Origin of the sequence: Tritonibacter multivorans, from assembly GCF_001458415.1 — a bacterium.
Classification (GTDB): Bacteria; Pseudomonadota; Alphaproteobacteria; order Rhodobacterales; family Rhodobacteraceae; genus Epibacterium; species Epibacterium multivorans.
Genome location: NZ_CYSD01000042.1, coordinates 165,019 through 219,333 on the forward strand (window position 1 = coordinate 165,019; position 54,315 = coordinate 219,333).

General features: G+C 60.6%; 58 protein-coding genes (1 of these 58 only partly in view). 24 read left to right on the forward strand and 34 right to left on the reverse strand.

The features are described 5' to 3' along the window. Window positions 1–96: 96 nt before the first annotated feature. The 5 genes from TRM7557_RS16545 (at window position 97) to TRM7557_RS16565 (ending at window position 5,227) form a co-directional block, all read left to right on the forward strand. The gene (locus tag TRM7557_RS16545; RefSeq protein WP_058291329.1) at window positions 97–501 is read left to right on the forward strand and encodes a cytidine deaminase; all 405 of its coding nucleotides are present in this window, start codon (window positions 97–99) and stop codon (window positions 499–501) included. 5 nt (window positions 502–506) lie between these two features. Further along, a complete protein-coding gene (locus tag TRM7557_RS16550; RefSeq protein ID WP_058291330.1) occupies window positions 507–1,814 on the forward strand; it encodes a thymidine phosphorylase in 1,308 nt (435 codons plus the stop codon). Then, complete coding sequence (locus TRM7557_RS16555; RefSeq protein ID WP_058291331.1) at window positions 1,811–3,022, forward strand: phosphopentomutase; 1,212 nt, start codon at window positions 1,811–1,813, stop codon at window positions 3,020–3,022. The genes TRM7557_RS16550 and TRM7557_RS16555 overlap by 4 nt, the downstream gene beginning before the upstream one ends. Before the next feature lie 73 nt (window positions 3,023–3,095). Then, window positions 3,096–3,728 carry a uracil phosphoribosyltransferase gene (gene upp, locus TRM7557_RS16560; RefSeq protein WP_058291332.1) on the forward strand — a complete coding sequence of 211 codons (633 nt, stop codon included), beginning with the start codon at window positions 3,096–3,098 and terminating at the stop codon, window positions 3,726–3,728. Window positions 3,729–3,985: 257 nt separating this feature from the next. Then, entirely contained in the window at window positions 3,986–5,227 is a 1,242-nt protein-coding gene (locus tag TRM7557_RS16565; protein WP_058291333.1) for an SPOR domain-containing protein, read from the forward strand. 106 nt (window positions 5,228–5,333) lie between these two features. Here the strand turns inward: TRM7557_RS16565 and TRM7557_RS16570 are convergent, their stop codons facing one another. Next, complete coding sequence (locus tag TRM7557_RS16570) at window positions 5,334–6,350, reverse strand: hypothetical protein (RefSeq protein WP_058291334.1); 1,017 nt, start codon at window positions 6,348–6,350, stop codon at window positions 5,334–5,336. 117 nt (window positions 6,351–6,467) lie between these two features. Here TRM7557_RS16570 and TRM7557_RS16575 point away from each other — a divergent pair, with 117 nt between their 5' ends. Both TRM7557_RS16575 and TRM7557_RS16580 read left to right on the forward strand, forming a co-directional pair. After that, the gene (locus TRM7557_RS16575) at window positions 6,468–7,133 is read left to right on the forward strand and encodes a sulfotransferase family 2 domain-containing protein (protein WP_058291335.1); all 666 of its coding nucleotides are present in this window, start codon (window positions 6,468–6,470) and stop codon (window positions 7,131–7,133) included. 110 nt (window positions 7,134–7,243) lie between these two features. Beyond that, entirely contained in the window at window positions 7,244–7,924 is a 681-nt protein-coding gene (locus TRM7557_RS16580; protein WP_058291336.1) for a Hint domain-containing protein, read from the forward strand. Between the two features lie 161 nt (window positions 7,925–8,085). On the opposite strand, the gene TRM7557_RS20110 is transcribed toward TRM7557_RS16580, so the two are convergent. Next, complete coding sequence (locus TRM7557_RS20110; RefSeq protein ID WP_165592476.1) at window positions 8,086–8,226, reverse strand: hypothetical protein; 141 nt, start codon at window positions 8,224–8,226, stop codon at window positions 8,086–8,088. Window positions 8,227–8,369: 143 nt separating this feature from the next. Here TRM7557_RS20110 and TRM7557_RS20115 point away from each other — a divergent pair, with 143 nt between their 5' ends. After that, on the forward strand, window positions 8,370–8,516 hold the full coding sequence (locus TRM7557_RS20115) for a hypothetical protein (RefSeq protein ID WP_165592477.1): 147 nt from the start codon (window positions 8,370–8,372) through the stop codon (window positions 8,514–8,516). A 62-nt stretch (window positions 8,517–8,578) separates the two neighbouring features. Here the strand turns inward: TRM7557_RS20115 and TRM7557_RS16585 are convergent, their stop codons facing one another. The 8 genes from TRM7557_RS16585 to TRM7557_RS20120 all read right to left on the reverse strand — a co-directional run bounded on the left by TRM7557_RS16585 (window position 8,579) and on the right by TRM7557_RS20120 (window position 16,362). Further along, the gene (locus TRM7557_RS16585; RefSeq protein WP_058291337.1) at window positions 8,579–10,780 is read right to left on the reverse strand and encodes a 3-hydroxyacyl-CoA dehydrogenase NAD-binding domain-containing protein; all 2,202 of its coding nucleotides are present in this window, start codon (window positions 10,778–10,780) and stop codon (window positions 8,579–8,581) included. Between the two features lie 24 nt (window positions 10,781–10,804). After that, window positions 10,805–12,016: an acetyl-CoA C-acetyltransferase gene (locus tag TRM7557_RS16590; protein ID WP_058291338.1), complete on the reverse strand. Its 1,212-nt coding sequence runs from the start codon at window positions 12,014–12,016 to the stop codon at window positions 10,805–10,807. Window positions 12,017–12,026: 10 nt separating this feature from the next. Next, window positions 12,027–12,659, reverse strand: a complete 633-nt coding sequence (locus tag TRM7557_RS16595; protein WP_058291339.1) for a glutathione S-transferase family protein — start codon at window positions 12,657–12,659, stop codon at window positions 12,027–12,029. Between the two features lie 310 nt (window positions 12,660–12,969). Next, a complete protein-coding gene (locus TRM7557_RS16600; RefSeq protein ID WP_058291340.1) occupies window positions 12,970–13,182 on the reverse strand; it encodes a hypothetical protein in 213 nt (70 codons plus the stop codon). Between the two features lie 72 nt (window positions 13,183–13,254). Then, entirely contained in the window at window positions 13,255–15,036 is a 1,782-nt protein-coding gene (locus tag TRM7557_RS16605; protein WP_058291341.1) for an acyl-CoA dehydrogenase C-terminal domain-containing protein, read from the reverse strand. Between the two features lie 90 nt (window positions 15,037–15,126). Then, window positions 15,127–15,525, reverse strand: a complete 399-nt coding sequence (locus TRM7557_RS16610; RefSeq protein ID WP_058291621.1) for a MerR family transcriptional regulator — start codon at window positions 15,523–15,525, stop codon at window positions 15,127–15,129. 301 nt (window positions 15,526–15,826) lie between these two features. Beyond that, the gene (locus tag TRM7557_RS16615) at window positions 15,827–16,198 is read right to left on the reverse strand and encodes a MerR family transcriptional regulator (protein ID WP_058291342.1); all 372 of its coding nucleotides are present in this window, start codon (window positions 16,196–16,198) and stop codon (window positions 15,827–15,829) included. Between the two features lie 23 nt (window positions 16,199–16,221). Then, a complete protein-coding gene (locus TRM7557_RS20120) occupies window positions 16,222–16,362 on the reverse strand; it encodes a hypothetical protein (protein WP_165592478.1) in 141 nt (46 codons plus the stop codon). A gap of 90 nt (window positions 16,363–16,452) precedes the next feature. Here TRM7557_RS20120 and TRM7557_RS16620 point away from each other — a divergent pair, with 90 nt between their 5' ends. The 3 genes from TRM7557_RS16620 to TRM7557_RS16630 are packed head-to-tail and all read left to right on the forward strand — an operon-like array spanning window position 16,453 to window position 18,769. Next, window positions 16,453–16,893, forward strand: a complete 441-nt coding sequence (locus TRM7557_RS16620) for a PaaI family thioesterase (protein ID WP_058291343.1) — start codon at window positions 16,453–16,455, stop codon at window positions 16,891–16,893. After that, on the forward strand, window positions 16,890–17,405 hold the full coding sequence (locus TRM7557_RS16625) for a PaaI family thioesterase (RefSeq protein WP_058291344.1): 516 nt from the start codon (window positions 16,890–16,892) through the stop codon (window positions 17,403–17,405). The genes TRM7557_RS16620 and TRM7557_RS16625 overlap by 4 nt, the downstream gene beginning before the upstream one ends. A 23-nt stretch (window positions 17,406–17,428) precedes the next feature. Next, window positions 17,429–18,769, forward strand: a complete 1,341-nt coding sequence (locus TRM7557_RS16630; RefSeq protein WP_058291345.1) for an MATE family efflux transporter — start codon at window positions 17,429–17,431, stop codon at window positions 18,767–18,769. A gap of 142 nt (window positions 18,770–18,911) precedes the next feature. Here the strand turns inward: TRM7557_RS16630 and arsC are convergent, their stop codons facing one another. From arsC to TRM7557_RS16645, 3 genes are read right to left on the reverse strand one after another with little or no spacing between them, the layout of a single operon-like run. Further along, window positions 18,912–19,256, reverse strand: coding sequence for an arsenate reductase (glutaredoxin) (gene arsC, locus TRM7557_RS16635; protein ID WP_058291346.1), 345 nt, complete (start codon window positions 19,254–19,256; stop codon window positions 18,912–18,914). Further along, window positions 19,253–20,311, reverse strand: a complete 1,059-nt coding sequence (locus TRM7557_RS16640) for a quinone-dependent dihydroorotate dehydrogenase (protein WP_058291622.1) — start codon at window positions 20,309–20,311, stop codon at window positions 19,253–19,255. Before TRM7557_RS16640 ends, arsC begins: the two co-directional genes overlap by 4 nt. Window positions 20,312–20,334: 23 nt before the next feature. Beyond that, entirely contained in the window at window positions 20,335–20,673 is a 339-nt protein-coding gene (locus TRM7557_RS16645; protein WP_058291347.1) for a DUF952 domain-containing protein, read from the reverse strand. Between the two features lie 162 nt (window positions 20,674–20,835). On the opposite strand from TRM7557_RS16645, the gene TRM7557_RS16650 reads away from it, so the two are divergent. Then, the gene (locus TRM7557_RS16650) at window positions 20,836–22,416 is read left to right on the forward strand and encodes a bifunctional metallophosphatase/5'-nucleotidase (RefSeq protein WP_058291348.1); all 1,581 of its coding nucleotides are present in this window, start codon (window positions 20,836–20,838) and stop codon (window positions 22,414–22,416) included. 95 nt (window positions 22,417–22,511) lie between these two features. Beyond that, window positions 22,512–22,814, forward strand: a complete 303-nt coding sequence (locus TRM7557_RS16655) for a DnaJ family domain-containing protein (RefSeq protein ID WP_058291349.1) — start codon at window positions 22,512–22,514, stop codon at window positions 22,812–22,814. Here TRM7557_RS16655 and TRM7557_RS16660 read toward each other — a convergent pair. Further along, window positions 22,811–23,356, reverse strand: a complete 546-nt coding sequence (locus TRM7557_RS16660; protein ID WP_058291623.1) for a flavodoxin family protein — start codon at window positions 23,354–23,356, stop codon at window positions 22,811–22,813. The genes TRM7557_RS16655 and TRM7557_RS16660 overlap by 4 nt on opposite strands. A 58-nt stretch (window positions 23,357–23,414) precedes the next feature. Here TRM7557_RS16660 and TRM7557_RS16665 point away from each other — a divergent pair, with 58 nt between their 5' ends. Next, window positions 23,415–24,113, forward strand: coding sequence for an SOS response-associated peptidase (locus tag TRM7557_RS16665; RefSeq protein ID WP_058291350.1), 699 nt, complete (start codon window positions 23,415–23,417; stop codon window positions 24,111–24,113). Between the two features lie 17 nt (window positions 24,114–24,130). Here the strand turns inward: TRM7557_RS16665 and TRM7557_RS16670 are convergent, their stop codons facing one another. Further along, window positions 24,131–24,643: a MarR family winged helix-turn-helix transcriptional regulator gene (locus TRM7557_RS16670; RefSeq protein ID WP_235811503.1), complete on the reverse strand. Its 513-nt coding sequence runs from the start codon at window positions 24,641–24,643 to the stop codon at window positions 24,131–24,133. A 199-nt stretch (window positions 24,644–24,842) separates the two neighbouring features. Between TRM7557_RS16670 and mnmH the strand changes: the two genes are divergently transcribed. After that, window positions 24,843–25,904 (forward strand): tRNA 2-selenouridine(34) synthase MnmH, encoded by a 1,062-nt coding sequence (gene mnmH / locus TRM7557_RS16675; RefSeq protein ID WP_058291351.1) that lies wholly within the window; start codon window positions 24,843–24,845, stop codon window positions 25,902–25,904. Here mnmH and selD read toward each other — a convergent pair. Genes selD through TRM7557_RS16710 form a run of 7 tightly spaced genes read right to left on the reverse strand, consistent with a single transcriptional unit; the run spans window position 25,891 to window position 34,069 of the window. Further along, complete coding sequence (selD, locus tag TRM7557_RS16680; protein WP_058291352.1) at window positions 25,891–28,050, reverse strand: selenide, water dikinase SelD; 2,160 nt, start codon at window positions 28,048–28,050, stop codon at window positions 25,891–25,893. The two genes, mnmH and selD, sit on opposite strands and share 14 nt — an antisense overlap. Window positions 28,051–28,069: 19 nt before the next feature. Continuing rightward, complete coding sequence (locus TRM7557_RS16685) at window positions 28,070–28,456, reverse strand: Na+/H+ antiporter subunit G (protein WP_058291353.1); 387 nt, start codon at window positions 28,454–28,456, stop codon at window positions 28,070–28,072. 10 nt (window positions 28,457–28,466) lie between these two features. Beyond that, window positions 28,467–28,736 carry a K+/H+ antiporter subunit F gene (locus TRM7557_RS16690; RefSeq protein ID WP_058291354.1) on the reverse strand — a complete coding sequence of 90 codons (270 nt, stop codon included), beginning with the start codon at window positions 28,734–28,736 and terminating at the stop codon, window positions 28,467–28,469. Then, window positions 28,733–29,230: a Na+/H+ antiporter subunit E gene (locus TRM7557_RS16695; RefSeq protein ID WP_058291355.1), complete on the reverse strand. Its 498-nt coding sequence runs from the start codon at window positions 29,228–29,230 to the stop codon at window positions 28,733–28,735. The genes TRM7557_RS16690 and TRM7557_RS16695 overlap by 4 nt, the downstream gene beginning before the upstream one ends. Beyond that, window positions 29,230–30,861: a monovalent cation/H+ antiporter subunit D gene (locus tag TRM7557_RS16700; protein WP_082626641.1), complete on the reverse strand. Its 1,632-nt coding sequence runs from the start codon at window positions 30,859–30,861 to the stop codon at window positions 29,230–29,232. The genes TRM7557_RS16695 and TRM7557_RS16700 overlap by 1 nt, the downstream gene beginning before the upstream one ends. Then, complete coding sequence (locus tag TRM7557_RS16705) at window positions 30,858–31,208, reverse strand: Na+/H+ antiporter subunit C (protein ID WP_058291356.1); 351 nt, start codon at window positions 31,206–31,208, stop codon at window positions 30,858–30,860. The genes TRM7557_RS16700 and TRM7557_RS16705 overlap by 4 nt, the downstream gene beginning before the upstream one ends. A 2-nt stretch (window positions 31,209–31,210) precedes the next feature. Then, on the reverse strand, window positions 31,211–34,069 hold the full coding sequence (locus TRM7557_RS16710; protein ID WP_058291357.1) for a monovalent cation/H+ antiporter subunit A: 2,859 nt from the start codon (window positions 34,067–34,069) through the stop codon (window positions 31,211–31,213). A 323-nt stretch (window positions 34,070–34,392) separates the two neighbouring features. Between TRM7557_RS16710 and TRM7557_RS16715 the strand changes: the two genes are divergently transcribed. Together TRM7557_RS16715 and TRM7557_RS16720 are read left to right on the forward strand one after the other, a co-directional pair. After that, a complete protein-coding gene (locus TRM7557_RS16715; RefSeq protein WP_058291358.1) occupies window positions 34,393–34,866 on the forward strand; it encodes a rhodanese-like domain-containing protein in 474 nt (157 codons plus the stop codon). A gap of 4 nt (window positions 34,867–34,870) precedes the next feature. After that, window positions 34,871–35,710 (forward strand): CE1 family esterase, encoded by an 840-nt coding sequence (locus TRM7557_RS16720; protein WP_058291359.1) that lies wholly within the window; start codon window positions 34,871–34,873, stop codon window positions 35,708–35,710. Between the two features lie 3 nt (window positions 35,711–35,713). On the opposite strand, the gene mdoH is transcribed toward TRM7557_RS16720, so the two are convergent. The 7 genes from mdoH to TRM7557_RS16755 all read right to left on the reverse strand — a co-directional run bounded on the left by mdoH (window position 35,714) and on the right by TRM7557_RS16755 (window position 45,978). Continuing rightward, entirely contained in the window at window positions 35,714–37,588 is a 1,875-nt protein-coding gene (gene mdoH / locus TRM7557_RS16725) for a glucans biosynthesis glucosyltransferase MdoH (protein WP_058291360.1), read from the reverse strand. Further along, complete coding sequence (locus TRM7557_RS16730; protein WP_058291361.1) at window positions 37,588–39,099, reverse strand: OpgD/OpgG family glucan biosynthesis protein; 1,512 nt, start codon at window positions 39,097–39,099, stop codon at window positions 37,588–37,590. The genes mdoH and TRM7557_RS16730 overlap by 1 nt, the downstream gene beginning before the upstream one ends. Next, window positions 39,096–40,361, reverse strand: coding sequence for an OpgC family protein (locus TRM7557_RS16735; RefSeq protein WP_058291362.1), 1,266 nt, complete (start codon window positions 40,359–40,361; stop codon window positions 39,096–39,098). The genes TRM7557_RS16730 and TRM7557_RS16735 overlap by 4 nt, the downstream gene beginning before the upstream one ends. 16 nt (window positions 40,362–40,377) lie before the next feature. After that, window positions 40,378–41,742, reverse strand: coding sequence for a tetratricopeptide repeat protein (locus TRM7557_RS16740; RefSeq protein WP_058291625.1), 1,365 nt, complete (start codon window positions 41,740–41,742; stop codon window positions 40,378–40,380). Between the two features lie 256 nt (window positions 41,743–41,998). After that, the gene (locus TRM7557_RS16745; RefSeq protein WP_058291363.1) at window positions 41,999–43,216 is read right to left on the reverse strand and encodes a CaiB/BaiF CoA transferase family protein; all 1,218 of its coding nucleotides are present in this window, start codon (window positions 43,214–43,216) and stop codon (window positions 41,999–42,001) included. Then, the gene (locus TRM7557_RS16750; RefSeq protein WP_058291364.1) at window positions 43,203–44,831 is read right to left on the reverse strand and encodes a thiamine pyrophosphate-binding protein; all 1,629 of its coding nucleotides are present in this window, start codon (window positions 44,829–44,831) and stop codon (window positions 43,203–43,205) included. Before TRM7557_RS16750 ends, TRM7557_RS16745 begins: the two co-directional genes overlap by 14 nt. 139 nt (window positions 44,832–44,970) lie before the next feature. Next, entirely contained in the window at window positions 44,971–45,978 is a 1,008-nt protein-coding gene (locus TRM7557_RS16755; protein WP_058291365.1) for a GlxA family transcriptional regulator, read from the reverse strand. Window positions 45,979–46,459: 481 nt separating this feature from the next. Between TRM7557_RS16755 and TRM7557_RS16760 the strand changes: the two genes are divergently transcribed. The 4 genes from TRM7557_RS16760 (at window position 46,460) to TRM7557_RS16775 (ending at window position 49,458) form a co-directional block, all read left to right on the forward strand. Beyond that, window positions 46,460–47,092: an ATP-dependent Clp protease proteolytic subunit gene (locus TRM7557_RS16760; protein WP_058291366.1), complete on the forward strand. Its 633-nt coding sequence runs from the start codon at window positions 46,460–46,462 to the stop codon at window positions 47,090–47,092. Window positions 47,093–47,239: 147 nt separating this feature from the next. After that, a complete protein-coding gene (gene clpX, locus TRM7557_RS16765) occupies window positions 47,240–48,511 on the forward strand; it encodes an ATP-dependent Clp protease ATP-binding subunit ClpX (protein ID WP_058291367.1) in 1,272 nt (423 codons plus the stop codon). 36 nt (window positions 48,512–48,547) lie between these two features. Continuing rightward, window positions 48,548–49,066 carry a hypothetical protein gene (locus TRM7557_RS16770; protein ID WP_074941813.1) on the forward strand — a complete coding sequence of 173 codons (519 nt, stop codon included), beginning with the start codon at window positions 48,548–48,550 and terminating at the stop codon, window positions 49,064–49,066. Window positions 49,067–49,092: 26 nt separating this feature from the next. Continuing rightward, on the forward strand, window positions 49,093–49,458 hold the full coding sequence (locus TRM7557_RS16775) for a RidA family protein (RefSeq protein ID WP_058291369.1): 366 nt from the start codon (window positions 49,093–49,095) through the stop codon (window positions 49,456–49,458). Window positions 49,459–49,518: 60 nt separating this feature from the next. Here TRM7557_RS16775 and TRM7557_RS16780 read toward each other — a convergent pair whose 3' ends face one another. Next, window positions 49,519–49,803: a hypothetical protein gene (locus TRM7557_RS16780; protein WP_058291370.1), complete on the reverse strand. Its 285-nt coding sequence runs from the start codon at window positions 49,801–49,803 to the stop codon at window positions 49,519–49,521. 193 nt (window positions 49,804–49,996) lie between these two features. Here TRM7557_RS16780 and TRM7557_RS16785 point away from each other — a divergent pair, with 193 nt between their 5' ends. The 3 genes from TRM7557_RS16785 (at window position 49,997) to TRM7557_RS16795 (ending at window position 51,393) form a co-directional block, all read left to right on the forward strand. Further along, window positions 49,997–50,383 carry an NADH:ubiquinone oxidoreductase subunit NDUFA12 gene (locus TRM7557_RS16785; RefSeq protein ID WP_058291371.1) on the forward strand — a complete coding sequence of 129 codons (387 nt, stop codon included), beginning with the start codon at window positions 49,997–49,999 and terminating at the stop codon, window positions 50,381–50,383. Window positions 50,384–50,464: 81 nt separating this feature from the next. After that, entirely contained in the window at window positions 50,465–50,911 is a 447-nt protein-coding gene (mlaD, locus tag TRM7557_RS16790) for an outer membrane lipid asymmetry maintenance protein MlaD (RefSeq protein WP_058291626.1), read from the forward strand. A gap of 2 nt (window positions 50,912–50,913) precedes the next feature. After that, window positions 50,914–51,393, forward strand: coding sequence for a DUF2155 domain-containing protein (locus tag TRM7557_RS16795; protein ID WP_328586554.1), 480 nt, complete (start codon window positions 50,914–50,916; stop codon window positions 51,391–51,393). Here TRM7557_RS16795 and aat read toward each other — a convergent pair. The 4 genes from aat to TRM7557_RS16815 form a co-directional block, all read right to left on the reverse strand. After that, entirely contained in the window at window positions 51,357–51,989 is a 633-nt protein-coding gene (gene aat / locus TRM7557_RS16800) for a leucyl/phenylalanyl-tRNA--protein transferase (protein ID WP_058291372.1), read from the reverse strand. The genes TRM7557_RS16795 and aat overlap by 37 nt on opposite strands. Before the next feature lie 81 nt (window positions 51,990–52,070). After that, window positions 52,071–53,420, reverse strand: coding sequence for an acetyl-CoA carboxylase biotin carboxylase subunit (gene accC, locus TRM7557_RS16805; protein ID WP_058291373.1), 1,350 nt, complete (start codon window positions 53,418–53,420; stop codon window positions 52,071–52,073). 14 nt (window positions 53,421–53,434) lie between these two features. Beyond that, the gene (gene accB / locus TRM7557_RS16810; RefSeq protein WP_058291374.1) at window positions 53,435–53,935 is read right to left on the reverse strand and encodes an acetyl-CoA carboxylase biotin carboxyl carrier protein; all 501 of its coding nucleotides are present in this window, start codon (window positions 53,933–53,935) and stop codon (window positions 53,435–53,437) included. A gap of 189 nt (window positions 53,936–54,124) precedes the next feature. Continuing rightward, window positions 54,125–54,315, reverse strand: partial view of a PAS and helix-turn-helix domain-containing protein gene (locus tag TRM7557_RS16815; protein WP_058291628.1) — the 3' portion only. It continues 346 nt past the right edge of the window; only the last 191 of its 537 coding nucleotides appear in the window; its start codon lies beyond the right edge, outside the window; it ends in the stop codon at window positions 54,125–54,127.

Sequence of the window (54,315 nt, forward strand, 5' to 3'; positions counted from 1 at the left end):
ACCGGGGGCTTGCATGCGCGCTGGCCTTCCGGCAAATGACTTTACCAAATGGTCAAAAAGTGCCCTGCGCACCCATCTGAACTCGGAGCTGTATAAATGTCTCTTGGCAAATCCCTGCGTGAAGCTGCGGCCGCGGTGCGTGAAAACGCCCATGCGCCATATTCCAATTTCAAAGTCGGCGCCGCGATCCGGTCCGCCTCTGGCAAGGTTTACATCGGCTGTAATGTCGAAAACGTCGCCTATCCCGAAGGCACCTGCGCCGAAGCGGGCGCAATTGCAGCGATGGTTGCAGCAGGTGAAACCGAACTGGTCGAAGCCTATGTCATCGCCGACTGCCCAAGCCCGATCCCGCCCTGTGGTGGCTGCCGCCAAAAGCTGAAAGAGTTCGGCAAAGGCGATGTCAAAGTGACGCTGGCCACCACCGAAGGGACTGAAATGGAGACCACAGTAGGCGACCTTCTGCCCGGCGCCTTTGATGCAGGTCACATGGAGCGGAGCTAATCCAGATGGACGCACGCAGCATTATCGCCCAGGTCCGGCAAGGCGAAACGCCAACGGAGGCTGAAATCACTTGGTTTGCCGAGGGCCTCGCCAATGGGGACGTGACAGATGCGCAGGCTGGCGCTTTTGCCATGGCCATCTGGCAGCGCGGCATGTCGGTGGACGCCCGCCGCGCGCTGACGGCGGCAATGCGCGACAGTGGTGATGTGCTGACATGGGATCTGCCGGGGCCGGTGGTGGACAAACATTCGACCGGTGGAGTGGGGGACTGTGTTTCCCTCCTCTTGGCGCCGGCCTTGGCGGTCTGCGGGGCCTATGTGCCGATGATCTCGGGTCGGGGTCTGGGGCACACCGGCGGCACGCTCGATAAGCTCGAGGCTATTCCCGGTGTCAACACGCAGGTGTCCGAGGATGACCTGCGCCGGATTGTGGCCGAGGTCGGCTGCGCCATTGTCGGCGCGACCGGGGCAATCGCACCGGCGGACAAACGTCTTTATGCGGTGCGCGATGTGACGGCGACGGTGGACAGTGTGGATTTGATCACCGCCTCCATCCTGTCGAAAAAGCTGGCGGCCAGCCCCGAAGCGCTGATCCTGGACATTAAGATCGGCTCTGGCGCCTTTATGAAGACGCCGGAAGAGGCGCGCGAACTGGCGACCTCTTTGGTGGAGACGGCCAATGCGGCCGGGTGTGCCACCCTTGGCATGATCACCGATATGAACCAGCCTTTGGTGCCCGCCCTGGGCAATGCGCTGGAGGTCGCCGAGGTCATGCGCGCCCTGTCGGGGGAACGCCGTGGCCGGATCCTTGAGATTACTGAGGCGCTGGGGGGCGTGCTGCTGGCGCAGGTGGGTTTGGCTTCTGACGCAGACGACGGGGCGGCCAAGATCAAGGCAGCCTTGCGGGATGGCCGGGCAAAGACTTGTTTTGCCAAGATGATTGCGGCCCTTGGGGGCCCGACGGATTTTGAGGACAACTGGCTGGCGCATCTGGCGGTTGCACCGGACGTTGTGGAGGTCCGGGCCGAGGCAGACGGCTATGTCACTGCAATGGACGGCGAGGCGCTGGGTCATCTGGTTGTCCGTCTTGGCGGCGGACGTCTGACCGAAAGTGACGAGATTGACCCCGCCGTGGGCATTTCCGATCTGTTGCCGCTTGGCGCGGTTGTGGGGGCGGGCGATGTGATCGCCCGCGTGCATGGCGCCCGCGCGGATGTGGTGGCTGTGGAAGCAGAGCGCTTGCGGGCGGCGGTGACTGTATCGCCTGAGGTGCCCGTGGTTCCAGCGCTTTTGGTGGAAAGGCTTGGCGCATGACGCGTGCGTTTCTTGTGGTGATGGATTCCGTTGGCATTGGCGGTGCGCCGGATGCGTCGGCATTCTTCAATAAGGATCTGCCGGATCTGGGCGCCAATACGGTGGCACATATTGCGCAGGCCTGTGCCGAGGGGCGGGCAGAAGAGGGCCGTTCTGGTCCCTTGCGCCTGCCGAATTTGGATGCGCTGGGGCTGGGTGCTGCGGCGCGGCTGGCTTCTGGGCAGCCAGTTCCGGGGTTGACCCGTCCGCCATCCGGGCTTTGGGGCTGCGCGGCAGAGGTCAGTGCGGGCAAAGACACGCCTTCGGGCCATTGGGAGCTTGCCGGGCTGCCGGTGCCCTGGGATTGGTGCTTCTTTCCCGAAGAGGGACCCGCCTTTGACGCCGATCTGGTGGCCCATGTATGTGCGGCTGCGGGCACGGCGGCGATCCTGGGCAATTGCCATGCCTCTGGCACGGCGATCATTGCGGAACACGGGGCCGCGCATATGCAAAGCGGCCTGCCGATTTGTTATACGTCCGCAGACAGCGTGTTTCAGATTGCGGCCCACGAAGAGAGCTTTGGCCTCGACCGGCTTTTGAAACTCTGTGAAGACGTGGCCCCCTATCTGCACGATATGAAAGTTGGTCGGGTGATTGCGCGTCCCTTTGTTGGCACCGCCGAGGAGGGGTTCACGCGCACCACCAATCGCCGCGATTATGCGATCAAACCTCCTGCGCCGATCCTGACGGATTGGGTGCAGGCCGCCGGCGGTAAGGTCCATGCGATTGGCAAAATCGGTGACATCTTCACCATGCAAGGCATTGATACCCTGAAAAAAGGGTCCGATGCCGAGTTGATGAAACATCTGTCCGACGCCATTGACACCGCAGAGGACGGCAGTCTGACTTTTGCCAATTTTGTCGAGTTTGACAGCCTTTATGGCCACCGCCGCGATATCTCGGGTTATGCCCGTGCGCTGGAGTGGTTTGATGCAGAGATTGGCAAAATCCTACCTCGTCTGCGCACAGGCGATGTGATGGTGCTGACTGCGGATCATGGCAATGACCCCAGCTGGCCGGGCACCGATCACACCCGCGAACAGGTGCCGGTTCTGGTGGCAGGTGCGGGGCAGGGGGCAATTGGGGCGCGGGCCTTTGTGGATGTGGCAGCCAGCCTGGCGGCCCATTTGGGGGCTGACGCTCAAGGGCCGGGCCAGAGCTTTTTGTGAGCAGGGAAAAACCCGCTTGCCTGTACGGGCAAGCGGCGCGTAATAGGGAGAAAATCCCATTTAGGAGCTGCACATGTCCGAGCATCTGACCGTCGTCGACCACCCGCTGGTCCAGCACAAGCTGACCATCATGCGGCAGACCGAGACCTCCACTGCGGAATTCCGTCAGCTTCTGCGCGAACTGACCCAGCTTCTGGCCTATGAGGTCACCCGTGAGCTGCCGCTGACCACCACCACCATTGAAACCCCGATGGAGAGCATGGAAGCCCCCATCCTAGATGGTAAGAAATTGGCGCTGGTATCGATCCTGCGGGCAGGCAATGGCATGTTGGACGGTGTTCTGGAGCTGGTGCCGTCTGCGCGTGTGGGCTTTGTGGGTCTGTACCGCGATGAGGAAACGCTGGAGCCGGTGCAGTATTACTTCAAGGTGCCCAAGCAGATCTCTGACCGCATGGTGATCGCGGTGGACCCCATGCTGGCAACCGGCAATTCATCGGTGGCGGCGATTGACCTGCTGAAAGAAGCAGGCGCGACGGATATTCGGTTCCTGTGTCTGCTGGCGTCGCCCGAGGGCGTGGCGCGTATGAAAGAAGCGCATCCGGATGTGCCGATCATCACGGCGTCGCTGGACCGCGAGCTGAACGAGAAGGGCTATATTCTGCCGGGTCTTGGGGACGCGGGCGACCGGATGTTCGGCACCAAGTAATCCTGTCTTTGCCGTTGCGCCCCGGTCTGGCTTGGATCGTGGGCGCAGCGGCGCTTTGCACAGCGTCAAATGTGCGTTTTTCAGGCGACGGTTCCCCGGTATTTCGCCTTATTTTTGCCAGCATTTTCTTTACTCGCTCTCCCAACTCGGGCATCCTTGCGCCATATTTAGCGGGGCAGAGCATGAAAATAACTAGAATTGCGGCACTATCCGTTATCTTGGCGTCTACGGCCTTGTCACCCCTTTTTGCGCAGGGTTTGCGCACCAAAGGGGCTCCGGCTGAATTTCCGCCGGCGTCTTATGCGGGCAAGCAATATGTGGACAGCCGAGGCTGCGTCTATATTCGGGCAGGTCTGGATGGCAATGTGACCTGGGTGCCGCGCGTGGACCGGTCTCGCAAACATATCTGTGGCCAGCAGCCAAGCCGTGTGCAGGGGGCCACCACCAAGGTGCAGCCACGGGCTGTTCAACCGGTAGAGTTGATCACCGTAGAGCCGACCGACCTGCCGCCGGTATCCCCCACCGCAAAGCCAAAGGCGGCTGCATCCGCCACCGCTGTGCCTGCTGCCAAGCCAGCTGTGCGTCCCAATCCGTTGACAACGACAGCGCGCAAGGCGAAGCCCGCGACGACACCTGTGGCGAAACCCGCCATGAAACCCGTGGTTCGCAAGGCCGCCCCAGTTGCAAAGAAGCCATCGGTTGCGCCGGTGACCGCAACACCGCCCGCTGGTCAGAAAAGCTGCCCGGGGGCATCGGCCTTGAGCCAGCGCTATATCAATCAGGGCAGCGGCGTGCGCTGTGGCCCGCAGGACGCCGATCCTTTGTCCGCATTGCCACAGGGCAATGGTCTGCGCGTCTATCCGGCGCATGTGTATCAGGAACGTCTGGCCTCGCGCGGCATTGAGGTGCCCAAAGGGTATCGTCCGGTGTGGCAGGATGGTCGGATGAACCCGCTGCGCGCGCAAAGCACGCTGAAGGTTGCCACACCAAAAGCCGTCACCGATGTGCCCGCGGGCTATGCGCTGATGGACCGCAACGACGACCGTCTGAACCTGCATCGCGGCCCGCGCAGCGCCGAAGGGGACGCGCAGATGGCGCAGTTCTGGACCAATCATCGCGGCATGCTGGTGCCGGTTGCGCAACCGCTGGACCGCCCGGTCTATTCCGCCAAGGCGTTGCGGCAGCAGGGTCAATATGCAGCCGCTGGGACGGTGTCGCGCCGTGCGACCAATACCTCTGGTGGCTTTGAGGAACAAACAGCCGCCCAGCCCGCCGTGCCGCGCTATGTGCGCGCACAAGGCTTTAAAACCCGAAGTGACGCGGTTGCTGCCGCCAAAGCACTGCGGGCTGCCACCGGTCTGCCTGTCCGCCTCGGCACATCGCAGGCAGGGGGCGGCAGGCCGCATGTGGTTCTGGCCGGGCCATTCACCGACCGGGCAGAGGCGGCTTTGACCCTGGTGCGCAACTCTGGCCATTCAGGTGCGCGGCTCAGCAAGTAACCGCCGCGTCTGCGCGTTTGACGGAAAATGAAAAAAAAGGGGCCTAGGGTCCCTTTTTTGCTGGTCTCTCTTGGTATTCGGCGGCGGCGCAGACGCGCCCCCGTGATCAGTCGCAGATGTTTTGCAGCTGCACCCAATCGCGGTCGCTCATGATGCCACGGGTAGGTTGACCGGGCACACCCATCGGGTCGGCTTCGATCAGGCCAAGGGTGGTTTCGCCGGTCACATCCTGCGCGTAGGCATAGGGGGTCGAGGGCACGCTTGCATCTTTGAAGGCCGCCAAAAGCACCTCGTCGGGCAGGCGCGGGCGCTCTGTAGCAAGGCTGTGTTCGACAAAGCGATCCAGCACCTCGCGGCTGAGGTCACCGGTGGTAAGAAGTCGGAAGCTGGCTCTTAGCCCGCCAATTTCCAGAATGCCTGCAAGCGGATCTTCTGCCCTTGCGCGGGCCCGTTCGACAACAAGGGCACCGGCGGCCACTGCGGGGTCTTCGTGGTCTTCGACGAGGCTGCGGTTCAGCAGGACAATGCCGCCGGGCAGGGCGAGGCTTTCGGTGACCCCGTCGCGCAGGATCACCACGCGTTCGACCCCGGTACGGGCGGCCAGCGCACGCAGAATGGGGGCGGTCTCTGGGCTGGTGCAGGCCCGTCCAGCGACGCGCTCAACCCGGCCCAGCAAGCGCTGACCAATGGATTGGCGCTGCACCTCTGGCACCACAGAGAGGGTTTGCTGATACATGGCACTGGGCAGGCCAAAGACCAAAAGCGCCACAGTCGCGGCAAGCACAGAGAGACCGCCCAGCATGCGCAGACGTCCGGGGTGCGGGCGCGCCTTTTCAATGGCGGTCTGCAGCTTATCGATCGCCTCCAGCATCATGGCTTCGTCTTCGCTCAGCTCCAGCGTTTCGCCGGCGTCACCATCGGGGTGGAACACCGCCGGATACTGGCCCGGATTGGCGCGGATCACCGCGACAATAGACCAATGGGCCAGAGGCTGATCCTTGAGATCGGAAATGGTCAGCGTGGCATCGCCCAGCGACACGATCACATCGCGTCGCTGTTCGCCTGTCCCCGCCCGCCAGAGGCCTGCGGCCTCAAGCCGTTGAAATTCCCGCAAAGCTGTCATTCGGCCTGTCTGCTCTTTGCTTAGTTGTATGACCAAAGGTCTATCACGACAGGGCAGGGGGCGGCAAATGGCTTTGCACCTCTTGCCTTTGTTTGATGCGCGCGACAGGGTGACGCCATGATCCTGTCCCGTGGCCGTTCCTATGTCTTTATCCATATTCCCAAAACCGGGGGGACGGCGCTGGCGCTGGCGCTGGAGGCCCGCGCCATGGCCGACGATGAAATGCTGGGCGACACGCCCAAGGCGCTGAAACGTCGGCGGCGGTTACAAGGGGCGGATGCCCGGGGGCGGTTGTGGAAACATTCGACGCTTGCGGATATTGAAGGCCTTGCCACCTGCGAAGAGCTGCGGGGCCTGTTTGCCTTTACCTTGGTGCGCAATCCCTACGACCGGGTGGTGAGCTACTATCACTGGCTGCGCACGCAGCGCTTTGATCACCCGGCTGTGCCTCTGGCGCAGACCCTGTCCTTTGAGGCTTTCGTCTGTCATCCACAGGTTGCGGCGAGCCTAAAGGCGAACCCCTATACATCTTATATGCGCCAGTCGGACGGTCAGGAGCATTGCAACCTCTATATTCGGCTGGAAACCTTTGCTGAGGACGCGCAGCCGCTGTTCGATCACTTGGGATTCTCGTTTGAATTGCCACTTGTGAACGAGTCGCCGCGTCAAAGGGATTGGAGAAAATACTATACAGAACAGGCGTTTGAGGCAGTGTCTCGGGCTTGTTCTGACGATATTGGCCAATTTGAATACTCTTTTAACGAATTCCCACTATCCCTTTGAGAGTGCCGCGCTCCCTAAGCGCACGCGCAATGCCTGACGTGGTTTGTTAAAACTTTAATCACGGGACAGGCCGACACAGAAGCTGTCCTAGGGTTGAAAGGAACGTAGACATGTTTGATTGGTTCGAAAAGAAATCTGCCTCTCCGATCGCAGAAGGGTTCACCACCCGCCATGACATGGTTGCAACCGGTCACCCCGGTTTTATCGCAGGTACAATGGTCGCCACCGCGCAAGGGTGGCGCGCGGCTGAGGATCTTCAGCCCGGTGACATGGTTCTGACCTTTGACCACGGCATGCGTCCGGTACAGGCGGTGCGTCGCGAAACCAAATACCTCGATGATCGCTGCGAAAACGCCAATATGTCGGCCGTTTACATCCCCCGCGATGCGCTTGGCAATCGCAGCCCCCTGTGGCTGCGGGCAGATCAGGGTGTCCTGATCGAACACGATCTTCTGGAAGATGCGCTTGGCGATCCCTTTGCGGTGGTTCCGGCGTGCGCGCTGGAAGGCTACCACGGTATTTCCCGCGCCCCGATGCAGGTCACCATGGATCTGGTCACGCTGTCCTTTGATGAGGACGAAGTTGTCTATATCGAAGCTGGTCTTCTGGCCTTCTGCCCGGCGCAGATGGATGCGGTGCAGCTGGCGGCAACGGACGGCAATATCTACACCGTTCTGGGCACCACGCAGGCCCGCGAACTGGTGATTGACATGATTACCGAAGAAAGCTTCTGGACACCTGCCGAAACCGGCACCGGTGGCCATGGCGCCCCGCAATACGCCTACGCATAACGTATTCCCTCCACAAAAGACCCGCCCTCCACCACTCACCGAAATCCCAGGCGGGGTTGTCTACACAGATCTCTCAGAAGTGTGGGCAACACGAAAGGCCCGGTCCCCGACCACCCCCGCGCCAGAAGGCTGCGGGGGCTTTCATTTGTGCAGGCCGTGTTTCAGCCCTCGCTTGGCACAATATCAAGCACAAAGAAATGCGCCGACCCGTCCTCGTTTTCGTTCCAGTGCCCAACGTCATGGCTTTCAATGACTGCCGGTCCCGGTGCGGCGGAATCCGCCTTTCCATCGCGAATGTCCATCGCCCCGTCGCCTCCTACGCTGATATCTCTGCAAGGCTGAGATCTGCGCGCCCAGCTCAAGTGAGGCGCGGCCAAAGACTTCGCCCCTTTTGTGATCGGTTGGGCATTTTGAAACCGCAATACAAAATCTTGCGCCATCTGACGTGGCGTCAGGGCGCACGGTGGTCGTGGTGGTCGAAGTTTTGCGGGTCACAGGGGCCCATATGACCGTTCATGCGTCGGTGATGCGGCGGGTCGATGACAGCCTGTTTGCCTCGCATTGCGCAGCGGAAATTTCCTTGATGCCGTGAAAAATAAATAAAAAGGGCAGCCACAGGGGCTGCCCTTTCTGATTTCAAAGAAGCTTGGCGTCTTAGGCCGCGTCTTCCTCTGCCGGGGCAAAGCGGCCATAGAAGGTCTGGCCTTTTTCGGCCATCTCGCGCAGCAGCGGCGGGCAGGCAAAACGCTCGCCATACTGTTCGGTCAGCTGGTCGCAACGCTCGGCCGCATAAGGCGTGCCAATGATATCCAGCCAGGACAGCGGGCCGCCGGACCAAGGTGCAAAGCCCCAGGCCAGGATCGCGCCAACGTCGCCTTCGCGAATGTCCATCAGAACGTTTTCTTCAAGCGCACGCACGGCTTCGAGAACCTGTGCGAACATCAGACGTTCCTGCACCTCGATGATGTCGGGCTGTTCAGCCGCCACCGGGTATTTGTCGGCAAGGCCCTTCCAGTACTCCACGCGCTTGCCCTTGGCGTCATAGTCGAAGAAGCCTTTGGCGGCTTTGCGACCCAGACGACCTTCGGCTTCCATCCAGAAGATCAGATCATCCGCCGGGCTTTCCGGGTAGGCGTCGCCCATGGCTTCTTTGGTGGCACGGGCAATCTTCGCGCCGAGATCAATAGAGGTCTCGTCGGTCAGTTGCACGGGACCCACCGGGAAGCCCAGCTGACGCGCGGCATTGTCGATCAGAACCGGGGACACGCCCTCGGTGATCATGCGCACGCCTTCGTTGACATAGGGCAGGATGCAGCGGTTGCAATAGAAGAAGCGCGCGTCGTTGACAACGATCGGGGTCTTCTTGATCTGGCGGACGTAATCCAGCGCCTTGGCGGTGGCACGGTCGCCGGTTTCAGCACCTTTGATGATCTCCACCAGCAGCATCTTCTCAACGGGGGAGAAGAAGTGGATGCCGATGAACTGCTCGGGACGCACAGAGGCTTTGGCCAGCTCGGTGATCGGCAGGGTCGAGGTGTTGGAAGCAAAGATGCAGTCTTCGCCCACGATTGCCTCGACCTTCTTGGTCATCTCGGCTTTGACGCCCATGTCTTCAAACACGGCCTCAATGATCAGATCGGCCCCTTTCAGCGCCTCCAGATCGGTGGTTGCGGTGATCTGGGACAGCACGGTGGTTTTCTTGTCCTCGGTCACCTTGCCGCGTTTCATACCCTTGTCGAGGTAAGCTTCGGTATAGGCTTTGCCTTTGTCCGCTGCCGCCTGATCGCGGTCGATCAGCACGACCTCAATACCAGCCATCGCGGATACCAGCGCGATACCCGCACCCATCATGCCCGCGCCAAGAACGCCGACTTTCTTGACGGATTGGTCCTCGATGCCTTTGGGACGTACCGCGCCTTTTTCCAGCGCCTGTTTGTTGAGGAACAGGGAGCGGATCATCGCAGAGGACGACGGGTTCATCAGAACGTGAGTGAACCAGCGCGCTTCGATCTTCAGGGCGTTGTCAAAGTCAACCAGTGCACCCTCATAGATCGCCGACAGCAGCGCCTTCGGCGCCGGGTAGGCGTTCTGGGTCTGGCCTGCAACCATGGCGGAGGCACCGACAAAGTTCATGAAGCCAGCGGGGTGATAGGGCGCACCACCGGGGAACTTAAACCCTTTGGCGTCCCAAGGCTTGACGATGTCGGCGTTGCTTGCGTTCAGGACCCACTCTTTGGCTGCCGCAAGCGGGTCATCGGCAATGGCGTCAACCATCTGCGCGGACTTCGCTTTTTTCGGGTCCATCATCTTGCCTTCCAGCAGGACAGGCGCCGCTGCAACCGCACCCACCATGCGGGAATAACGCATGGTGCCGCCGCCGCCCGGGAAGATGCCCAGCAGGATTTCCGGCAGGCCGATTTTGGCTTTGGGGTTGGAGGTCATCACCCGGTGGTGACAGGCCAGCGCGATCTCGGTGCCGATGCCGGCACAGGTGCCGTTGATCGCGCAGGCCACAGGCTTGCCGCCTTTGTTGGTCTTGGCTTCCATGCCCGCACGTTCCAGCTTCCGCAGGATCCGGTGGCCGTTCATGGTGAAGTCAAACAGACCCTGCGCCGGGTTGTCGCCGGACTCGTCGCGGATGGTGGCCAGAACATTCAGGTCCATGCCGCCAGCAAAGTCTTTCTTGCCCGAGGTGATGACGATGCCTTTGACGGCGTCATCCGCCAGCGCGGTGTCCACATATTCCTCGACCAGCGCGAAAGCTTCGCGCGTGAGGACGTTCATGGATTTGCCTTCGGCGTCCCAGGTGATGACGGCCACGCCATCGGCGTCTACTGCATATTTGAAATCGGTCATATCTTATTCTCCCGTCCTTATCGCTCAGACGCGCTCGATGATGGTTGCGGCACCCATGCCAGCGGCAACACACAGGGTTGCGAGGCCGACTTCTTTGTCCTGACGCTCCAGCTCGTCGAGCAGGGTGCCAATGATCATGGCGCCAGTTGCGCCCAGCGGGTGACCCATGGCGATCGCGCCGCCGTTGACGTTAACCTTGGCATCGTCGACTTCGAACGCCTGCAGGAAGCGCAGAACAACGGCTGCGAAGGCCTCGTTCACCTCGAACAGGTCGATGTCATTGATGGACATGCCGCTGTCGCGCAGGATCTTCTCGGTCACGGGCACGGGGCCTGTGAGGTTGATGGTCGGCTCAGAGCCGATTTTCGCGGTGGAGCGAATGCGCGCGCGCGGGGTTAGCCCGTGCTTTTCACCGTATTCTTTAGAGCCGATCAGCAGCGCGGTGGCGCCGTCCACAATCCCGGAAGAGTTACCAGCGTGGTGCACGTGGGTGATCTTTTCCAGATGCGGGTATTTCAGCATCGCAACCTTGTCGAAGCCGGGCATCTGTTCGCCCATCATCGCGAAGGAGGCATTGAGCTTGCCCAGATCTTCGGCGGAGGTGCCGGGGCGCATGTATTCGTCGTGGTCCAGAATGGTCAGACCGTTGATGTCTTTGACCGGCACGATGGATTTGGCGAAACGCTTGTCTTCCCATGCAGCCGCGGCGCGGGCTTGGGATTGGGCTGCGAAGGCGTCACAGTCGTCGCGAGAGAAGCCATACTCAGTCGCGATCAGGTCGGCGGACACGCCCTGGGGCATGAAGCCGGTGCCCATGGCCAGACGCGGGTCCACGGCCATTGCCGCCCCGTCAGAACCCATGGCAACGCGGGACATCATCTCACAGCCACCGGCGATGTAAGCTTCGCCTGCGCCTGCTTTCACTTGGTTGGCCACCAGGTTCACCGCTTCCATGCCGGAGGCACAGAACCGGTTGATCGCCAGACCGGGCACGCTGTCGTCAAAGTCGGACAGCAGGACAGAGGCACGCGCCAGGCAGCCACCGTTTTCCATCACCTGGGTTACGTTGCCCCAGATCACATCTTCGATGCCAGAGGTGCCAAGGTTGTTGCGATCCTTGATGGCGTTCAGGATTTGTGCGGAAAGGGCGACAGAGGTCACCTCGTGCAGGCTGCCGTCCTTGCGGCCTTTGCCGCGCGGGGTACGCACAGCGTCATAGATATAAGCTTCGGTCATATTGTTCTCCTCAAGCTCGATCCGACGGATTGCCGGGCATCAGGTCATAGGGGTGTTTCCAGCCGGGCGTTGCGCTGATGCGGCTCAGCCAGGCGTCGATGTTGGGGTAGTCACTGCGGTCGAACCCAAAGGGTTCGGGATAAAAGAGGTAGCTGCAGCAGGACAGATCGGCGTTGGTCAACCCGTCGCCGACAATCCAGTCGCGCCCCTCAAGATGCGTGTTCAACGTGGTGAACGCGGCCCGGAGGCGTCCCTGCATAAAGGTGATCACCTCGGCCGGACGTTTGTTTTCAGGCAGAAAGTTCATCAGGAAGCGGGTCATGCCAACCTGGCTGGACATTTTGTGGTTGTCCCACAGCACCCAGCGCAGCACCTCGTATTTCTGGGTCTCGCGGCCGCCGAACTTGCCGGTTTTATCGGTGATATATTGCTGGATAACACCGGATTGCGACAGGGTCAGGTCCCCGTCGGTCAGCACCGGCGCCTCGGCCATTACATTGATGTCACGGAAGGCTTCAGTTCGATTTGCGCCATTGAAGAAATCCACAAACACGGGCTCCCAATCGAGGCCCGACAGCTCAAGCGCCAGCGCGGCCTTATAGGCATTTCCGCTTTCGCCAAAACAATGCAGTTTGATGGTCATACCGTACCTCCGTTGGCAAAGGGCACACCGGGGGTTTCACACCCCCGGACCCCCGTGGGATATTTTTGAAAAGATGAAAGGGCTTCAGCCTTCCTTAACCAAGATGGCGACATCATGGCATTGCGGAACAGGCTGGGAAGCCGATGGCCGCAAAAGGTGAAAGCGCGTCTCTTCATTAGGCGAAGGCCCGGGAAGGGGCGCGCGGCCCCTGTTTCATCTTTTACTAAATATCCCCGCCGGAGGCTCCCCAAAGGGGCAGCAGACGATGTCGTGTGGTGTTGCATGAACGCGCTCCTCCCTTGGGTCATCCTCAACGTTTGCGGTCTTCCAGCTCGGCGTTGAACAGCCGCAGCCGGTGGGGGAGGTTTTCACTGTCGGTGACACTGTCGAAATTTTCGAACAGGAACGACAGGGCCTCTCCCTCGTCCAGACCTGCCTCTTGGGCGAAACGTTTCAGCCGTCGATAGCCGTCTTCGGTCATAGCAACCGGGAAACGGCGGGTCAGTTTGAAACGTTTGGGCATTTTGAAATCCTTTTGGTCAAAGCGCCCGGTCGGACTGGGCGCGCCCCGAAAGGCACGCCCGGTTTTGGGGGATCAGAACTGTTCCGCGTCCAGAGCCATCACCGTGTCAGCGCCGGTCTCAATCCGGGCCAGGTGCAGTTTGGTGGAGCAGAGCTGACGCGCCATGTAGTAGCGACCGGTTGCAATCTTCGTGGTGTAGAAGTCTGCGTCCGTGGTGCCCGCGTCAAGGGCCGCCTGTGCCGATTTCGCCATCATCGCCCACATCAGGCCAAGGCAGACGTGACCAAACATGTGCATGAAGTCATTGGAGCCCGCCAGCGCGTGGTTGGGGTTCTTCATGCCGTTTTGCATGAAGAACATGCCCGCCGCCTGCAGATCCTTGGAGGCGGATTTCAGCGGATCGATAAAGTCCTTGGCGTAGTCTTCGGAAATATCTGCGTTTTCTTTGCAGAAGTTTTTCACCAGCTCAAAGAACGCCATGACGTGCTTGCCACCGTCCTGCGCCAGCTTACGACCCACGAGGTCCAGCGCCTGAACGCCGTTGGCCCCTTCATAGATCATCGCAATACGGGCATCGCGGGTGTACTGGGACATGCCCCATTCTTCGATGTAGCCGTGCCCGCCATAGACCTGCTGTGCCTGCACAGTCATGTCGTAACCTTTGTCCGTCAGGAAGCCCTTCAGAACCGGCGTCAGCAAGGAGATCAGACCATCGGCGTCTTTGTCTTCCGAACGGTGCGCCTTGTCGATCATGGTCGCGCCCCACAGGACGAACGCGCGCGCGCCTTCTGCAAAGGACTTCTGATCCATCAGGTTGCGACGGATATCGGGGTGCACGATCAGCGGATCGGCCGGGCCTTCGGGGTTCTTGACGCCGGTGACGTCACGGCCCTGCAGGCGGTCTTTGGCATAGATCAGCGCATTCTGGTAGGCGGCTTCGGCCTGGGCCAGACCCTGCATCGCAACACCCAGACGGGCTTCGTTCATCATGGTGAACATGGCACGCATGCCTTTGTTCAGGTCACCCAGCAGGTAGCCGGTCGCCTCGTCATAGTTCATCACACAGGTGGAGTTGCCGTGGATGCCCATTTTCTCTTCGATGTTGCCAACGGTTGCACCGTTGCGTGCACCGAGGGAGCCATCTTCGTTCACGAGGAACTTGGGCACGATGAACAGAGACACGCCCTTGATGCCTTCGGGGCCGCCGGGGACCTTGGCCAGCACCAGGTGAATGATGTTCTCCGCCATGTCGTGTTCGCCGGAGGAGATAAAGATCTTCTGGCCGGAGATTTTGTAGGAGCCGTCTTCCTGCAGTTCCGCCTTGGTGCGCATCAGGCCCAGATCGGTGCCGCAGTGCGGCTCGGTCAGGTTCATGGTGCCGGTCCATTCGCAGGAGACCATATTCGGCAGGTAAGTGGCTTTCTGCGCGTCGGTGCCGTGGGCGAGGATCGCAGAGGCCGCACCGTGGGTCAGGCCCTGATACATCGTGAAGGCCTGGTTCGCGGCAGAGAAATATTCGCCAACGGCTGTGCCGATGACATAGGGCATGTTCTGGCCGCCGAATTCTTCGGGCATGTCCAGTCCGGTCCAGCCGCCTTCTTTCATCTGTTCAAAGGCTTCTTTGAAGCCTGTGGGGGTGTAGACCACGCCATTTTCCAGACGGCAGCCTTCCTTGTCGCCCACAACGTTCAGCGGGTGAAGAACGTTGTCCGCCACTTTGCCTGCTTCTGTCAGCACGGCACCTGTGAAGTCGCGCTCCAGTTCGTCGAAACCGGGGATACCGGACTCTTGGATGTTCAGCACGTCATGCAGGACGAATTGCGTGTCCTTGGTGGGGGAAGTGAAGCTCGGCATGGCGGTCCTCTTGGATTTGGCGGTCTGCTTTTAATCGGGCAGAGCCCTGTTGGATCTGGTCTGCGGGCGGGTGGCCCGACAGCGGTGCTCTTATTCGGCGGCCTTTGACGTCTGCATGGAGGTGATCATCTGTTCGACCCAACCAAGCTGGTCATTCAGGTCGTTGATGGCTTCGTCCAATTCGGCGCGCTGGCGCTCCATATCGGCCAGACGTTCTTTGGCGATCTCGTGGGTGCGGGTCAGCTGTGTCAGCTGCTGGTCGCCCATGTGATAGAGATCGAGAAGCTGGCGGATTTCCTCCAGGCTGAACCCAAAGCGCTTGCCGCGCAGGATCAGTTTCAGCCGGGCGGCGTCGCGTTTGGTGAACAGGCGTTTCTGACCCTCGCGGATCGGGAACAGCAGTTCTTTGGCCTCATAGAAACGCAGCGTGCGCGGAGTTACGTCGAACTCATCACACATTTCGCGGATGGTTTTGGTCTCTTCGGTCATGTCATTCATACTGTGCATCACGTTAGGTTAACTCTCGCTACAGTTCTGCGCTGCGTCGGGTTCATTTACAACATGAACTTGACGTTGACGTAACTTGTACGCTGCGTCACATCCAGCCCTGACGTAGGGGTCCGTATTTGTGACGCCACGTCGGGGCCGAAGAACGGTCTTTTTGTATCGGCGCCAGCGGGCGCGGCGGACGGGTGTCGGTCCGAGATAGGCGGACCCGCCGCATCACAAATAACAAATCCCCGCCGAGATCAGCGGGGATTGAATGCAGTATAAAATGTGAGAAGCGGCGTTAGCCGAGCTCTTTCAAGGTCTCGCTGCGCAGGGCGGTCAATTCGTCCATGGCCTCGTTGATCTGCTGGCGCTGACTTTCGAGTTCCTTCATCTGGCGGTCGGCCATGGCGACAAAGGCGCGCATCTGGGCTTCATTGCCTTCATGTTCGTAGATCAGCAGCCACTGGCGGATCTCTTCCAGTTGGAAGCCAAACTTACGGCCGCGCAGGATCAGCTTCATCCGGGCAACCTCGCGAGGACCGTAGAACCGGGACCGGCCCTGGCGCTCGGGGTGCAAGAGCTCAATATACTCGTAATAGCGCAGCGTTCTTGGGGTCACCTCGAACTCGGCACACATTTCCTTGAAGGACAGTTTGTTTTCTTCGGACATCCGCTTCCTCCTTGGGGGGCACGTTACGCATAAAGGGCCAGTGGCTGCAACCGTGACGTCGCCGGATATCTGGCTTCGTGCCGCGGCGTCGGATAGAGGTCTTGCGCTTGCGGCAGGCGCGCTTGATACTGCAGGCCAAAGGCCGCATCTGTGACCGCGATCACATTGGGAAGACTGAATTTCTGTAAATTTGGCCCCGCAAAGGAACAAACCGGCTCATGACAGCCGTGCGGCATAGGCAGGAGGGACCACCCATGAGCGACAAATCCAAAATAGCGCGCCAGTTCATAGAGGCGATCCCACATGCGCAAAGCCTTGGCATGACGCTGGTTGAAATCGGCGACGGGCGTGCGGTCATGGCGATGCCTTATGATGAAAAACTGGTGGGTGACCCCGAGACCGGGGTGATCCATGGGGGGGCAGTGTCGGCGCTGATGGACACCTGCTGTGGCGCCGCAGTGATGAGCCACCCGCGCCAATCCAAGGGCACCGCCACGATTGATCTGCGCATTGACTATATGCGCAGCGCCACGCCGGGGCAGGCGATCACCGCAACCGCGACCTGCTATCATGTGACCCGCTCGGTCGCCTTTGTGCGCGCCGAAGCGGTGGATGAGGACACATCTTTGCCGGTGGCCACCGCCACAGGGGCTTTTACCTTTGATACCACCAAGACCCCGGAGGACAGCCAATGACCCGCCCGCAACCTGAACCAATGCAGGCCGTCAAACAGCGCCGGGATGCGGCGCTAAAGGCGCTGGTGGATACGGTGCCCTATGCACGTTTTTTGGGGATCAGTTTTGAACGACGCGGGGACGAGCTGTCTTCGACGTTGCATTATCAGGACAGCAATATTGGCAACCCGCTGATCCCGGCGCTGCACGGGGGCGCGACAGCGGCGTTCCTTGAGGTGACCGCGCAGATCACGCTCAATTGGTTCCATCTGTGGCCGCAGTTCGAAAGCGGTGCATTGGATGTGGAGGCCATGGTCGCAGGCGAGATGCCGCGTCAGCCAAAGACGATCGATTTTACCGTCGACTACCTGCGTTCAGGCCTGCCGCGCGATGCCTATGCGCGGGCGACCGTGAACCGGTCTGGGCGGCGCTATGCCTCGGTTCATGTGGCGGCGTGGCAGGATCACAAAGACAAGCTGTTTGCCCAGGCTACGGGGCATTTCCTGATGCCCCAACCCAGAACTCCCGATTGAGGGCCAGATTAAGGAAACGCCAGATGACTGCGCCAGCTCACCAAGCCAGCCCTGATGTCCTTGGCTCTATCACCCCTGCGCGGGTGATGAAGATTGCCCTGCCGATTGTGCTGTCCAATGCAACGGTGCCCCTTTTGGGGATCGTGGATACGGCTGTGGTGGGGCAACTCGGGGCGGCGGCGCCTTTGGGCGCTGTGGCGGTGGGGGCGATTATTCTGTCTTCGCTCTATTGGATGTTCGGCTTTCTGCGCATGGGCACGGTTGGTCTTGCCAGTCAGGCACGCGGGCAGGGGGACCGGGCTGAAGTTGCGGCCCTGTTGACGCGTGTGGTGCTGATCGGCGCAAGTGCCGGGCTGGTCATGGTGGTTCTTCAAGTGCCACTGATCGCGGCTGCGCTGTGGCTGGCAGCGCCCTCGTCCGAGGTTGCCGCGCTGGCACAGGACTATCTGGCGATCCGCATCTGGTCGGCCCCTGCGATGATTGCCATTTATGGGCTGTCGGGCTGGTTGATCGCGCAGGAGCGCAGTCAGGCCTTTATGGCGGTGCAGATCTGGATGAATGGGCTCAATATGGTGCTGGACATCTGGTTTGTGCTGGGGCTTGGCTGGGGGGTGTCGGGCGTGGCCTTTGCCACCTTCCTGGCTGAATGGTCCGGGCTGGCGCTGGGGCTTTGGTTTTGCCGCGCGGGGTTTCGCGGCCCCGCCTGGCGCAACTGGGCGCAGGTTCTGAAAGCCGAGCGTCTGTGGCACATGGCTTCTGTGAACGGGGATATTCTGATCCGTTCGCTGCTGCTGCAGGCGATGTTCACCTCTTTCACCTTTATTGGCGCGCGGCAGGGCGATCTGGCGCTGGCGGCCAATCAGGTGCTGATGCAGATGCTGTTGCTGACGGCCTATGGCATGGATGGGTTTGCCTTTGCCGCGGAAACGCTGGTGGGGCAGGCCTTGGGGGCAAAAAGACGCGCGGCTTTGCGGCGGGCAGCGCTGGTCACCAGCATTGGCGGCGCTGGTGTGGCATGTGTGATGGCTTTGGCGTTTTTGCTGTTTGGTGGCGGGATGATCGACATGATGAGCACGGCTGCGGATGTGCGCGACACGGCGCGGGTCTATCTGCCTTATGTGGTGGCTGCACCGCTGATGGGCTGCGCGGCCTGGATGCTGGATGGGATCTTTATTGGTGCCACAGCGTCACGGGACATGCGCAATATGATGGCGGTGAGTGCGGTGGTCTATGTGCTGTCGCTTGGGCTGCTGTTGCCCGTCTTTGGCAATCACGGGCTGTGGCTGGCGCTGCTGATTTCCTTTGTCGCGCGCGGCGTGACATTGGGGCTGCGCTATCCCGCGCTGGAAGCGCGGGCGGCTTGAGGGCTTGCGCCTCGCTTTGCGAGACGCCGGGAGCCGCTGCGCTTCGCGCATCGGCTGGAGGGTTTGCGCTGCCCTTCGCGCATCGCCGGGGGCAGGCCGCGCCTTCGGCGCGGCCTGCCAAACAGCTTTGACAATTGGTGTCTTACTCAAGAACCGCGCCGAGGGCTTCGGTCGGGCGGCCAATGGCGGCTTTGTCGCCTGAGATCGCAATTGGGCGTTCGATCAGGGCCGGGTTTGCGGCCATTGCGTCTAGAAGTTGATCTTCTGACATGTCGGCGGAAAGCCCCAGCTCTTTGAACAGCTTGTCTTTGGCGCGCATCATCTGGACTGCGGAGACGCCAAGTTTGGCCAGAACCGCTGCAAGTTCCTCACGAGAGGGCGCATCCTCAAGGTATCGCCGTTCGGTGAGTGTCACGCCACGGTCTTCAAAAAACGCCAGCCCTGCGCGGGATTTGGAGCAGCGGGGATTGTGCCAATAGGTGATCATGTCCAGTCCTTCCGGCGTGTGCCGACAGCCTCGCTCACGTTTTCAAAGCCATCGTTTTTCAGCAATGTGTCCAGCCCGCGCGCGATGTCACCTGCGAGCGACAGCCCGCCGTAAACCAGCGCGGTGTAGAACTGCACCGCCGAGGCCCCGGCGCAGATCTTGGCATAGGCCTGTTCGGCCGTGGAAATGCCGCCTACGCCGATAAGGGGCACCTGTCCTTCCAGCCGCTTGGACAGTTGGGCCAGAATGCGGGTGGATTTTTCAAACAGCGGCGCGCCAGACAGGCCGCCAGCCTCGCCTTTGTGCGCGCTTGCCAGGCCGGCACGGTCGAGCGTTGTGTTGGTGGCGATCACCGCGTCAATGCCGCTTTCCACGGCGACCTCGGCCACATCTGCAAGACCAGCTTCGTCCAGATCGGGAGCGATCTTTAGGAAGATCGGCACGCGTTTGTTCAGACCATTTCGGGTCTCGACCACGCCGGCCAGCAGCGCCGACAGCGCCGCCTTTCCCTGCAGGTCGCGCAGTTTTTCGGTGTTGGGCGAGGACACGTTGACGGTGGCAAAATCCAGATGCGCGCCGCAGTGTTCCAGCACGCGGGCAAAATCCTGGGCACGGTCTTGGCTGTCTTTGTTGGCACCAAGGTTCAGGCCAATCACGGCGTCGCGGGGGCGGTCCGCAAGACGGGCGCCAATCGCTTCCATACCTTCATTGTTGAAGCCAAAGCGGTTGATCGCGGCGCGGTCCTCGGTCAGGCGAAACAGGCGCGGTTTTGGATTGCCGGGCTGCGGACGCGGCGTGGCGGCGCCGACCTCAATAAAGCCAAAGCCCGCCTGCGAGAGCGGCTTGAGTGCTTCGGCGTTCTTGTCAAACCCTGCGGCCAGACCCACCGGGTTCGGCAGATCAATACCCGCAATCTGCGTGCGCAGCCGTGCCGAGGTCACAGGACCGGGGCAGGGGGTGAGACCGGCCCGCAGCGCTTTGATCGAGAGCCCATGGGCAACCTCGGGATCAAAACGGTGAAGGGTGGCGAGGGCGAGTTTCTCGGTCAGGTTCATCATCGTTTGATCCCTAAATCTCGTCAGGCCATATCGGCCGGGAATTGGTGCTGGCCGTTGACCAGTGGCAGCGGCGCAACCCAGAGCACCTCGTCCCGCGTCATCGCCCGGTACAGATGCGGGAACTCTGCGCCGCCACGGGACACTTCCCACTTTAGCGCGTCACCCATGGCGTCCGCCTCAAAGGCCAAGAGCCACAGCCCTTCGGCACCGGCGAAATGTTTCGCGGCGGTTTCAGCAGCTTGGGTTGCGGTAGAAAAATGAATGAAGCCGTCCGACAGGTCGATCGGAGCGCCCAGCGTTTCGCCTTTGGCGTCGAAATCGCGCCATTCGGGGTCACGGAAAATCTTGTAGATCAGCATGGGCTTTCTCATGCCGCGCGTTCGATGCATTATCAAGCATCAAATGCGCTTAAAGTGACGTTGAGACATATGGCTGTTACGCAAATCGTCTTTGACTGCACGCGAGAAGCTCATAAGAATGGCGCGAATAATCAATCAAAAAAACATGGTGAGGATTTAATCATGATGACACGTTTCCTGAGTTCGGTTGCAGCTCTGGGTCTGACCGCAGGGTTTGCGGCGGCCGATTACAAGCTGACCATTCTGCACACCAACGACATCCACAGCCGGATCGAGTCGATCAACAAATACGATTCCACCTGTAACGCCGAGAGCGAAGCCGAAGGCAAATGCTTTGGCGGTGTGGCGCGTATCAAATCCGCAGTGGACGCCAAGCGCGCGGAACTGGCTGGCCAGAACGTTTTGGTTCTGGACGCCGGTGACCCGTTCCAGGGCTCGTTGTTCTACACCACCTACAAAGGTGCGGCCGAGGCCGAATTCATGGAAGCCATCGGCTATGACGCCATGGCGGTCGGCAACCACGAATTTGACGATGGCCCCGAAGGTTTGGCCAAATTCATCGATGCCGTGTCCTTCCCGGTTATCTCTGGCAACCTTGACCTGTCATCCGAGGACAGCCTGAAAGGCAAAGTGGGCAACCATGTCGTGCTGGAAGTGGGTGGCGAAAAGATCGGCATCATCTCGGTTCTGGCGACCGACACCGTGGATACTTCTTCCCCCGGCGACAATGTTGTCTTCCAGGACGAGATCGAAAGCCTGAAAGCAGACGTTGCCACGCTGGAAGCCGAAGGCGTGAACAAGATCATCGCGCTGACCCACGTAGGCCTGCCCAAAGATCTGGACATTGCGGCAGCGGTTCCGGGCATTGACGTTGTGGTCGGTGGCCACTCCCACACCCTGCTGTCCAACACCAACGAGCGCGCAAAAGGCCCCTATCCGACCATGGTGGGCGACACGGCGGTTGTCACCGCTTACGCCTATTCCAAATATCTGGGTGAGCTGGACGTGACCTTTGATGACGCGGGCGTTGTCTCTGCTGCGGAAGGCGAGCCGATGCTGCTGGATGCCTCTGTCACGCCGGATGCGGGCATGCTGGCACGCGTTGCTGAAATGGGCGCCCCGATCGAGGAAATGAAAAAGCGCGTTGTCGCGGAATCCTCGGATGTGATCGTCGGTGACCGCAATGTTTGCCGCGCCGAGGAATGTTCGATCGGCAACCTCGTTGCGGACGCAATGCTGGACCGTGTGAAAGATCAGGGCATTTCCATCGCGATCCAGAACGGTGGTGGCCTGCGCGCGTCGATTGATGCGGGCGAAGTGACCATGGGCGAAGTGCTGACCGTGCTGCCGTTCCAGAACACGCTGTCGACCTTCTTTGTGTCCGGCCAGACCGTGATCGACGCGCTGGAAAGCGGTGTGTCCCAAGTGGAAGAGGGCAAAGGCCGTTTCCCGCAGGTGGCGGGTCTGAAGTACACCTTCGACATCGCGGTTGCGCCGAACGAAGGCCGTGTGTCTGACGTGCTGGTCATGGACGGCGACGCTTGGGTCGCGATCGACCCGGCGAAAACCTACGGTCTGGTTTCCAACAACTACGTCCGTGGCGGCGGTGACGGGTACAAAATGTTCCGCGACGCAGAAAACGCCTATGACTTTGGTCCCGATCTGGCGGATGTGACGGCCGAGTATATGGCGAAAAACGCGCCTTACACGCCCTACACCGATGGTCGTATCACCAAGAAATAATCAGCGTCTAAGGACCTGATGAGCCGCCGTGCCCGTAGGGGCGCGGCGGTTTTCTTTTGCTTTTCTTCGTTGCCTGCGCATGGCAAATTGGCGTTATGGATCACCCGCTGATTGACCTTATCAACGCGCGTATTGCGGCGGCCGAAAAGGACGGCGCCTTCGACAACCTCGAAGGGGCGGGGAAGCCTTTGCCGAAATGCGACGATCCCGAAAACGCGGTGATGACGCGCATCCTGAAAGACAATGGCGCGGTGCCCGAAGTGGTGAGCCTGTCGCGTCAGCTGGCGGATCTGCGTGCAGAGCTGCGCGACACCGGCGACCGCACCAAGCGGCGCGACATTATCAAAGACATGTCGATGATCGAAGCCCGGATCGAAATTGCCCGCAAACGGGGTTAACCCCAGCGTTCGGTTGCTGCGCGAATACGGCGGCCAAAAATACGTGCGGTTTCAAGGTCCTGTGACATGACCTTCCCATCGTCCTGACCGCTGTCACGGGCCATCAGACCCAGCCACGACCCATCTGTATTGAGCCCCGCACGTTCGGGAAACACCGGTGCGCCAATGGCGGTTTGACCGACCCAGATCATGCCCATTTGCGCGGCAAACACGCTGAGCCTTTGCAGCGCAGCAAGCTTGTCGCCGGATGGGTGTGTGGCCACGGTGAAGCCTGCGGCAAGCTTGTCTTGCCAGGCCTGCTCCATCCAGCGTTCGGCGGCTTCTTCCAGAAACAGGCCGAATTTTGCGGCGGTCGACCCCATATAGGTCGGTGCCCCAAAGACCAGTGTTGGTGCCGCATCCAGTGCGGCCCAGTCTTCGGCCGTTATCCCGTCCACATCAACCAGGCGCACCTGACCCATGTCTGTGGCCAGCGCTTTGGCAATTTGGGTGGTGTGGCCGAAGCCCGAGAAATAGGCGATGCAAATAGGAGCTTGTGTCATGGCTGCAATCTGGGTGAGTTTGACGACATCTGCAAGACAGGCTGGAAGGGACAACGCCATGTGCGGAAGATTTGCGCTGACACTGCCCACAGATGCGATGGCGCAGCTGTTTGATGCGCAGGCCGCGAACCTTTTGCCGAACCTGCCGAACTATAACATTTGCCCCACCACCGCGGTGCATGCGATCAAATCCGGCCCGCTTGGCCGGCAGTTGGTGTCCATGCGCTGGGGATTCCTGCCCCATTGGTACGAGACCGAAACCGCAGGTCCGCTGCTGATCAATGCGCGCGCCGAAACCCTTGCCGAAAAACCTGCCTTTGCCAGCGCCTGCCGCGAACGCCGCGCGCTGATCCCGGCGGATGGGTTTTATGAATGGACCAAGGCCCCCCATGGGGCGCGGCTGCCCTGGTATCTGCACCGCAGGGATGGCGCGCCCATTGCCTTTGCCGCGATCTGGCAAAGCTGGCAGGGGGCAGGTGTTGATATGCCAATAGAGACCTGTGCCATTGTCACCACCGCCGCCAATCAGGAGGTGGGGGCCATTCATCACCGCATGCCGCTGGTGCTTGCGCCCGATCAATGGCCGTTGTGGCTGGGCGAGGAAGGGCACGGTGCCGCGACGCTGATGCAACCGGGACCGGACGGGCTGTTGGAGGTCTTTCGGGTCGACCCCGAGGTCAACAGCAACCGCGCCAGTGGGGCGCAGTTGCGTGACCCTGTCGAAGACGGCGCGCCGCCTCGTGGACAGTTGATTTAGACGATTGATCTAGGCGTTCACGCGCCGTTCAGAACCCGTTTCGGGGCGCGGCTCAGCTCATTGCCGGTCAGCGTGGCCTTTTTCAGCAATGCCAGAAACAAATTGGCTTCCGTTTCGCTGAGCCCGGCGAGAACACGCGTCTGTGCCCGATCCACATAAGGGGCAAGTTCGCGCAGCAATTGGTGCCCGGCAAAGGTCAGCGACACAATCTTGGCGCGGCGATCCCCGGGGCGCGGGGTACGCGTGGTCAGACCCTTGTCACAGAGTTTATCAACCACCTTGCCGGTTGTTGCGCGGTCATAGCCAATGAGCCCCGCAAGCGTGGCCTGATCGACGTCCGGATGTGCCGCCAAGGTGGCCAGAACGCAGTGTTGCACCTGCGTGAGGTTTGCACCCGTTTGAGCGATCGAGTCCAAAAACTGTGCGGTTGCAATCTGGTTGAGCTGCCGGATCAATGTCGTCGGCAGTTCCAATTTATTCGCCGGGTCCATATCAGAACGGAGCGGTTGGTCATCAATCAGGTCGCGCATATCTTTGTCACTCGAAAATAGGCCGTGCCGGATAAAATAGAACACACGGCGGGTTGCCTCGATTACGTTTCTTGTCTCCAGACTAGAGAAAGTAAGCATGCTGCCTCAACTCACCGTTTTTGGGGAGGTTTGTGGTGAAGTGGCTAAACTTTTAGGGTTTTTGCGTTGGTTCACCGTAAAACCGGTGTAGGAAGAAGGCATGAGCCTGACGTTTTCTTCCCTGGCACAGATGCTTGCCCATGGTCATGACACGGTGATCGATGTGCGCAGCCCGGCCGAATATGCCGAGGACCATGTGCCCGGTGCCATCAACCTTCCCGTGCTGAACAATGAAGAACGCGCCGAGGTCGGGACGATCTATGTGCAGGACAGCCCCTTTAAGGCCCGTAAACTCGGGGCGGCGCTGGTGTTTCGCAATGCGGCCAATCACATCGAACAGCACCTCAGCCATCATGACGGGGCATGGCGGCCCTTGGTCTATTGCTGGCGTGGCGGCCAGCGCAGCGGGTCGTTTACGTGGATGTTGCAGCAGATCGGGTGGCGCGCGGATGTGGTGCAGGGGGGCTATCAAACCTATCGCCGTATGGTTCACCGCGCGGTTTACGAGGACGCGCTGACGCATCGTCTGGTTCTGCTCGATGGGTTCACCGGCACCGCCAAGACTGAAATCCTGACTGCGGTTGCGCGTCAGGGGGGGCAGGTGCTGGATCTTGAAGCCATGGCCGGGCACCGTGGCTCGCTTCTGGGCGAACGGCCGGGGGGGCAGCCCAGCCAGAAGGCCTTTGAAAGCCGCATCGCCTGCGCGCTGGCGGGTATGGACCCGGAACGCCCTGTGCTGGTTGAGGCAGAGGCCAATAAAATCGGCGCGCGCAGTATTCCACCGACCGTGTGGGAGGCCATGAAACATGCGCCGCGTCTGGATGTGGAGGCCGCGTTTGAGGCGCGCTGTGACTATCTTTTGCGCGCCTATGAGGACATTCTGTCCAATGGTCCAAAGCTGAGCGAGAAGCTTGATCAGTTGCGGGCGCATCGTTCAAACGCGTTGGTCGATCAGTGGCAGGCGTTCATTGCCGAAGGCGACAAAGCCGCCCTGACCGCAAGCCTGATGCGCGACCATTACGACCCGGCCTATCGGAAAGCACGCGGCCGATACCCGGTGCAGAGCCTTGGGTCTGTTGTCACAGAGAGCCTGAATGATACGGGCATCGAAGCGGCTGCAACGCAGGTACTTGCCCGTCTAGAGGCGCTTAGCGCAGGGTGATGTCACCGCTGTTCTGGGTGATCTCTCCGATCATCGCTGCGTGGTAGCCTGCGTCTTGCAACGCCTTCAGGGTCGATTGCGCCCTGTCAGGGGCAACGGCAGCCAAAAGCCCGCCAGAAGTCTGCGGGTCAAACAGCAGCGCGCGCGGGCCTGCGTCGGACAGATCCGGTGCCAGCCTGCGGTTGGCGTCATAAATCGAAGAGCGAATGCCAGCCTCGGCCAGCGCGTCGGCGCCCGTCATCCGCGGAATGTCCTGCACGGAAAGGGTGGCGCCCACCTGTGACGCGGACAGCAGCCCCTTGAGATGCCCGATCAGGCCAAAGCCGGTGACATCCGTCATCGCATGGGCGCTGTTCAGGATCTCGGCTGCGGTTTTCTGGCTTTGCCGCATCATCGCAAGCGCCTCTGCAAGGTCTGTGCCGCGGGCCGCACCTGCCATGTCGCCTGCCATAATCATTCCCGAGCCAAGCGGTTTGGTCAGCAAAAGCACATCGCCCGGACGCGCACCCGCGAGCGTGAGGGGATAATCGCAAAGCCCGGTGAGGGTGAAACCAATCATCAATTCCGCCCCAATCGAGGTATGGCCACCAACAATCGCCGCCCCTGCCTCTGCCATGACCTGATCGGCGGTGGCCATAATTTCGGCCAAGGTGCGGGCCTGCAAACTGTCGGACAGGCGGGGCAAGATGAGCGTCAGGGTGGCGGCCTGAGGGCGTGCGCCCATGGCGTAGATATCATTCAGCGCATGTTGGGCGGCGATTTCGGTCATCACCACCGGGTCTTCCACCATGGCGCGCAGGTGATCGGTCGACAGCACCTGTTTCGCGCCGCCCACGGTCAAAAGCGCCGCGTCATCGCCGGGAAGCGGGGTGAGGTCATCGCGCGCGGCGCCCTGATGGGGCGCGAGTGTGGCCAACAGGGCTGTGCGGCCAACCTTTGACCCGCAGCCCCCACAGAGGGGCTTGGTGCCAAGGGCCTCGGCCAAGCCTTCGGCATGCGGGACTGGAAGGGGCGGCGTCGCCATTGCGGGCAGGCGGCGGAACTTCTCCATAAACTGCTGGTCGATCCGGTCTTTCCAGCGCCACAGCAGGGGGCTTGCAAAACCAAAGCCGCTGCGGTCGGCCAGTGCCCGTTTGCCGCCGAGGGACACGAGTTTGAGATAATCGCTTTGCGGCCTATAAGACTTCAGAGGCTGGCCCGACAGCGCCGCGCGCAGGTTGTGCAGCAAAACAGGCGCTTGGCGCACAGCGAAAACACCGGCCTTGGGGCGCGGGGCAAAGGCCATTTCGGCACAGTCGCCGGTGGCAAAGATCGCCGGGTCCGAGGTCTGAAGGTGCGCGTCAATGACGACAAACCCGTCTTTCATCGTGAGCCCGCAGTCAGACAGCCAGTCATAGGGGCGCGTGCCCGCGGCGCCGACGGTGAAATCGGACAGAACACTGCGTCCAGAGGCCAGGTGAATGTGCCCTTCGCTGAGGTGGGTGATCTCGGCCTGTTCGATCACCTCGACCCCGTATTCGTCCAAGGCGCGCCGAATGCGCGCGGCATTCTGCGGGCTGACGGCGGAAAGAACCGCTGAGCGATCTATCAAGGTGGCGCTGGCCAGACGGTCACGGGATCTGAGCGCATGGGCCATGGCCAGTATCAACTCGGTTCCGGCGATGCCGCCGCCAATGCAGGCAATGCGGGCCGGGCCGTCGCCGCTGCGGAATGCGTCCCAGCGCGCCGCAAAGGTTCCAAGCGGTTTGGCAGGCACGCCGTGCTCCGCAAACCCCACCAGCTGCGGCATGGTGGAGGTTATCCCAATGTCGACTGATGCAATGTCATAAACAATGGGCGGACGGCCCTGCACATGAATGGTTTTTGCCACCGGATCGATCCGACTGGCGCGGCCCAAGATCAGCCGGGCGCCAACAAATCGGGCAAGCTTGACCAGGTCAATGTCCAGATCATCGCGCCCGTAGTGTCCGGCAACAAACCCAGGAAGCATGCCGGAATAGGCGGCAGCGGGTTGCGGGTCGATCACCGTCAGCCGCACGCCGGGCAGCGGGTTCATGGCCCACATCCGCAGGACCAGCGCATGGGCATGACCGCCCCCCACAAGAACCAGATCACGGGTCAAAGGCAGGGGGGCGGTGGGTGTCATAAAGCGCTTTCTTCGCGGCTTAGCCCTGCTGCTGCGGAGCGTCGCCGTTCTCTTCGGGTTGCATATGCGTTGCCCAGAGGCGGTCTTCGCCGGGGCTGGGCAGGTCTTCCGGTTTGGTGTGGCGGCTGATGTGCACCTTGGCAATGAAATTTGCCGTGACCGGGGCCGTGACCAGCAGGAACATCAAAATCAGCAGCTCGTGGCTGGAGCCGTGGTGATCGTATCCCCAGGAATGGAAGAAAGAGGCCAGCAGAATGGCGCCCACGCCCAAGGTGGAGGTTTTGGTCGGCGCATGCAGCCGTGACACCGGGTCATTGAGCTTCAAAAGCCCAAAAGAGCCCAGCAGCCCAAAGAAGCCGCCCAGCACCGCGAAGACGACAATCAGAATGTCCAGAATCTGTTCCATCATCTTGTCCTCACTCAATAATATTGCCGCGCAGCAGGAAGCGCGCATAAGCCACAGTCGAGATAAACCCAAGCATCGCCATAATCAGCGCCGCCTCAAAGAAGATCTCGGTTCCCAGCGCCACGCCATAGAGCGCGATCAGCGCGATGGCGTTGATGAACATCGTGTCGAGCGCAAGGATCCGGTCCGAGGTTTCCTTGGCAAAGATGATTTTCCAGAGGTTCATCAAAAGCGCCAGTGAAAAGCAGGCATAGGCAAAGCCGTAAGCATATTGGATCATTCGAAGATCTCCTTCAGGCGGGCCTCGTAGCGGGACTTGATCGTGGCGACCTCGGATTCGGGGTCGGGGGCGTGCAGGCAGTGGACCAGCAGCGCGTGGCCTTCGCTGGAGATGTCACAGGTCACGGTGCCCGGCGTCATGGTGATGGTGCCCCCCAGCATGGCGATGGCTTCGGGCGTGCGAATGTCCAGCGGCACGGTGACAAAGGCGGGCTGGCGGCGGCTGTTGGGCATGAACAGAACAATGCGCGCCACGATGAAGTTGGCGACAACAATGTCCCAGAGCACCACCGCCACATAGCCGATCAGGTTCAGCGGTTTCGACAGTTTGGGCCGGTTGGGCCAGAAGGGCTGCGTCACAAAGGGGATCAGCAGACCCAGAAACAGGCCAAACACCAGCGAATTGAGCGAGAAGCGGTTGACCAGCATCAGCCAGGTCACCGTCAGCATCAGGGTCAGGTAAGGGTGCGGCACAAGCCGGTTGAGGATTTTCATCAGTGGCTCTCCTCACTTTGCGCATCCGGTTGCGGATAGGTGTCTTCATTGTGGTCAGCGTGGTGGAACGTGTCGTGCGAATGCGCGTCATTGGGGTCTTCCACCGGGCGATCGCGGTTGGCCAGCACGGTTTCCACATAAGCGCGGCGATCAAACAGATCCGCGGCAGTTGCCTCGGCGTAGCGCATCACCGGACCAGCAGCCACGGTGTACAGGCCCAGCAGACCCAACAGTCCAATGACCGTCACGAAGGTCAATGCCGTGCTGGGGGCCGGATTCGGGGCCTCTGCCACATAATCTTCGGGGGTGTCGAGCCCATGCGATTTCCAGAATATCGCCGTGCCGGCCCGTGCGAGACCCAGGATCGTCACCAGCGAACTGATCAGGATCACAGCCCAGACCCAAGGCGCCAGCGCATGGTCGCGCGCGGCGTCCAGCACCAGCAGCTTGCCCAGGAACCCGGATAGCGGTGGCATGCCCGCCATGGCAATGGCCGCGACAAAGAACAGGGCCGAGATCAGACCGCTGTGCGCCATCACCGGCTTTGCGGTGATCTCTCCGCCCTGACGTTCCATCACCATGTCGGCAATCAGGAACAGCGCGGCAGCGGTGAAGGTCGAGTGAACGATGTAATAGATCGCGGCGGCCGCAGCCTCGGGGGTGAACAGCGAAATTGCGGTCAGCAGCGTGCCCACGGATGTGATCGCGCCAAAGGCTGCCAGATGGCCAATCTCGCGCGAGCCCAGAACCCCAAAGGCACCAATTGCGGCGGTCATCAGGGCGGCGGGTAGCAGCCAGGCCTCCATCAGACCCGCGGCGGCGGGCACGTCTGGGGCAAAGACCAGCGTGTACATCCGCAGGATCGCATAGGCGCCGACCTTGGTCATGATTGCAAACAGGGCGGCCACTGGCAGGGGCGCGTTAGCATAGGATGCGGGCAGCCAGAAATGCAACGGCAGAAGCGCGGCTTTGATCGCAAAGACCAAGAGCAACATAATCGCGCCCACCCGCAGGATCGCGGTGTCGGAGGCGGGCAGTTCCGCCACACGCACCGCAAGGTCGGCCATATTCAGCGTGCCCGTCACCGCATAAAGCGTGCCAAGCGCAAACAGGAACAGCGACGAGCCGATGAGGTTATAGACCACATATTGCACGCCGGCCTGAAACCGTCGGGTGCCACCGCCGTGGATCATCAGGCCATAGGAGGCAATCAGCAGCACCTCGAAGAAGACAAACAGGTTGAAGGCATCGCCGGTCAGAAACGCGCCCATAATGCCCATCAGCTGGAATTGAAACAGCGCGTGGAAGTTCGCGCCGCGTTCGTCCCAGCCGGATCCCATGGCATACAGCACCACGCCCAGACCCAGCACCGCCGTCAGCAGCACCATCAGCGCCGACAGACGGTCCAGCACCAGCACAATGCCAAAGGGCGCCTGCCAGTTGCCAAGCTCGTAGACCTGCACGGTGCCATCCGCCGCCTGCGCGGTCAGCGCCACGGCGATGACCGTCAGCAGCACACAGCTCGCGACAGAGAACACCCGTTGCAGGTCAATGTGATAGCGCAGCGCCATAATGATAAAAGGGGCCACCAATGCGGGCAGCACCACCGGTGCAATCAGGAGATGGTTCATGCGTCCTCTCCTGCCTCAGTCGTATGGGTCATATTGATATTGTCATCCTTGGCGCTGAGGTAGGCCGCAAGTGCGATCATCACCACCACGGCGGTCATGCCGAAAGAGATCACAATTGCGGTCAGCACCAACGCTTGGGGCAGGGGGTCGGCATAGGCGACCTCGGCGTATTTATTGAGGATCGGCGGCGCGCCGGTGACCAGACGGCCGGTGGCGAACAGAAAGATGTTCACCCCATAGGTCAGGAGCGACAGGCCCAGGATCACCGGAAAGGTCCGGCGGCGCAGCATCAGGTAAATGCCCGCTGCGGTCAGAATACCGATGGCGGAAGCGACGAGGAGTTCCATGCTCAGCCCTCATTCTTTTCGTTGGCGGCGAGGTCATCGCGCGCGGGATTGATGTCGATGGCGTGGTCTGTGTCGATGCCCGGCTGCCAGGCAAAGCGCGCAAGGCTCTCAAGCGCCAGGAGCACCGCACCAACCACGGCAAGGAACACGCCAAGGTCAAACAGGGCGGCTGTAGCCAGTTCGAATTCCTTCAGCGGTTCAATGTGCACGTAGCCAAAGTCCGAGGTGAGGAACGGCACATTGTTGAACCACGCGCCAAGGCCCGTGGCGGCAGCGACCAGCACGCCAGATCCGATGATCCCGTGATAAGGGAACCGCTGGCGTTCCGCTGCCCAGCCAAAGCCCGAGGCCATATACTGCATCACCACCGCAATCGCGGCGATCAGACCGGCAATGAAACCACCGCCCGGCAGGTTGTGACCGCGGAAGAAGATATAGGCCGCCACCATCAGCGCCACCGGCATCATCACGCGGGTCACCACCACCATCAGACCGGGGTGGGCGTCGCCTGCCATCAGCATGTCAGGTTTGCGGTTCAGCAGGTACGCGCGCACTTTGGAGGCCAGAACCGCCTCGGTCAGCGCATAGATCACCATCGCGGCAATCCCCAAAACGATGATTTCGCCAAAGGTGTCGAAGCCCCGGAAATCCACCAGGATCACATTCACCATATTGGTGCCGCCGCCGCCCTTGTAGGAATTGGCCGCATGGAAGGCCGAGATGCTCTCGAAAGAGAAATCCCGCATCAGCATGGCATAGGCCAGCGCGGCAATCCCGACACCGGCCGCCACCGCGATCCCGCCATCCCGCAGACGGGTCAGGGGCGGGGTTTCAATCGGTGTGTCCTTGGGCATGAAGTTCAACGCCAGCAGCATGAGGATAATGGTCACCACCTCGACCGAGATCTGCGTCAGCGCAAGGTCGGGTGCCGAGAGATAGTTAAACGACAGCGACACGATGAGACCAACAATCCCGATCAGGATCAGCGACAGGAAACGGTTGCGGTGCAAAAGCAGAATGCAACCCGTCGCAACCACCAGAAGGAGCCAGCCAACCGCCGGCAGCAGCCCGATTTCCATCATCTTGCGGGTAGGAAGCCCAAGCGTGCCCGAAGTATAGGCATGAATGGAAACGGCCAGCGTGAACACCACCATGATCGCCGCATAGCGGGTGATCGCGCCATTGTGCAGACCATCGGTAATCCCGCGCGCCAGATCGGTGACGCGGGCGATGATCCCTTCAAAGATCGCTTTGGCCTCGGGGCGCGGCGCGTCATTCCACGCCCGGTCCAGCCAACGGTGCAACATCAACAGCAGAAGGCCGCCAACGATGGCGCCTGCAGACATATAGAGCGCGGGCGTGAACCCGTGCCACAGTTTCAGGTACACCTTGGGGTGTGCACCTGTAACCGCGTCGGCTGTCACCTGCACCAGCGGCCCAACAACGGGCCCCGAAAACAGGCCAATCACCACCACCAGAACGGTCAGCAGCGCAGGCGAGGCCCACAGCCCAAAGCCCGGATCATGGGGATGGCCGGGGTAATCCTCGCGTTTGGGACCAAGGAAGGTATGGGCGATAAAGCGGAAGGAATAGGCGACCGAGAACAGCGCCGCCAATGTGGCCAGCGCGGGCACCAGCAGATGGCTGCCGTTCCAATCGGTATGAGCTGCGAGCTCCAGCATCATTTCTTTGGACAAGAACCCGTTGAACGGTGGGATACCTGCCATCGACAGTCCTGCCACCAGGGCAATGGTAAAGGTCACCGGCATCAGATGGCGCAGACCGCCCAGACGTTTGATGTCGCGGGTGTGCGCTTCGTGGTCGACAATGCCAGCGGTCATAAACAGCGCCGCCTTGAAGGTGGCGTGGTTGATAATATGAAATACTGCGCCCACCGCTGCGGCCTTGGTGCCAAAGCCAAGAAGCATGGTGATCAGACCCAGATGCGACACGGTGGAGAATGCCAAAAGCGCCTTCAGGTCATCTTTGAACAGGGCAATGACGGCCCCCAAGAGCATGGTCACAAGGCCGGTGGTCGCCACAATGTAGAACCACGCATCGGTGCCCGCCAGCACCGGCCACAGCCGCGCCATCAGGAACAAGCCCGCTTTGACCATAGTGGCAGAGTGCAGATAGGCCGACACCGGCGTCGGCGCAGCCATGGCGTGGGGCAGCCAGAAATGGAACGGGAACTGCGCGGATTTGGTAAAGGCACCCAGCAGGATCAGCAGCAAAGCGGGGAGATAAAGGTCCGAAGACTGGATTGCCTCTTTGTTTTGCAGGATCACAGAGATGTCGTAAGACCCTGCAATGTGTCCCAAGATCAGCATGCCGGCGATCATCGCCAAGCCGCCCATGCCGGTCACGGTCAGCGCCATGCGCGCGCCCTGACGCCCCTCGGGCAGATGTTTCCAAAAACCAATCAGCAGGAAGGACGACAGGGACGTCAGCTCCCAGAAGATCAGCAGCAGCAGGATATTGTCCGAGGTGACAATGCCCACCATCGCGCCCTGAAACAGCAGAAGATAGGTGTAGAAATTGCCCATCGGATCCTGCCGCGACAGGTAGAACCGCGCATAGAGAATGATCAGCAGACCAATGCTAAGGATCAGGGTGGCAAACAGGAACCCAAGGCCATCCAGGAAGAAATTCGCCGACAGCCCCAGCTGCGGCAGCCAGTCAACACGGGCATGGATGACTTCACCGGCAAAAATCGCAGGCGCATGGGTCATCAGGCCAACAAAGGCCAACAGCGACGCAAGCCCCGCCGCAAAGGCGCAGGCATCACGCCCCGCACGGATCAAAAGCCCTGGGAACAGGGCTCCAAGAAAGGGCAAAGCCGCAATCAGGAATAGGGACACGTATTTCTCTCCAAGTCGGGCAACTTCGGGCAAGTTTTATTATTGGGCGGCACGCAGCAGCCGTACTCCGCCGGAATTGTAGATTGGCTTAGCAAATTTCCAGTGTTTGGGGCGATAATCTCGACCGTTTTTCGCAGAAATTCTACCGATTTGGCCCGTTGGTTGCACAAATGCGGCGATTGCTGATGGCAGAGGTCGCTCTGCGATGTCGGGTGCAGGCGCGTTGTGGGGGATAACAGCTGTGATGACGCGATCTTGAAACCACACAGACTGCGGCCAGTGTTAAGGAAGACCCATCTCTTCTTTTCCCGTCGGAGCGGTAAATGACCCATTCCAATACGTCCGGACTGACACGCAGAACCCTTTTTGCTGGCGGCGGCGTTCTTGCCGCGGGGGCTGCGGGCGGCTGGTGGATCTCGCAGCGATACACCCCGCCGCATGACAATACGCGGCTGACTGTCGCAGAGGCCTTTGATCAGGCCGCCAGTGGTCAGGTGCTGTTGGTGGACATTCGCACGCCCGCAGAATGGCGCCGCACAGGACTGCCGCAGGGCGCGGTGCCGCTGGATATGCGTCGTCCGGATTTCACCACTGAACTGTTGCGGCTGACAGGGGGCGTCGCGGATGCGCCCGTGGCGTTGATCTGTGCGGGTGGCGTGCGCTCTGCACGCTTGTCTCTGCGTTTGACCGAGGCTGGGTTCACCCAAATTATTGACGTGCCTGAAGGGATGTTCGGCTCTGCCGCCGGTCCTGGATGGTTGAATTCAAAACTTCCCGTAACCAATTGGCAAGGATAGTTAAATGAAGATTAAGATTGCCGGTGCTATTGCAGGTTTTGCGTCCATGTTTGCCACTGGTTTTGCCACTGGCGCAACCGCGTGCGGCACCGGGGAAACCTGTACCATCGACAGTGGCATCTACGAAATCGCCCTGCCAAAGAACAGCGATGGGGCGCCCGTGGTTGTGTTTCTGCATGGCTATGGTGGGTCAGGCGCAAATGTGATGCGCATGCGCGGTGTGGTCGAGGCCGTGACCGCGCGCGGCTATGCGATGGTCGCGCCTTATGCGCTGCCGCGTCCAAATGGCAACCGGTCCTGGGCGTTCATTTCAGATTTTGGCGAACGGGACGACATGGCGTTCCTGCGCGATGTGGTGCGTGATGCCGCAGGGCGCTTCAATACTGAAGAACAAAACGTTGTTCTTGCAGGATTTTCTGCCGGTGCCTTTATGGTCAACTATGGCGCATGTGCGGATGCGGATGCATTTGCCGCCTATGCGCCCATTGCCGGTGGGTTCTGGCGACCGCAACCGCAAACCTGCGATGGTCCCATTCGCATGTATCATGCGCACGGTTGGAACGACGGTGTTGTGCCCTTGGAGGGGCGCATCCTTGGCGGAGGGCGCTGGGAGCAGGGCGATATCTGGGCCGGGCTCGAACTGTGGCGCGAGGCCAATGGATGTGACACCCATGCGCCGACTATGATGCAGCAAGACGGGGATCTGATGATCCGCAGCTGGGACTGTGGCGCGGGCGCAGAGATCACCTTCGAGCTGTTCCCCGGCGGCCATCAGGTGCCCCGAGGCTGGGCGGACCGAATGCTCGATTGGTACCAGGCTGATCCGGGCCGCCCAGAGGGCTGAGTTTTATTCAGCGGGGTGGGCTGGTCCTGCCCCGCTCAGCACTTGCGCGACCCAGCCGCGATAATGCTGCGCGGCGCGGGAGATTTGCGGCGCATTCAGATCTTCGGCGGTGCCCATCAGCCGTAAACGCAGACCAGAGAGGGCCGACAGCGGCACGGCAAGCACCAGCGACAAGGCAATTGGCGCCAGCCAGAGCGACACCAGCCCCAGACCCACACCAATCGCCAGCGCCACGCCGACCACCGTTTCCAGACCGTGGAATTTCGCCAGCGTGCCCCAGCTATAAGCGCCGCCATCGCGCATCTGCGGGGCCCAGCCTTTTTGCAGACCAAGGACGGTGCGGAACACGGCGATCATCTGCTGCACCATCAGGATCGGTGCATACAGGATCGCCAGAAGGATCTCGGTTGTCATCGACAGAAGGAACCGGCCAAGCCCGCCGAATTCGGCCATCTTGCGCCCCGTCAGGGGCAGGGCAACCACAGACAGCAGCTTGGGCGCCAGCAGCATCGCGTAAATCAGCAGCACCACCGCCACGTGGCGCGGCTCGCTCATGTCTGGCCATGACGGACGGGTGGGGTTGGCTTCGGAAAAATAGGTGATGACCGAGGCCTCCTCGGAGCGGCCAATCAGCGCCCAGATCACCAGCAGGGCAAACCACAGGGGCGCCATCAGATAGCCGATCGCCCCATGGGCCAGATGGAACCGCGACATAGCGTGAAAGCCGCGCGCACCGAGCAGCTGCAGGTGCTGCAGATTGCCCTGACACCAGCGCCGGTCGCGCTGCACATGGTCGATCAGAGTTGCGGGGGTTTCCTCGTAGGATCCGCGAATGCGGGGCAGGAAGCGCACGCGCCATCCGGCCCGGCGCAGAAGACCCGCCTCGACAAAATCGTGGCTCATGATCAGCTGCGGCTTGCCGCGCAGATTGCGCACCTCGGGCAGGCCTGCACAGGCGGCAAAGGCCTTGGTGCGGATGATCGCATTGTGGCCCCAGTAATTGCCTTCATGCCCTGCCCAACGGGCAAGCCCTTCGGCCAGCGCAAGGCCGTAGACGCCATTGGCAAACTGCTGCATGCGGCCAAAAACAGATTGCGCACCAATGAGTTGCGGGAAGCTTTGGATAAGCCCGGCCGACGGGTCACGGGCCAGCGCATTCGTAAGACGGCGGATCGCACGACCGGTCATCAGACTGTCGGCATCCAGCACCAGCATGGCCTCGTAATTGCCCCCCCAGCGGCGCACCCAGTCGCTGATATTGCCGACTTTGCGTGCGGTATTGTCGTCGCGACGCCGGTAATACAAGGCGATGTCCGGGCACATGTCAGCGCGCAGCGCCTCAACCGCGATGCGTTCCTGCTGCGCGATGGACTCATCGCGGGTATCCGACAGAATGAACATCTCGAACGTGTGGCCGCCACTGCGCGCGCGCAGTTCTTCCAGCATGGAGCGCGCATTGCCCAGCACAAAAGACGGCAGCTCGTTGTAGGTCGGTACCAAAAGCGCCACGCGCATTGGTGTGCGGGGGCCACGTTCCGGTGTCCAGTCCCGGCGGGACAGGCCAAACAGCCCCAGCAGCACAGTCGACACCGTGAAGGTGATCCAGAAGAAGTTGAACGCGATCAGCGCCAGCAGAACCCCTTCGAGCACCGTGGTGCCCCCTTGGGCAAACCAGCCCGAGATCACCAAGGCCAGCGCCAGCGTCGCCAGCATTGCGGGTGAAAACGTCAGGACACGCCACAAGCCGGCCTGCCGAGATTGGCCGCAATCGCTGATCCGTGCCGGGGCATCTGCGTCATGGAAATCGCGGGCGAAATCCTGCTCTGGCATGGCCAGCGGTGCGTCAGGGGGCAATAGGGGGCGCGGGTCAGGCAACATCAGACAGTCCACCTATAAAGCCACACTTCAGAGGCCGCCGCGCCGTCGCGGCGCAGCTGGGCGCGCAGCTCCACATGGGTTTTCTCGCCCGGATCAAAATAGAATGCCAGCCGCAGACCACCGGTTTCCGGGTTGCGCTGCAGGACACCTTCGCTGACCTCCGCGTGGGGCGAAGAGATATGGATGGCGTAATCTTCGGGATCCCCCTCCAGCAGCGGGTGGGCGGCATATTCCACCGTGACAATGCGACCCTCGCCGCCAAAGATCCGCGCGCCGCTGGTGGTTTCCACCACTTTGGAAAGGCCAAGATCCGGCCCCGGACCCCAGGTGAGGCGATAAGCCAGATCCACCTGTTCGCCCGCCGGATACGGCGTGGCAGGACGCCAGTAGGCGACAATATTGTCGTAGATTTCTTTGTCAGCCGGGATTTCCACCAGCGTCACAGCGCCCTTGCCCCAATGGCCTTTGGGCTCCACCCAGAGCGACGGACGGCGGTGATAAAACGCTTCCATGTCATTAAAATCGCGCAGCTCGCTGGCGCGTTGCACCAGACCAAAGCCCGCCGGGTTTTCATCGACAAAGGATGACACCTGCAAATGGGTCGGGTTCGCCAGCGGCCGCCACAGGACCTCGTCATTGCCGTTTTTCACCTGCAGCCCTTCACTGTCGTGGACAGCGGGGCGGAAGTCGTCAAAGCGATTGCGGTTGGTGGCGTCAAACAGGAACATTGATGTCAGCGGCGCAAGGCCTGCGTGGGTCAGATCCTCGCGCGGGAACAATGTCGCTTCGACCTCCATTGTGCAGGGCATGCCGGGCGTGATGTCGAAGCGGTAGGCGCCGGTCACGCTGGGGCTGTCCATCAATGCGTGGACGACCATGTTTTCCTGATCCGGGCCGGGGGCTTCCAGCCAGAAGCTGATGAAATCCGGGAATTCTTCGCCTTCGGGGTCGGCGGTTTTCAGCGCCAGACCACGGGCCGACAGACCATAGGCCTGCCCCGTGGCAATCGCGCGGAAATAGCTTGCGCCCTGGAACACGCAGAACTCGGTCTTTTTGCCATTGCCCTTCAGATCGGTGCGCAGACGGAGGCCCGAATAGCCGAGGCTCGCGTCATCGGACAGCTCGGGCGAGATCTCGTGCGTTTTGAACTTGGAGATGTCAAAAGGCACCAGCCGGTCGACGCCGTCTTCAACCGCGTGGATTTTTACAGGTCGCGGGAAATAAAGACCGGGTAGGAAGAAGTCGACATTGTAGCTGCGGTTGGTGTCGGCCCAGAGCGCGCGCGGCAACATGAAGCGGAAGGACTGGTATTCGTCATAGGACATATCCCGCCAGTCCTGCGGCACCTGATGGCGCGCGCGGTAGGGGCGTTCCGCCAGCGCACGGGCGCGGGCGACCACGTCATCGCGGGTAAAGGGCGTGGTTTCGCCCACGGCCAATGCGGGATGGGCAGCGGTCAGCGACAGGGCCGAGGCGCTCAGAAGGAAGGAACGTCGGGTGAGGGCGCTCATGCTTTGCGTCTCCAGGGATTGGACTTGAACCAGGCTGCGCCATAGGCACAGGCGATAATGAGGGCAAAGCCCGTGAGATTTGCGAAGGGGACGGTCACTGCGGTGCGTCCCATTTCATCCAGCGCGACGCCAATCATGCGGGCAAGCGCCATGGAAAACACAAAAACCGCGAGGCTTTGCTGGCCGACCTTGGTGATAACCGCCAGCAGGCCTGCCCAGATCTTGGCTGCCACGCCCTGACCACGCGCGATCAGGTTCTGGCCATTTTCACCGGCCACAATCCACGCCAGATAGGCCAGTGACAGAAAGTGGACATAGCGCAGCAGGCCAAAGTCCGTTTTCTCGCGCCACTCGGAGGTCAGCGGATAGGTCTTGCGGATCATCGCGCCTAGATCAGCATTGGCCGCCTCAACCCAGAGGAAGACCTTCCACGACCCGAAAGGCGCACCCAGGACAAGGAAGGCCACGGCCAGAGCCGCCAGCGCCCAATGCACCGGAGGCTTTGGCAGCCAGCCCTTCATGAAGGCAAAACCGGTGAAGAACAGCAGCTGCCAGCCAAAGGGGTTGAAGAACCATTCGCGTGCGGACCACGGCTCTGCCGGCAGGCTCAGCCCATTGGGGCCAAGGCCCAGCATATAGGGGTTTGCCACCAGCCATACCGCGACACAGAAGGCGGCGATGGCGCCGACATGGAGTTTCTCCAACGCCATGACAAAGGGCATCAGCCCCAGCACCACCAGATACATCGGCAGAATGTCAAAGTAATTGGGCACATAGGTCAGGGTGAACAGACCCAGCAATTGCTCGGACGTGTTGTTGAAGAAAGGTTTCAGGTTCAGCGACCCGATATAGGACTTGTCAAATGCCCCGCTCAGATCCAGCGCGGCCATACACATGGCGACAAAGAAAAACAGACCGATATGGGCCCAGAACACCTGCCAGCAGCGGAACAGCACACGGGCCGTGCCCATCAGCCAGCCGCCGCGCGCATAAGACCCGCCAAAGGCAATGGCCGACGCCATGCCAGAGCAGAACACAAAGATCTCGGTCGCGTCAGAAAACCCGAACCGCGCAGGGATCCAAGACGTCCAGGCATTGCCCGGCACATGGGCAATCAGAATGATGAACATCGCAATGCCGCGATAGAAATCCAGCCGTGGGTCACGCGGGCGCGACGCAGCGGGTTTCTGCGGCGCAGCCTGTGCATTGGCCGCAGGCGTATCAGCCGCCTTGGGACCGGGGAATGGCGCAATTTCAGCCATTGTGTTTCAAAATTCCTTATTCAGCAGGAACGCTGGTGGCGCTCCCGGAGTCTCGGCCCGTTGCAATCAATGCGCGGCGGGCCGCCGCGTAATTGTCTTCAGCGCCGCCACGCAGCGCGCGTCGATCATCCAGGATGGCTTCGACCGCGCCCCACTGGCCGGCGCGTAGGCCCGCATCAATGGTCATTCGCTCAAAAACATCCCGCTGGGCATGGCTGCCGCCGGCCAGTTGCATCGACTCGCGCACTTGCGACAAGCTCTTGAAAGCTAGGCCATAATCGCCTTCGCCAAAGGCCTCAAGGCCAGAAGCAGCAAGCGCGCCGGGGGTGGCCATTCTTTGCTCAGCTTCGGTGGAAGACCGCTGACCGTCGGCATGGATCCGCGCGACCATACGCTTGGCTTCGGTGTCGCGATCCCGGCCGGCAAGAGCCAGAAGATAGTGCAGATCGGCAAAGATCAGGCTGCCATCTTCGGTGCGGTTGGCACAGAGCTCAGAGAGTTCATCCCAACGGTTGCCGACAGCGTGACCGTCCAGCTCCAGACGCATCAGCAGCGAGGTTGCGTTCGAGATGTCGCGGTAGTCGTCGGTTTTGTCCTTGCGGACTTCCGCATCATACAGCGCCATCACCTCGTCGACCTGACCCAGGTCCAGATGCATCAGCGCCTTGTGCCACCAGACGTGATAGCGGAAGTTGTTGCAATGAGCCCATGCGGCCTCGCGCCCCGTCAGCCATTCCAGACCCGACTTGGCATTGCCCGTCATGTCGTGGACGTGGGCGACCGCATGCAGGCCCCAAGCATCATCCGGAGCAGTCCAAAGCGCCTGACGGCCAGTGACCTCGGCGCGGTCATAATCGCCGGTTTCCTCCAGCGCAAAGGCGTAGCAGCCCAGAAGATACCCATGCGCGGCATGGTCGGTGTCATAGGCAGGCATCACCCGTTCAAGCGAGGCCCGCATGCCAGTGCTGTCGCCAAGGATAAAGCGGATGCCGTGGGACAGTTTCATCGCCAGCGCGTCGGTGGGGCAGGTGGTCAGCACCTCTTCCATACGCGAGATGGCCTCGGACGGGCGGCCGGCCATCCAAGCCTCCAGCGCATCAATATATTTGCGTTCGCGCGGCAGCGCGCCTTCGTAACAGGTTTTGGCGGTCGCAAGCGCCTCTTGTGCCATCGGCAGCAGTTCGCGGCGCCCCAGCATCAGCAGAGACAGGCCTTTGATCGCGTGCGCCAGTGCAAATTCGGGCTCGGCCTCCAGCACCGCGCCCAGATGGGTTGCGGTGTCCGCGCCATGGGCCAAAACTCCAAGCTGGACGGCGTTCCAGTTCTCGAGCGATTTACGCTGGGTGAGGCTGCTGTCCTGTCCGAAAAGGTCATCTGTCATGCTTGGGTCCATCCGCTGGCTAAGCTTAAAAAGTCTTTGTCACCCATAAAGCTAGCCGAGTGTTACAGGTCGGGCGATCCTGCCTCGCGTTTTGGTGAAGTGCCGTGTGCGTTCTTACGCCGACGGTTTGATTTTTTGCGGTAGAACGGGCGGAATGTCGCTGAAATCGCATAAAAACACGCCTCTGCCGCGGGGGCAGAGGCGTGGATTTTCAGCAGTCGGCTGGAAATTTGTAACAATCCGGGACTGATTTGTTTCAATCACCCGTTTTGCACCCGTTTGGGGTGTCTCCTGTGGCCTCAAATGCCCGGTCCCCAGACAGAATCTCGGCGCTGTCGGCCCCGCATTCCGGCGGCGGGCGGCGGTAAGTGACCGGGGTGCGAGAGAATTTCAGCGGGTTGCCCAACAGGCGCACAGCTCCCGGCGCAGCCTGCATTTCCACGACCATGTCCCGCGCCGCCACCTGATCCGTGTTGAAGACCTGATCGAGTGTGTTTACGGGACCGGCGGGCACTTTGCGGGCCTCCATCGCGGCGATCATGGCGTCGGTTGTGTGGGCTGCGATGGCGGGTTTAAGGATGGTATTCATCGCGTCGCGGTGTTCCAGCCGGGCGGGGTTGGTGGCAAAGCGGGGATCCTTCATCAGGCCACTCAGCCCCAGAAAGTCCAACATCCGCGCGCATTGACTGTCATTGCCCACCGCAAGGATCACATGGCCGTCAGCCGTGGCATAGGTCTGATAAGGCATGATCGACGGATGGCCATTGCCACGGCGGATCGGCACCTGATCCGTGGCCAGATAGCTTGCGCCTTCATTGATCAGCCAGGCGATCTGGCTGTCCACAAGGGCCACATCGATCTGCTGGCCTTCGCCGCTGGCCTCGCGGTGGCGCAACGCTGAAAGGATACCGATGCAGGCATACATGCCGCACATGACATCGGCGATGCCAACGCCGACTTTCATCGGCTGGCCGTCCGGGTCGCCTGTCAGCGACATGATCCCGCCGTAGCCTTGGGCCATCAGGTCATAGCCCGGCTTTTCCCGGTTCGGGCCGGTCTGGCCGTAGCCGGAGATAGAGCAGTACACCAGACGCGGGAAGGCGTCTTTCAGGCTGTCATAGTCCAGCCCGTATTTGGCCAGCCCACCGGGTTTGAAGTTTTCGATCAGAATGTCGGCTTCACCTGCAAGGCGGCGGATGATCTGCTGGCCTTCGGGGCTGGAAATGTCCAGCGCAAGCGAACGTTTGTTGCGGTTGGCGCACATGAAATAGGGCGTCAGATCCGTGTCTTCCGCGATGGTCTTGCCCCATTGGCGGGTGTCGTCCCCGCCCGATTTGGGGTTTTCCACCTTGATCACATCCGCGCCCAGATCGCCCAGCAGCTGCGTGCAGGTGGGACCCGCTAGAATGCGCGACAGATCCAGCACCTTGACGCCGTTCAGCGCGCCATGGGGCAGCAGGTTAGAGACGTCCATCGTAGCCTCCGCGGTCGATTTCGCAGGCGATGACGGTGAAGCTGTCGGCGGCCATGGCTTCGGTCAGGGCGGCGCGCAATTCCGCGCGGTTTGTAACGCTGTGGCCGTTGCCCCCAAAGGCACGCCCTATCGCGGCAAAGTCGTGGCGGGCAAAATCCACAGCCGCATTGGACAGCTGGCGCTGGCGTTGTTTCAGCTCGATCAGCGCAAGCGAGGCGTCGACAAAGACCACAAAGATCGGCGCAAGCCCTTCCTCGGATGCGGTGGCAAGCTCGCCTGCGGCCATCAGGAAACCGGCATCCCCTGAGAAGCTGACCACGGTGCGGTCCGGCTGGGCAAGCTTACGACCGATTGCCATGGGCAAGGCGCAGCCCATGGTGCAGAGGCCAGAAGACTGGATCAGCTGGCGTGGTTCTGTGCAGGTCCACATCTGGCTGAGCAGGATGCGGTGCGCGCCGCTGTCTGCGGTCAGCAGGGTGTCTTGGGGCAGTGTGGCCATACATTCGGCAATAACCCCGGCGGGGCCCCAGGCGTCGTCCTGCGGGAAGGCGGTGGCGAGGGCGGATTTCACGGCAGCCGGTTCTTTGCCAAGCCACGTGTCGCGCGGTGGCGTGTCTTTGGACAGGGCGGTGAGGGTTTCAGGGATCGAGGCGATCAGGTTCAGACCGGCCTGATGCATGTAGTGGTGGTTTGGCTCTGCTGTCAGGTCAATCACCTTCTGGCGGGCCGGGTCCCAGGCATCGCGCCAGCCGGGGCGCATCTCAATGGGATCATAGCCAATGGCAAGGATCAGATCCGCGGCTTCGACCAAAGGCAGGAGGTGCTTGTCCGCCAAAGGGGACAGCCCCGCGCCACCGAGACACAGCGGATTGTCTTCCGGCAGCACGCCTTTGGCCTTGTAAGTGGTGACAAAAGGGATCTGATGGGTTTCCAGAAACGCGCGCAAGGGGGCGCTGGCGTCCTGGTAGAGCAAGTCGAGCCCCACCACAGCGAGCGGCTTTTCAGCCGTCGCCAGCCAGTCACGCGCCTGCGTCAAGGTTTCGCCGCTTGGCGCGGTTTTGCCCGCAGGCGCACGGGCAATGTTGCGTTCTCTTGCAGGTGCACTTGCGACCGTGATGGGCACATCGAGATGGACCGGACCATTGCGCCCTTCGGTGGCGATGGTGACAACCTTATCCGCGATGACCTCTGCCGCGTCTGCATCAAGACGCAAGCTCGCCTTGGTGATGGGCGCAAACACCGCCTGCTGGTTCAGCACCTGATGGGTGTAGGTTGCGGCCTCGGCGGCATCGACGCAGCCGGTGAGCACGACCATGGGCACCCGGTCCTGATGCGCATTGGCCACCACATTGATCCCGTTCAGCGCGCCGGGGCCAAGCGTTGCAAGCAGGAGCACCGGTGCGCCATCGGCGTGATGCACCCCTTCGCCAATGAAGCCCGCGCAGTTTTCGTGCTTGGCCAGATGTACTTTGATGCCTGCTGTTTCGAGCGCATCAACCAGCGTCAGCACCTCGCCGCCGGGCATGCCAAAGGCATGGCGACAGCCTGCTTTGAAGAGGCGGCGCGCCAGAACATCAGCGGCACGCAGAGGGGAGGGCGACGGGGAATGGGTCATCGGGCGGCATCCTGAAAAGCGTAATACCCCTCAGTCCTAGCGCGATCCGATAAAGATTACACCGGCTTAGATGCTGATCCCCCCTCACATGCGCGCGACTGCGCCGAGGGAAATGTTACAAAAACGCGCGTCCCGTGGGTTACGCCCAGCCTTTGCGGAAGAAATGCGGGCTGGCACCGAACTTGCGTTTGAACTGGCGCGAGAAATGCGTGGCATTGTTGAACCCCGACGCGACGGCGATTTCCGCCACCGACAGCGAGGTTTCGTTCATCAGGCCAAAGGCGTGGGTCAGGCGCATGTCGGAGTAGACATGCATCGGGCTTTGATCCAGATGCCGGGCAAAGAGCCGCTCCAGCTGACGGCGCGAGATTTCCAGCCGTTCGCAGAGTTCAGAAATCGACAGCGGTTCTTCGATGGTTTCCTGCATCAGCTGCAGGGCCGTCAGCAGGCGTTGGTTGCGGCTGCCGATGGCCACTGCGTAATTGGACTTCTGCGGCTTGGCGACCGATCCGGAGCGGGCATGCAGGCACATATCGGCAACAATGATCGCCAGCTGTTTGCCGTGGCGGGATTCGATCAGATTCAGCATCAGATCCGTGGCCGCATTGCCACCGCCACAGGTCATCAGTTTGTCGTTGATCTCAAACGAATTGGGCGAGGGGATCAGGTCGGGGAAGGTTTCAATAAACCCCGGCTGGTTTTCCCAGTGCAGTGTAAACGGCTTGTCGCGCAACAACCCCGCCTGGGCCAGCGCGAAGGCACCGGTGCAGATGCCACCGATCCGGCGGCCATAGCGGGTTTCGCGGCGCAGCCAGTTCAGCGTGGCCTCGGAGGCTGCCTCATGTGGTTCGACCCCGGCGCAGACAAATCCCAGCGATTCATTGGGCAGCGTCGACAGCGGCAGGTCCGGGGTAACTTTCATCCCATTCGAGCAGGTGATCGGTTGGCCGTCTTCGGTCATGATATACCATCGAAACAGGCAACGGTTTGTCACCTGATTGGCGATGCGCAGGGGCTCGATTGCGGCGGCCACCGGCAGCATTGTCGCTTTGGGCAGCAGCAGGAAATAAAAATCCAGTGCCGGGCCGTCGAATTCAAGGGCCAGAGACGCGGAGCCCGCCTTGGGTACGAACGGATCTTCTTGCATCGGCGACCTCCTTTCCTGTCGAGCGCCCCGTGCGTGGGGCCGTATGACGCGCTTCTCTTGCTAGCGTGCCGTGTCCTTGGAATGATGACGCTTTTCGACAAAGCGGGGGCGATTGGCGACATGGCGGCCTTGCATTTCGTCCAAAACGGGCTAGGTCGCGCTGATTTTGACGCGCCCTGTGACATCTTGTGACATGGGAGGGCTGCCGCGATTGGCGTTACCGCGCGGTATGTTTTCCGGCAGTTTTCGCGCGGAGTGACGGAAGTTTTTCACCCCTTACGAAAAATTAACCATTTTATGGGCAAGGCTGGGAGAACACGTGTGGCAAAGGCCTGCCAGACGGAAAAGCGCGTCGTTTCAAAGTCGCGGCAGGTGTGAAAACGTCCTGCACCTCTTGCAGGCCCAAATCCGCAGCACTAAGACTCAGGTAATATTCTGTCGGGTATGGTGCTTGGCAGAAAGTTCGAAGCAGGCAGGTCCAATGATTGATCCCAGAGAAACTTATATGAACACCCTCGTTCCCATGGTGGTTGAGCAAACCAGCCGCGGTGAACGCGCCTATGACATTTTTTCCCGCCTGCTGAAGGAACGTATTATCTTCCTCAATGGGCCGGTTCACGACGGCATGAGCTCTCTGATCGTGGCGCAGCTTCTGCACCTCGAGGCGGAAAACCCCTCCAAAGAGATTTCCATGTACATCAACAGCCCCGGCGGCGTTGTGACCTCTGGTCTGTCGATCTATGACACCATGCAGTATATCAAGCCGAAGGTGTCGACCCTGGTGATCGGTCAGGCGGCCTCCATGGGGTCGCTGCTGCTGACGGCTGGCGATCCGGGTATGCGCTTTAGCTTGCCGAATTCCCGCGTGATGGTGCACCAGCCCTCTGGTGGTTTCCAGGGTCAGGCCACCGACATTATGATCCACGCCGAAGAGACGCTGAAACTGAAAAAGCGCCTCAACGAGATCTATGTCAAACACACCGGTCGCGAGTACGAGGAAATCGTCAACGCGCTGGAACGCGACAACTTCATGTCCCCGGAAGAGGCCAAGGAATTTGGCCTGATCGACGAAATCGTCGAGAACCGCGCCGTTGGTGATGAAGAGACAAGCTGATTAACCGCTTTTGAAAATATCACGCGCCCCACAGGGGGTGGGGCGCGTTTTGACATTGTGGCCGGTCTGGGATCATCCTAAGCTGGCATAAATCCGGGGCAGAAGACCTTTAAGACGCCAAGTCCCGGGGCGGATGAAAGGGTAACCATGGCGACGAACTCCAGCGGCGACAGCAAGAACACGCTTTACTGCAGCTTCTGCGGCAAGAGCCAGCATGAGGTACGCAAGCTGATCGCGGGTCCGACCGTGTTCATCTGCGACGAATGCGTTGAGCTTTGCATGGACATCATCCGCGAGGAAACAAAAGCCTCCGGTCTGAAGGCCACCGATGGTGTGCCGACCCCAAAAGACATTTGTGGCGTTCTGGACGACTACGTGATTGGTCAGGCCACCGCAAAACGCGTTCTGTCCGTCGCGGTGCACAACCACTACAAACGTCTGAACCACGCCCAGAAGGCCGGCAGCGATATTGAGCTGGCGAAATCCAACATTCTGCTGATCGGCCCGACCGGTTGCGGTAAGACGCTTCTGGCCCAGACGCTGGCGCGCATTCTGGATGTGCCCTTCACCATGGCCGACGCGACCACGCTGACCGAGGCGGGTTATGTCGGTGAAGACGTTGAAAACATCATCCTGAAGCTGCTGCAGGCCTCTGAATACAACGTCGAACGCGCACAACGTGGCATCGTCTATATTGACGAGGTCGACAAGATCACCCGCAAGTCTGAAAACCCCTCCATCACCCGCGATGTGTCGGGCGAGGGCGTGCAGCAGGCGCTCCTGAAGCTGATGGAAGGCACCGTGGCGAGCGTGCCGCCGCAGGGCGGTCGCAAGCACCCGCAGCAGGAATTCCTGCAGGTGGACACCACGAACATCCTGTTCATCTGTGGTGGCGCTTTTGCCGGTCTGGATAAAATCATTGCACAGCGGGGCAAGGGCTCTGCCATGGGCTTTGGCGCGGATGTGCGCGACAATGATGACCGCGGTGTGGGCGAGCTGTTCAAAGAGCTGGAGCCCGAAGATCTGCTGAAATTCGGCCTGATTCCGGAATTTGTCGGCCGTCTGCCGGTTTTGGCGACGCTGGAAGATCTGGACGCAGATGCGTTGATCACCATTCTGACCAAGCCGAAGAACGCGCTGGTGAAACAGTATCAGCGCTTGTTCGAACTGGAAGACACCGAACTGACCTTTACCGAGGACGCGCTGAAAGCGATTGCCGACAAGGCAATCCAGCGTAAAACCGGTGCCCGTGGTCTGCGCTCCATTATGGAAGACATCCTGCTGGACACCATGTTCGACCTGCCGGGTATGGACAGCGTGACCGAGGTTGTGGTGAACGAAGAGGCGGTGAACTCTGACAAGCAACCGCTGATGATCCACGGCGAAGGCGAAGCAAAAGAGCCCGCATCCGCTGGGTAATCGCTTTTGCGCATCGGTATTGATCTGATCAAGGGAATGGCCAATGTCGCACTGACATTGGCCTTTTTCTATGGGTGTGGATGGTGGCTGTTTGTGGGCTGGCCCGTGCAAACGCGGCGTGTCGAAGATCCGATTTTTGCGACACACTTCTTTGAGGGACTCTTGCCAGTAGCGGAAGTTCTTCAAAGTCGACGATACAATCCCAGAGGGGAAACGTGGGGATGCACCTATGCGATTGTTCGGATCGGCGATCCAATGCCGTTGCATCCACCAAGCCGTGACTTACGGGAGCGCCCTGTAGATCCAAAAGATCTAATCCCATGGGATTTTCATTTCGGCGGCGATTGGCGGGAAACCCCAGCCGCAGCGCTCGGGCCAAACATCAAAGATTCGATCGGCTTTTGCCAAATAGACTGGCCTGAAACACTGGTTCAGGAGATCCGCGACGCATTGGCGACGCCCGGCGGCTGGTATGTGCGCGATGTCTCGAGCGAGACGGTTTACCTTTATGCTCCGAAACAAAGGCTTGCGGCGCGGGTGCGTTTTGGGGATTAACGTCGCCAAACAGGAAAGGAAAAACCATGACCATCAAACGCATCTCTTCTGGCGGTGAATTCGAAGCGAAAATCGGCTATTGCCGGGCCGTAGTGGCTGGCGGTTTTGTGCATGTTGCAGGCACCGTTGGTGCGGGCGACACCGTCGAAGAACAGTGCAAAGCGGCGCTCGACACCATCAAAGGGGCGCTGGAAAAAGCGGGCTCCAGCTTTGCTGAGGTTGTGCGCGTGAACTATTACCTGCCCGACGCGGCAGAGTTCGAACCCTGCTGGCCGATCCTCGCCGAAGCCTTTGGCGAAAACCCACCAGCGGCCACCATGGTAGAATGCAACCTGATCGACCCGAAATTCCGGATCGAGATCGAACTGACCGCGCTGGCGCCGCAGGCTTAAGTCAAAAATACATGGGCAATCCCGGCCGGTTCGAGCCGGGGTGCCTTGCCCCGACTATGGTCAGAGGGATTTCCCGGATGTAAACGTCAGGCCAAGGGCCGCACTTGCGTGTTGCAGATCGGGATAAGAAAACAGCCGGTCCAGCAGGGGCATCAGCCAGACGTCCGGGTGTTTGGATGGATCAGAGACCTGCACAGCCCCCGCAGTACCCGACACTTTGATCCGCTTGGCTGAAAAGCTCTGGGGGGCCGCTGAGGCGGTATCCTGTGTGTGGGCGTTGTGCTGGTAGAAAAAGAACGCCAGCGTCAGTGCCGTGCACAGCAGTTGAAGCAAGACCCGTGCCATTTGCGTTTCCTTCCAAGGGTTAAACCGTTCTTAGGTTCTCTCCCTTCATATTTCCCGTGAATTGGGCCGGATTTGGGGCCGTGGCGCGACGGCAAGGTGTCACAACACATGACAAATTTAGGTGCGCGCCCTTAGCATCTGGACCTCTGTCGGAAATTGGGCCATACAGCGAAGCAGCATTTCGGAGGCACCCATGGGAATTCTGAACACTCTATTGAGCGCCGTTACCTGGTGGAACGGAGCAACCCTGAACACGATGATCTTTACCCGTCGCCACGGGAAAAAGGTCGGCGAAGACGAGCAGGGCAATACGTTCTATCGCAACGCAGACGACAGCAAACGCTGGGTGATCTTCAATGGCGAAGCCGAAGCCTCGCGCATTGGCGCCGATTGGCACGGCTGGCTGCACCGCACTTTTGACGAAGTGCCGAGTGAGAAGCCGCTGAAGCGCAAGGATTGGGAACAGCCGCATCAGGAAAACCTGACCGGCACCATGCTGGCCTATGCGCCGGCAGGTTCGATCCGCGCCGGTGGAGAGCCCAAGGATCGCCGCGATTACGAGGCTTGGGTGCCGGAATAACGGCCCGCACCCAACGCGACGGATCAACGAATTTTTTCGGAGCCAACTCATAGGTTGGCGCCGCCAGAAGGCAGGATGAAAATGTCTCAAAACACGACCGAGGTTCTGGTTGGCGGGGTGGTCCTTGCTGCCGCAGTTGCATTTGGGGCCTATGCCAGCCAGGTGGCCGGTGTTGGCGCCGGTGGTCAGACCTACGACCTGAGTGCGTCATTCCGGTCGCTGGAAGGGGTCAATGTTGGCACCGATGTGCGTCTGGCTGGCGTGAAAATCGGCACCGTCACCGATGTTGCGCTGAACTCGGAAACCTTCCGCGCCGACACGACCTTTGCGGTCGAGCAGGGCGTCGCCATCCCCGACGACAGCGCGGTGGTGATTTCCTCGGAAGGGCTGTTGGGCGGCAACTTTGTCGAAGTCATGCCGGGCGGCTCGCCCTATAACCTCGAAGCGGGTGATGAAATCACGGACACCCAAGGCGCAGTGAGCCTGATTTCGCTGCTGGTCAAGTTTGTTTCTGGCAGCGGCGACTGAACATGATCCAGACCTTGGCGCGTTCCGCAATTGCGATCGGCGCTGCGTTGCTGGCTCCGGTTGTGATGAGCCCGGCCCACGCGCAGAGCATCACCGTAGAAGAACTCGACCCGCTGGGCGATGGGCAGGATGATGGCGCGCGTCTGACCACGCTGCAACCCGCCCAGTCCGTCGAACAGGGGCGTGCAGACAGCGGTGCCCTGGGTGAGTTGCGGGCCTTGGACAAGGTCAATGGTCACACGCAAACCTCCGAGCTGCCTGTGGGCGGTTCCGCGCAGATGTTTGGTGTGCTGGTGACCCTGCATGAATGCCGCTACCCGGCGGACAATCCGACAGGCGACGCCTATGGGTTTGTCACCATTCGCAACCCGCAATCGGGTGCGGTGAAGTTTCAGGGCTGGATGGTGGCGTCTAGCCCGGCGCTGAATGCGCTAGATGATCGCCGTTATGATGTCTGGCTGCTGCGCTGCAAAAGCGCCTGAGGCGACGGGATCTCGGGGCTTAGAAAATCCCCCTCCATCTGCAACGCAACTGCAAGGCGATTGCGATAGTCCGCGCGCGGGATCTCTTGCCCGCCCAAGGACGCCAGATGCGGTGTGATGAACTGCGTGTCACAGAGGCCAAAGCCTCCTATGCGCAGCCGGTCAATCAGATAGGCCAGCGCGATTTTTGAGGCATCCGTGCGCCGAGAAAACATGCTTTCGCCAAAGAACGCGCCCCCCAGCGACACGCCATAGACGCCGCCAACCAGATCCTGACCATCCCAGACCTCGAGAGAATGGGCAAAGCCAAGGGTGTGCAGTTCCAGATAGCGATCAAAGATTTCGTCATTGATCCAGGTCTCTTCCCGGTCCGCACAGCCTTCGACAACGCCCGCAAAATCGCCATTGACGCTGATGCCATGGCGGCCTTTGCGAATGCGTTTGGCGAGCGATTTGGAGATGTGAAACCCATCGAGCGGCAGGACGCCGCGCTGTTTGGGGTCGACCCAGAACACCTCTTCCGCGTCGCGGGTTTCCGCCATGGGAAACACACCGCTGGCATAGGCGTGCAGAAGAAGATCGGCTGAAAGCTCCATAAGTCTTACCTAGCACAAAAGAAAAAGGGCGACAGCCTCAGCTTCGCCCTTTTTTATCAGTTGCTTACTATCGTCACGTTCTTATTCGGGGAACGTGCGGTCCAGCCATTTTTCCAGCCAGTGGATGTTGTAGTTGCCGCTCAGGACGTCGTCTTCCTGCAAAAGCATCTCAAACAGCGGGGTCGAGGTGTCGACCCCATCCACGATCATCTCTCCCAGCGAACGCGCCAGACGCGCCAGCGCCTCGGGGCGGTCGCGGCCGTGGACGATCAGCTTGCCGATCAGGCTGTCGTAATAGGGCGGGATGGAGTAGCCGTCATAAAGCGCAGAATCCATGCGCACACCCAGACCACCGGGCGCGTGATAGGCGGTCACTTTACCCGGGCAGGGGGCAAAGTTCGGCAGACGTTCGGCGTTGATGCGGACCTCAATGGCGTGGCCGTTGATTTCCAGCTCTTCCTGCTTGAACGACAGCGGCAGGCCGGATGCGACGCGGATCTGTTCGCGCACGAGGTCCTGACCAAAGATCGCCTCGGTCACCGGGTGTTCCACCTGCAGACGGGTGTTCATTTCGATGAAATAGAACTCGCCATCCTCATAGAGGAATTCGATGGTGCCCGCGCCGGAGTAGCCCATTTTACCAATCGCATCGGCGCAGATTTTACCGATACGGGCGCGCTCTTCTGGGGTGATGCAGGGGCCGGGGGCCTCTTCAAACACCTTCTGGTGGCGACGCTGCAGCGAACAGTCGCGTTCGCCCAGATGCACGCCATTGCCTTTGCCATCGCCAAAGACCTGGATCTCGATGTGGCGCGGACGCTGGAGGTATTTCTCCATATAGACTTCGTCGTTGCCGAAGGCGGCTTTGCCTTCAGAACGGGCGGTGCGGAAGGCCACTTCCAGCTCGTCCTCGGTCAGGGCGACTTTCATGCCGCGACCACCACCACCGGCGGTGGCCTTGATGATGACCGGATAGCCCATGTCTGCCGCAACTTTCTTTGCGGTTTCATAGTCCGGCACACCACCGTCAGAGCCAGGAACGCAGGGGATACCCAATGCCTTCGCGGTGTCTTTTGCGGTGATTTTGTCACCCATCTGACGGATGTGCGCGGCAGAGGGGCCAATAAAGGTCAGGTCGTGGTCTTCGACGATCTGCACAAAATTGGCGTTTTCCGACAGGAAGCCATAGCCCGGGTGAATCGCCTGCGCGCCGGTGATTTCACAGGCGGAGATGATCGCCGGGATCGACAGGTAGCTTTGCGCCGAAGACGGCGGGCCAATGCAGACGCTTTCGTCGGCCATGCGCACGTGCATGGCGTCGCTGTCGGCGGTCGAATGCACGGCCACGGATTTGATGCCCATTTCGCGGCAAGCACGGATCACCCGGAGGGCGATCTCACCGCGGTTGGCAATCAGGATTTTGTCAAACATCTGGGTTGCTCCCCTTACTCGAGGATAACCAGCGGTGTTCCGAACTCAACCGCGGCGCCGTCTTCGATCAGGATGCGCTTCACGGTGCCCGACTTGGGAGAGGGGATGTGGTTCATGGTCTTCATTGCTTCGACGATCAGCAGGGTGTCGCCTTCGCTAACCTGTTGACCAACCGAGATAAAGGATGCGGCACCCGGTTCCGGCTGCAGGTATGCGGTGCCAACCATCGGGGAGGTCACGGCGCCCGGATGGGAGGCGGGATCTTCGCTTGCAGCCGGGGCTGCGGCTGCGGGTGCTGCGGCGGCAGGGGCAGCTGCTGCGGCGACGGGGGCGGCGGCGGGCACTTGCATCTGTACCGGTGCGGCCACTGCGGTTTGGCGGGACACACGCACGTTCAGGCTGTCGTCATCGCCGTATTCGCGTTTGACCTGAAGTTCGGTCAGGTCGTTTTCGCGCAGCAGCTCGGCCAGAGCCTTGATGAATGCCACGTCTGCGTCATGTGCTTTGTTTGTCATTTTCTTCCTCGGCAGAGTCCTGATGGCCCGGTTGTCTCCGGGCTAGAATTTTGCAGCCTTATAGGCCATGGATGACCATAAGGAAAGCGGGCTCGTATTCGTCGCTAACATGGTGACAGTTGGCGCTATTTGCAATGAGATATTGCGGGGAATGGCAGCATGGGGCGTGCCAGAAGGGGGCTTTCGCCCTTAAAGAGGCATGCCCGATAGTTTTGCCACCAGTTCCGGGAGCTTACGTGCCTCGAATTTCTCCAATAGGCGGGCACGATGGGTTTCGACCGTCCGGTAGGACAGATCAAGCTGGCGGCCGATTTCTTTGGCCGACAACCCGCGGGCGGTGAAAATTGCAACTTCGCGTTCGCGGGCGCTTAGGGTGACGA

Excerpts from the sequence above, each read along its gene's own strand:
- TRM7557_RS16545 (WP_058291329.1), top strand. The coding sequence starts at position 97 with ATGTCTCTTGGCAAATCCCTGCGTGAAGCTGCGGCCGCGGTGCGTGAA.
- TRM7557_RS16550 (WP_058291330.1), top strand. The coding sequence starts at position 507 with ATGGACGCACGCAGCATTATCGCCCAGGTCCGGCAAGGCGAAACGCCA.
- TRM7557_RS16555 (WP_058291331.1), top strand. The coding sequence starts at position 1,811 with ATGACGCGTGCGTTTCTTGTGGTGATGGATTCCGTTGGCATTGGCGGT.
- upp (WP_058291332.1), top strand. The coding sequence starts at position 3,096 with ATGTCCGAGCATCTGACCGTCGTCGACCACCCGCTGGTCCAGCACAAG.
- TRM7557_RS16570 (WP_058291334.1), bottom strand. The coding sequence starts at position 6,350 with ATGACAGCTTTGCGGGAATTTCAACGGCTTGAGGCCGCAGGCCTCTGG.
- TRM7557_RS16575 (WP_058291335.1), top strand. The coding sequence starts at position 6,468 with ATGATCCTGTCCCGTGGCCGTTCCTATGTCTTTATCCATATTCCCAAA.
- TRM7557_RS16580 (WP_058291336.1), top strand. The coding sequence starts at position 7,244 with ATGTTTGATTGGTTCGAAAAGAAATCTGCCTCTCCGATCGCAGAAGGG.
- TRM7557_RS20110 (WP_165592476.1), bottom strand. The coding sequence starts at position 8,226 with ATGGACATTCGCGATGGAAAGGCGGATTCCGCCGCACCGGGACCGGCA.
- TRM7557_RS16585 (WP_058291337.1), bottom strand. The coding sequence starts at position 10,780 with ATGACCGATTTCAAATATGCAGTAGACGCCGATGGCGTGGCCGTCATC.
- TRM7557_RS16590 (WP_058291338.1), bottom strand. The coding sequence starts at position 12,016 with ATGACCGAAGCTTATATCTATGACGCTGTGCGTACCCCGCGCGGCAAA.
- TRM7557_RS16595 (WP_058291339.1), bottom strand. The coding sequence starts at position 12,659 with ATGACCATCAAACTGCATTGTTTTGGCGAAAGCGGAAATGCCTATAAG.
- TRM7557_RS16600 (WP_058291340.1), bottom strand. The coding sequence starts at position 13,182 with ATGCCCAAACGTTTCAAACTGACCCGCCGTTTCCCGGTTGCTATGACC.
- TRM7557_RS16605 (WP_058291341.1), bottom strand. The coding sequence starts at position 15,036 with ATGCCGAGCTTCACTTCCCCCACCAAGGACACGCAATTCGTCCTGCAT.
- TRM7557_RS16610 (WP_058291621.1), bottom strand. The coding sequence starts at position 15,525 with ATGACCGAAGAGACCAAAACCATCCGCGAAATGTGTGATGAGTTCGAC.
- TRM7557_RS16615 (WP_058291342.1), bottom strand. The coding sequence starts at position 16,198 with ATGTCCGAAGAAAACAAACTGTCCTTCAAGGAAATGTGTGCCGAGTTC.
- TRM7557_RS16620 (WP_058291343.1), top strand. The coding sequence starts at position 16,453 with ATGAGCGACAAATCCAAAATAGCGCGCCAGTTCATAGAGGCGATCCCA.
- TRM7557_RS16625 (WP_058291344.1), top strand. The coding sequence starts at position 16,890 with ATGACCCGCCCGCAACCTGAACCAATGCAGGCCGTCAAACAGCGCCGG.
- TRM7557_RS16630 (WP_058291345.1), top strand. The coding sequence starts at position 17,429 with ATGACTGCGCCAGCTCACCAAGCCAGCCCTGATGTCCTTGGCTCTATC.
- arsC (WP_058291346.1), bottom strand. The coding sequence starts at position 19,256 with ATGATCACCTATTGGCACAATCCCCGCTGCTCCAAATCCCGCGCAGGG.
- TRM7557_RS16640 (WP_058291622.1), bottom strand. The coding sequence starts at position 20,311 with ATGAACCTGACCGAGAAACTCGCCCTCGCCACCCTTCACCGTTTTGAT.
- TRM7557_RS16645 (WP_058291347.1), bottom strand. The coding sequence starts at position 20,673 with ATGCTGATCTACAAGATTTTCCGTGACCCCGAATGGCGCGATTTCGAC.
- TRM7557_RS16650 (WP_058291348.1), top strand. The coding sequence starts at position 20,836 with ATGATGACACGTTTCCTGAGTTCGGTTGCAGCTCTGGGTCTGACCGCA.
- TRM7557_RS16655 (WP_058291349.1), top strand. The coding sequence starts at position 22,512 with ATGGATCACCCGCTGATTGACCTTATCAACGCGCGTATTGCGGCGGCC.
- TRM7557_RS16660 (WP_058291623.1), bottom strand. The coding sequence starts at position 23,356 with ATGACACAAGCTCCTATTTGCATCGCCTATTTCTCGGGCTTCGGCCAC.
- TRM7557_RS16665 (WP_058291350.1), top strand. The coding sequence starts at position 23,415 with ATGTGCGGAAGATTTGCGCTGACACTGCCCACAGATGCGATGGCGCAG.
- TRM7557_RS16670 (WP_235811503.1), bottom strand. The coding sequence starts at position 24,643 with ATGCGCGACCTGATTGATGACCAACCGCTCCGTTCTGATATGGACCCG.
- mnmH (WP_058291351.1), top strand. The coding sequence starts at position 24,843 with ATGAGCCTGACGTTTTCTTCCCTGGCACAGATGCTTGCCCATGGTCAT.
- selD (WP_058291352.1), bottom strand. The coding sequence starts at position 28,050 with ATGACACCCACCGCCCCCCTGCCTTTGACCCGTGATCTGGTTCTTGTG.
- TRM7557_RS16685 (WP_058291353.1), bottom strand. The coding sequence starts at position 28,456 with ATGGAACAGATTCTGGACATTCTGATTGTCGTCTTCGCGGTGCTGGGC.
- TRM7557_RS16690 (WP_058291354.1), bottom strand. The coding sequence starts at position 28,736 with ATGATCCAATATGCTTACGGCTTTGCCTATGCCTGCTTTTCACTGGCG.
- TRM7557_RS16695 (WP_058291355.1), bottom strand. The coding sequence starts at position 29,230 with ATGAAAATCCTCAACCGGCTTGTGCCGCACCCTTACCTGACCCTGATG.
- TRM7557_RS16700 (WP_082626641.1), bottom strand. The coding sequence starts at position 30,861 with ATGAACCATCTCCTGATTGCACCGGTGGTGCTGCCCGCATTGGTGGCC.
- TRM7557_RS16705 (WP_058291356.1), bottom strand. The coding sequence starts at position 31,208 with ATGGAACTCCTCGTCGCTTCCGCCATCGGTATTCTGACCGCAGCGGGC.
- TRM7557_RS16715 (WP_058291358.1), top strand. The coding sequence starts at position 34,393 with ATGACCCATTCCAATACGTCCGGACTGACACGCAGAACCCTTTTTGCT.
- TRM7557_RS16720 (WP_058291359.1), top strand. The coding sequence starts at position 34,871 with ATGAAGATTAAGATTGCCGGTGCTATTGCAGGTTTTGCGTCCATGTTT.
- mdoH (WP_058291360.1), bottom strand. The coding sequence starts at position 37,588 with ATGTTGCCTGACCCGCGCCCCCTATTGCCCCCTGACGCACCGCTGGCC.
- TRM7557_RS16730 (WP_058291361.1), bottom strand. The coding sequence starts at position 39,099 with ATGAGCGCCCTCACCCGACGTTCCTTCCTTCTGAGCGCCTCGGCCCTG.
- TRM7557_RS16735 (WP_058291362.1), bottom strand. The coding sequence starts at position 40,361 with ATGGCTGAAATTGCGCCATTCCCCGGTCCCAAGGCGGCTGATACGCCT.
- TRM7557_RS16740 (WP_058291625.1), bottom strand. The coding sequence starts at position 41,742 with ATGACAGATGACCTTTTCGGACAGGACAGCAGCCTCACCCAGCGTAAA.
- TRM7557_RS16745 (WP_058291363.1), bottom strand. The coding sequence starts at position 43,216 with ATGGACGTCTCTAACCTGCTGCCCCATGGCGCGCTGAACGGCGTCAAG.
- TRM7557_RS16750 (WP_058291364.1), bottom strand. The coding sequence starts at position 44,831 with ATGACCCATTCCCCGTCGCCCTCCCCTCTGCGTGCCGCTGATGTTCTG.
- TRM7557_RS16755 (WP_058291365.1), bottom strand. The coding sequence starts at position 45,978 with ATGCAAGAAGATCCGTTCGTACCCAAGGCGGGCTCCGCGTCTCTGGCC.
- TRM7557_RS16760 (WP_058291366.1), top strand. The coding sequence starts at position 46,460 with ATGATTGATCCCAGAGAAACTTATATGAACACCCTCGTTCCCATGGTG.
- clpX (WP_058291367.1), top strand. The coding sequence starts at position 47,240 with ATGGCGACGAACTCCAGCGGCGACAGCAAGAACACGCTTTACTGCAGC.
- TRM7557_RS16770 (WP_074941813.1), top strand. The coding sequence starts at position 48,548 with ATGGCCAATGTCGCACTGACATTGGCCTTTTTCTATGGGTGTGGATGG.
- TRM7557_RS16775 (WP_058291369.1), top strand. The coding sequence starts at position 49,093 with ATGACCATCAAACGCATCTCTTCTGGCGGTGAATTCGAAGCGAAAATC.
- TRM7557_RS16780 (WP_058291370.1), bottom strand. The coding sequence starts at position 49,803 with ATGGCACGGGTCTTGCTTCAACTGCTGTGCACGGCACTGACGCTGGCG.
- TRM7557_RS16785 (WP_058291371.1), top strand. The coding sequence starts at position 49,997 with ATGGGAATTCTGAACACTCTATTGAGCGCCGTTACCTGGTGGAACGGA.
- mlaD (WP_058291626.1), top strand. The coding sequence starts at position 50,465 with ATGTCTCAAAACACGACCGAGGTTCTGGTTGGCGGGGTGGTCCTTGCT.
- TRM7557_RS16795 (WP_328586554.1), top strand. The coding sequence starts at position 50,914 with ATGATCCAGACCTTGGCGCGTTCCGCAATTGCGATCGGCGCTGCGTTG.
- aat (WP_058291372.1), bottom strand. The coding sequence starts at position 51,989 with ATGGAGCTTTCAGCCGATCTTCTTCTGCACGCCTATGCCAGCGGTGTG.
- accC (WP_058291373.1), bottom strand. The coding sequence starts at position 53,420 with ATGTTTGACAAAATCCTGATTGCCAACCGCGGTGAGATCGCCCTCCGG.
- accB (WP_058291374.1), bottom strand. The coding sequence starts at position 53,935 with ATGACAAACAAAGCACATGACGCAGACGTGGCATTCATCAAGGCTCTG.